This is a genomic window from Mycobacterium sp. 48b (genome assembly GCF_048282725.1).
In the GTDB taxonomy this organism is placed as follows: domain Bacteria; phylum Actinomycetota; class Actinomycetes; order Mycobacteriales; family Mycobacteriaceae; genus Mycobacterium.
Genome location: NZ_JBLVUL010000001.1, coordinates 2,764,962 through 2,820,625, shown reverse-complemented (window position 1 = coordinate 2,820,625; position 55,664 = coordinate 2,764,962). Strand labels below are relative to the sequence as shown.

Below are 55,664 nucleotides of genomic sequence, written 5' to 3'. Positions count from 1 at the left end.
GACGCGGACTCCTTGCAACGGGCCGGTCATGAGACGACTCGCGCGAACGTCTTGGACTCCATGAACTCCTCCAGCCCCGCGGTGCCCATCTCCCGGCCGATGCCCGACTGCTTGTATCCGCCGAACGGACTGTCGGGACTGAAGTAGTTGCCGCCGTTGATCGAGAAGGTGCCGGTCCGGATCCGCCGGGCCACGGCCAGTGCGCGGTCCTCGCTGCCGAACACCGCGCCGGACAGCCCATAGATCGAGTTGTTGGCGATCCGTACCGCGTCGTCGTCGTCTTCGTAGGCGATGACGGCCAGCACCGGTCCGAAGACCTCTTCCTGGGCGATCTCGCTGTCGGGGTCGACATCCGCCAGCAGCGTCGGCGTGTAGAAGTAGCCGGGGTCGACCTTCTCGCCACCGGTGACCAGGGTCGCCCCTGCTTCGACGGCGCGTTTGACCATGCCGTCGACCTTGTCGCGCTGCTTCTCACTGATCAGCGGCCCCATGTACGTCTTGGGGTCGGTCGGGTCGCCGTAGCGCACCAGGCCGAAGTTGTTCTTGATCAGCTCGACGATCTCGTCCTTGTGCTTCGCGGGTACCAGCAGGCGCGAGGTCAGCGCACAGCCCTGACCGGCGTGGGTGACCATACTGAACGCCGAGAACAGCGCGGCGGTGTTGAAGTCGGCATCGTCGAGGACGATCGCGGCCGACTTGCCGCCGAGTTCCAGGAACACCTTCTTCAAGGTCTCACTGGCCGCGGCCATGATGCGCCGCCCGGTCGGCGTGGAACCGGTGAAGGTGACCATGTCGACATCGGGGCTCGTGGTGAGCACGGCACCCACCTCAGGGTCGGCCCCCGACAGCACGTTGACGACGCCTGCCGGAATGTCGGTGTGGTTGGCGATCAGCTCGCCGAGCGCCAGCGTGACCAACGGAGTGTCCGGCGCGGACTTGAGCACGACGGTGCAGCCGGCGGCCAGGGCCGGAGCGAGCTTGGCCAGGGCCAGCTGGTTCGGATAGTTGTAGGCGATGATCGCGGCCACCACGCCGCCTGCTTCCTTCTCCACCCACCGGTGATGCTGCATGCCGCGGCTCTCGATGTTTCCGAGATCTTCGGTCAGCGGGTAGGTCTTGAGCAGCTCGGCGTAGTACCGCACGATGTCGATCGGACCGTCCAGCTGCGCACCGGCGCACAGCGCCGCGGTGGCACCCACCTCGGTGGTGGTCAGCGCGGCCAGCTCGTCACGATGCCCGATCAGGGCCCGGTGCAGTTGCTCCAGGCAATGGATCCGCAGTTCCGTGTTGGTGGACCAGTCGGTGTTGTCGAACGCCTGCCTGGCCGCAGCGACGGCCGCTTCGGCATCGGCGACCGTGGCGTCGGGCGCGAAGCCGAACACCTCGCCGGTAGCTGGATTGACGGAAGGAAACGTCCGCGGCGTCTCGCGCAGCTCTCCGCCGATCAACAACTTCCGGTCAGCCCGCTGTTCTTGCGCGATGGTCGGCGCTTCCTGCTGCATCATCCTCCTCAGGCGATTCCCTACTGTGATGGAAACTGCATTCTCATCACCGGCGAATCATACATTCGCTCGATGAGAACTCAAGTGAAAGCTAGATCAGCTAGTCATGCCCTATTCGCTGCGAATCCGCCATCGGTGCAGGCGGTGCGCGGGTTGGGCTCAGATCTTGCGGTGTATGCCGATCCGAGAGTACGGTTCTCATAATCGGAAGGATGATTCTTGACCCTTGAGAAAGCCCGGCTTCGCCCGGCGGCCGGAGAACTGTCATGAAAAATGCCGTTGTCACCGGAGGAGGTTCAGGCATCGGAGCGGCCATCGCCGCCCGATTGCGCGCCGACGGCCTCAACGTCGCGGTCCTCGACCTGCAGCCGTCGGATGACGAGTTCGCCCATGTGGCGGACGTGACCGACCGCGCCGCGGTCGACACCGCACTCAATGCCGTCCGCGCCCAACTCGGCCCGATCTCGGTGCTGGTCAACGCTGCCGGCGTCGACTGCTTCAAGCGCTTCACCGATGTCTCGTTCGAGAAGTGGCAGCAGATCATCGACGTCAACCTCAACGGCGTATTCCATTGCGTGCAGGCGGTACTGCCGGACATGCTCGAGGCGGGCTGGGGCCGCATCGTCAACATCTCGTCCTCGAGCACGCATTCGGGGCAGCCCTTCATGTCCCCCTATGTCGCGGCGAAGTCCGCGGTGAACGGCCTGACCAAGAGCCTGGCGCTGGAACTCGGCCCCAACGGCATCACGGTCAATGCAGTGCCGCCGGGCTTCATCGACACCCCGATGCTGCGGAAGGCCGAAGGCAAGGGCTTCCTGGGTGACACCGACCGACAGATCGAGCAGACCCCCGTGCGGCGGATGGGCAAGCCCGAAGACATCGCCGCCGCCTGTGCCTTCTTCGTCTCCGATGAGGCGAGCTACATCACCGGCCAGATCCTCGGCGTCAACGGCGGCCGTAACACCTGAGGCGCCCCGGCGCACCCGAAACATCATCAGCGAAAGGACAAATGCAGTGGGACGTGTAGAGGGCAAGGTCGCATTCATCACCGGCGCGGCACGTGGCCAGGGTCGGGCTCATGCGATCCGATTGGCCGAAGAGGGCGCCGACATCATCGCGGTCGACATCTGTAAGGACTACGACACCGTCGGTTACCCGATGGCGACGGCAGAAGACCTCGAGGAGACCAAGAACTTCGTCGAGAAGACCGGCCGGCGCATCGTCACCGCGCAGGCCGATGTGCGCGTCGAAAGCCAGCTGAAAGACGCACTCGACGCCGGCCTGGCCGAGTTCGGCAAGGTCGACATCGTCGTGGCCCAGGCCGGCATCGCCGCGATGAAGGGCCAGCCCGCGATGCAGGCCTGGACCGACGGCATCAACACGAACTTCGTCGGCACCATCAACGCCATCCAGGTCGCGCTGCCGCACCTCAAGGAGGGCGCTTCGATCATCGCGACCGCATCGGCCGCCGCGCTGATGGACGCCCACAACAAGCCCAACCCGGGCGCCGATCCGGGCGGCATGGGCTACATGATCTCGAAGCGGCTGATCTCCGAGTACGTGCACGCCCTGGCCACCGAGCTGGCGGTGCGCGGCATTCGCGCCAACGTCATCCACCCCACCAACTGCAACACCAACATGCTGCAGAGCGAGCCGATGTACCGCTCGTTCCGGCCGGACCTGGAGAACCCCACCCGCGCCGACGCCGAACCGGTGTTCGGTGTGCAGCAGGCGATGAAGGTCAACTTCATCGAGCCCGAAGACATCAGCAATGCGGTGCTGTGGCTGGCTTCCGAGGAGTCCCGTTTCGTCACCGGCATGCAGCTGCGCGTCGATGCCGGCGGCTATCTCAAGTGGTACGACTACCACGTGTGATGCGGTACCCATTGATTCGAGAGGAGTTGTCGTAGTGAAGGTTTCGGTCGATGCCAGTCGCTGCCAGGGGCACACCCTGTGCTCGATGATCGCGCCCGACTCGTTCGTCCTCGACGACGTCGACGGTCACGCGTCACCAGTTTCCGACGTGGTACCCGCGGATCAGGAAGACGCGGTCCGCGAGGCCGCGCACTCCTGCCCTGAGCAAGCCATCGTCATCGAAGATTGACGCAGACCGAAAGGCCAAGGGAGACAACGCCGTGAGTATCGACGATGTCACGACCGACGACGACCGTAAGAAGAACAACTACCACTTCGACCGGCACACCCCGGAGTATCGCGAGCAGTTCCAGAAGATAACCGAGGAGATGCAGTCCCGCTGCCCGATGGCGTGGACTGACGCCTACAACGGTCACTGGGTCGCTGCCGACAGCAAGCACGTGTTCGAGCTGGCCCGCTGCCCGGTGGTGTCCAACCACCACGACATCAGCGGCGAAACGCCCTACCAGGGCATCACCATTCCCAAGGCCAGCCGCGCCACCGTGGTGCGCGGCGGCATCCTGGAGATGGACGAGCCGGAGCACAGCGCCTATCGCGGCGCGCTGAACCCGTACCTGTCGCCGGCCGCTATCAAACGGTGGGAACCGTTCGTCGACGAAATCACCCGGGCTGCCCTCGATGAGCACATCGAGTCCGGCCGCATAGATTTCGTCGAGCATCTGGCCAACGTCGTTCCCGCCGTGTTCACCCTGGCCATGATGGGTATCGAACTCAAGAAGTGGAACGTCTACAGCGAGCCGACCCACGCCTCGGTGTACACCCCCGAGCACTCCCCCGATCGCGAGAAGATCAACGAGCAACACCGCGAGATGGGCATCGACATCATCAACAACATGATGGAGATCCGGGAGAATCCGCGGCCCGGGCTGGTGAACGCGATGCTGCAGTTGCGGATCGACGGTGAGCCGGCCCCCGACATGGAGATCCTCGGCAACCTCGGTCTCGTCATCGGCGGGGGTTTCGACACCACCACGGCGCTGACCGCCCATGCGCTGGAGTGGCTCGGAGAGCATCCGGACGAGCGCGAACGGCTGTCCCGTGAACGCGACACCCTGCTGCATCCCGCCACCGAGGAGTTCCTGCGGTTCTTCACCCCGGCACCTGGTGACGGCCGGACGTTCTCCGAAGACGTCGAGGTCGAGGGCCAGCAGTTCAAGCAGTACGAGCGGCTGTGGCTGTCGTGGGCGATGGCCAACCGCGATCCGTCGGTGTTCGACCAGCCCAACGAGGTCATCCTGGATCGCAAGGGCAACCGGCATTTCAGCTTCGGCATCGGTGTGCACCGTTGCGTCGGTTCGAATGTGGCCCGCACGGTGTTCAAGTCGATGCTCACCGCCGTGCTCGATCGGATGCCGGACTATGTCTGCGACCCCGAGGGCGCAGTCCACTACGACACCATCGGCGTCATCCAGGGCATGCGCAACCTTCCGGCCACGTTCACGCCGAGCAAGCCGCTGGGCCCGGGCCTGGACGAGACGCTGGAGAAACTGCAGCGTATCTGTGTCGAACAGGAACTCGCCCGGCCGATCACCGAGCGCAAGGAGCGCGCCGTCATCGACTGAGACCGGTTTTGCGAGGACGCCTTGTACGTCTGCTGCCTGTTAACCTCGAATGAGGTCGGGTCCGGCAAACGTGCAAGGCGTCGCCCTTTTCTGGCGATCAACATGGGGGTTCCAACAGGTGATCAAGACTTCTTTCAAGTACATCGCGACCGCTCTCGGCGGGCTGGCGCTGTCGGTTCCGCTGTCAATGCTGTCAGCGGGGCCGGCATCCGCCCAACCCGACTTCAGCGGTGTCGTCAACACGACATGTAGCTACGAGCAGGTGATGGCTGCGCTCAACGCTCAGCGTCCCGACCTGGCTCAGCAGTTCAACGCATCCCCGTTCGCCCAGGGTGCGTTGCGCAACTTCCTGGCCTCCGGCCCTGCCGAGCGTCAGCAGACGGTGGCCCAGCTGCAGGCCAGCCCGGCCGCTCAGGAGTACTTCGGGCCGATCAACTCGATCGCGGGCAGCTGCAACAGGTACTGATCTCTCCCACGCATTTCTCTGCCGCATTGCTTTCTGCCGCATTGTCACGCTGGAGTGGCCCTGGACCCCGGGTGCCACTCCAGCGTGACATTCGCGCGCGGGACCGACGCGGGCCGGCTATCTCGGCTGATTCTCCACGCCGGGGAACAATTGCTCGGTCGGCCCCACGGTCACCCACCCACCCAATTTGGTGACCAGGTGCGGCGCGAAGACCGACGCGTAAACCGCGTGGCCCACTACGATGACCGCGACGACCGACAGCACCGCTGACTGCAGCCGCGTCTTGGAGATCTTGTCGGCCCACATCTCGATGACGTTGCGGCCCTCGGAGTCGGTTCGGCCCAGCAGGTAGGTGAACACCATCATCTGCACGCCCATCGCGATGGCGTCGTAGATCGGGTACTGGTGTTTGGTCCCCTCCCACAGGCCCAGTCCCTCGATCACGTAGCCGTAGTAGAAAAGGCCGAGCCGCGCGCCGATGATCGCGTTGAAGAACAGGGCCCAGCAGAACCCGACCGCGAAACCCACCAGCAACAGCGTCTGCGGTCGCCGCAAGCTCCACTTCCCCGCCGCCCAGCGCCCCAAAGCGGCGCCGATGATCGCCGGCAGTACGAAGTAACCCATGTAGCCGACGGGCACCGCAGACGGAAGCCCGCCCCAGGTCATGTTGAGCGGCCACCACGACGGCATCCTCGGCAGCGCGGGTGGGAACTGTGCGTACATCGCCCAGTCGTAGGGCGCTTCGATCCAGGAGAACGAGAGCGCCGAGATGCACAACAGCAGCAATGGGTGCAGCCGGCCGCGGCGCACGCTCAGGTAGATGCCCACGCCGAGAAAGCCCAGACCCGTGATGTAGGCGAAGGCCACACCGGCATTGATCAGGAACTGCACGTTCACGCCTCGGCCTCCGGCCCCGATGTGGGCTGCGCTTCGCCAGGTGCGCGACGCGCCTCCGGATCGAAGTAGAGCACCAATCCCACGATCAACACGAACAAGCCAAACAGGGTGCCCAACATGATGATTGCGCCCACTGCCACCTCCTGCGGAGACAAGTTTCAAGACTTTTAATAGTGGACACTATTAAAAGTGGTTGGTCAAGGTCGCCTAGGCTGAAAGCCGACACAGCCGGGTGGAGAGTCAGGAGATCGGCGATGCCGCAGGGACGTTCGCGGGCGACCACGCGCCGGCCCCGTGGTGAGGCCCGCAGACTGTTGCTCGACGCGGCGCGTGAGCTGTTCTCCCGCCAGGGTTATCGCAGCACCACCACCCGCGAGATCGCCCAGGCCGCCGATGTCAGTGAATACCTGTTGTTTCGGCACTTCGGCTCCAAGGCCGCGTTGTTCCGGGAAGCCATGGTGCTGCCCTTCACCGACTTCGTCGACGACTTCGGAAAGACCTGGCAGACCGTCGTGCCCGAGGAGACCGACGAGGAAGAGCTGGCCCGGCAGTTCGCCGGGCGGCTCTACGATGTCCTTTTGCAGCACAAAGGGCTGCTCTTGACCCTCGTCGCGTCGGACGGTCTGAGCGACGAAGACATCGACAACACCGGCATCGCCGATATCAGACGAGCGCTCGGCCTGCTCGGCCAAATCAGCACGGAGGGCGTGCAACTGCGCGGATTTCGATCGACGCAGCCCGACCTGCGGGCCCACTCCGCTGTGGCGTTGATCGTCGGCATGGTGGCGTTGCGGTCGACCTTTTTCGATGATGTGCCTCCCTCGCGGGAGGCCATCGTCGAAGAACTCGTGCAGGCACTCCTCCACGGCTTCCTGCACCGGGCCGATGAGGTCTACTGAGGCCCGTTGGGCCACTTGAGCAGTGAACCCGCATCCACGCGGATGTGCTGGCCGGTGATGTACCGGCTGTCGTCGCTGGCGAGGAACACCCCGAGATTGGCCATGTCCTCCGGTTCGATGTACGGAATCGGCATGGCCTGGAACAGGCTGAACAGCGGCTCGGCATCTTCGCGGGTGGCCGTCTTGCCTGCGGCTTTGAGATCGGGGCGGAACACCCCGTACATGCCCTCGTTCTGCAGCAAGTGGGTGTTGCAGTTGGTCGGATGGATCGCGTTGACCCGAATCATCCTCGACGCCAGGTGAAGACACATCTCGTTGACGTACTCGATCACGATCCGTTTGCTCCACCCGTAGCCGGCTCCACCCGGGCCCATGTCGGGGCTGGTGGTGGTACCGCGGATCATGCCGGCGGTCGATCCGGTGACGATGATCGACGCCCCGTCGGGCAGATGCGGTATCGCCACCGCGACGGTGTTCATCACCCCCAGCAGGTCCACGTCGGAGGCATCGACGAAACCCATCGGATCGGGATTGCCCATCGCCATCGGAAGGATGCCCGCATTGGCGACCACGATGTCGACCTTGTCGAGGTCGGCCATCCCGGCCTCGATCGCGTCGCGCAGCTCATGGCGCTCGCGGACATCGGCGACCCGAGCGACGATGCGCCGGCCGAGTTCTTTGATCGCCCTTTCGGTTTCCGCCAGATCGTCGGCAGTGGCCAACGGATAGGGATTGGACGGGATGTCACGGCAGATGTCGACCGCGATGATGTCGGCGCCTTCTCGGGCCATCGCGATCGCATGTGCGCGGCCCTGCCCACGGGCGGCTCCGGTGATGAAAGCGACCTTGCCGTCGAGCTTTCCGGTCATGTGTGCTCCTACCAGGTGATGGCCGGTCAGGCGGCCGGTTTGAATTCGATGTGCAACTCACTGAGCCCGCGCATGATGAACGTCGGCTCGTAGGTGTACCGACGGTTCTCGGCGGGCCCGTGATGCTCGGTGGAGATGGTGATATCGGACATCCGGTCCAAGATCCGGTTCAACGAGATCCGGCCTTCCGCGCGCGCCAGTGGCGCGCCGGGGCAGGAGTGCACTCCCCGGATGAACGCGATCTGTTCGCGCACATTCGCACGATCCGGGTGGAACGCGTTGGGGTCGGGGAACTTACGTTCGTCACGGTTGCATGCCCCCGGCAGCACCATCACGGTGGTCCCGGCGGGCACCTCGACGTCACCGATGCTGGTGGTCTTGCTGGCCATCCGGAAGTGCGATTTGACCGGGCTCTCCATCCGCAACGTCTCTTCGAGGAACGACGGAATCCTGCCTCGGTCGTCTCGCAGCATCGTCTCGAATCCCGGGTTGTCCGCGATGAACCGGACGGCCGAGCTGACCAGCTTCGTCGTGGTCTCCGTACCCGCCGCGAACAGGAACGTCGACAGGTTCATGACATCCTCGATGTCAGGCGTCGATCCGTCCTCGTACTTGGCCAGCGCCAGCCCGGTCAGCACGTCCTCGCGCGGTGCGCGCCTGCGGTCCTCGATGTAGGCGTAGAACTTGTCGTTGAGCCACTGCAAGGGGTTGTGCGTTGTCGGCGCCTCCTTACCGAGCTCACCGACGGTCTCCAGCGCAAACGCCGCCTTGAACTCCTCGTGGTCCTCGCCCGGCACGCCCAGGAGATCGGCGATGACCAGCAGCGAGAACGGTTTGGCGTAATCGGCCAGGAACTCCGCCGATCCGCGGTCGACGAACGTGTCGAGTTGCTGATCGGCCAGCCGCCACATGAAGTCCTCGTTCTCCTTGAGGCGCTTCGGAGTGATCAGCTTGTTCATCAGCCCGCGCGTCCGGGTGTGCAGCGGAGGATCCTGCGAGGTGATGTGCTCGCCCATCGGTACCGCGAGCCGGTACTCCTCGATCAGCTCCGAGACGTCGTCGCTCTCCCCCGGCCCGAAGGGCAGCCCGGAGAACGGGCCCGCCACCGAAACGCACGACGAGAATGCCGGATCCTTGTAGACGGCCAGCGCCTCGTCATAGCCGGTCACGGCCAACACGTTGAACGGAGTGGCGTGGGCGACAGGGCACTTCGACCGCAAGTGGTCGAAATAGGGATACGGGTCGGGTACCAGTGACGCGTCGGTGAAGAAGTCTACTTCCTCGAAGTCCGAACGGCTTTGGGTCATTGTTTCGCCTCCTGTACGGGTCGGCTCGAAACCACTTCCGAGACCTGCCCGGTGCTGAGATCCATGATCGTGCTGAGGTTTTCGGCGATGTCCTCGGCGGCCAACGAGGTCTGGTTGATGCCCAGCGAGGCCACCACGGCGATCCTGGCGACTCCGCCGAGTCCGACCCGCAGGATCTCCCCGGACAGCAGGCAGGACTCGTGTGCCAGGAATGCCGCAGCGGGTGCGCACAGGTCAGGCGGCATGGCGGCGTTGATCTGGTCCATGAGTTCTGTCGAGATGCCGTGGTTGGCGGCGATCTTGTCGGATTGCGCCGCCGACATCCTGGTGAACGCGCGCGGCGCGATCGCATTGACGAGGATTCCGTGTGCCAGGCCCTCGCCGGCGAGGGTGCGGGTCAACCCGAAGACCGCGCCCTTGGCTCCGCCGTAGCTGGTGTGTTCGGGTATCCCGCCCAGCATGGCTTCGGACACGGTGTTGACGACGCGGCCATAGCCGGCCCCCACCAGATGCGGCCAGGCAGCCCTGGTCACGAAAAGCGTTCCGAAGTAATGAACGTCGAGCATCGAGCGGAACTGATCGGTGCCGAGGTCGAGGAGCGCGCCCGCGACGTGGATACCCGCGTTGTTGATCACAACGTCGAGGCGCCCGTAGGTCTGCAGGGCGGTGTCGACGATCGTGGCGGCTCCGGCCTCGTCGGCCACCGACGCGAAGCAGGGCACCGCCTCACCGCCTGCCGCCTTGATCTCCGCAACCACCTCGGTGGCCGGTCCTGCCGAAGCGCCGTCACCGTCGATGCCCACGCCGTAGTCGGCGACGACGACCCGCGCGCCCTTCGAGGCCAGCAACAGTGCGTGACTACGGCCGACACCCCTGCCCCCGCCTGTCACGATCGCCACCCGGTCGTCGTAACGGAGTTCGGTCATCGGGCGGCCACATCGAAGAGAACCGGCAGCGACGTCGGCGACCGGAACACCTGACCCCGGATGTGCGGGTCGTCCCCGTCCGGGTCCAGCCGCAGGTTGGGCAGCCGGTCCAGCAGAAGATTGATGGCAGTCCGCATTTCGAGCCGCGCCAGATGCATGCCCAGACACACGTGCACACCGTGGCCCCAGCCGAGATTGCCCTTGGAGGTGCGGAAGATGTCGAACTCGTCCGGGTCGGTCCACCGGCCTTCCTGCCGATTGGCAGAACCCAGCATCGGCATCACCGAACAACCTTCCGGAATGTGAACTCCGCCCAACTCGGTGTCGCAGGTCGTGGTGCGCGTGATGGTCAGCAGTGGCGGGTTCCAGCGCACCGCTTCTTCGATGGCCTGCGGCAGCAACGACCGGTCAGCTCGGACTGCATCCAGCTGCGTTGTGTCCGAGAGCAACCCGAACAGCAGGTTGCCCAACGACCGATAGGTGGTCTCCACGCCGGCGGGCAGCAGCAGGCGGAGGAATGAGAAGATCTCTTCGTCGGTGAGCTTCTCTCCGTCGATCTCGGCCTCGGCGAGCAGGCTGATCATGTCGTCCTTCGGCTCGGCGCGACGGGCCTGCAGGATCGGGGCGAAGTACTCGCACAGCGCGGCCGACGCCGCCAGACCGCGCTCCGGGTTCATGATCCAACTGAGCAGTGAGATGGACCACCGCTGGAATTGCGGGTAGTCCTCTTCCGGCAGTCCCAACAGGCCCGCGATGATGCGGCTCGGGTAGTCGAACGTGAATTCCTTGACCAGGTCGACCTTGCCCGTCGATGCGAATTTGTCGATGAGCTCGTTGGCGACGCGACCGACCAGCTCGTCTTCCCAACGTGCGAGGGCCTTCTGCGAGAACGCCTTCGATACCAGTGAACGCAGCCGGCCGTGCACCGGTTCGTCCATACCCAGCATCACACGGTCGCCGAGGACCGGACCGAATGCCGCGATGACACCTGACGACGAGAAGGTCAGGTTGTCGCGCAGCATCTGCTGGGCGTCCTCGTAGCGGTACACGATGAAGACGGGCTTGCCCTGCTCCCCCGGCATCGCGGACATGTCGATGCGCTGGATCGGTTCCTCACGGCGAAGCCTGGCGAGCTCCGGGAACGGATCCCGGACGTCTCCCGAAACCGCGTCGTCGAACGATCCGAAGTCCTCGAGGTCGTCAAAAAGCTGTTCCACAGAAGTTCTCCTCTATATCGCCGGGTAGGCGACGGACTTGATCTCGGTGTACTGCTCGAATCCGGCCATGCCGTTCTGGCGCCCGACGCCGCTGTTCTTGTAGCCGCCGAACGGTGTATCCGCGCCATAACCCGCGGTGCCGTTGAGCCCGATGAACCCGGCGCGCAGCCGGCGGGCGACGGCGAGCGACCGATCGAGCGAACTCGACATGACATTGCCTGCGAGCCCGTACGGGCTGTCGTTGGCGATCCGGATGGCGTCCTCTTCGTCCTCGTAGGAAATGACGACGAGAACCGGTCCGAAGATCTCTTCCTGGGCGATCGTCATCGAGTTGTCCACATCGGTGAAAAGAGTTGGGCTGACCCAGAAACCCTTGTCGAACTGGCTGGGCGCTTCGGTGCTGCCGACGAGCATGGTGGCGCCTTCGTCGACGCCTTTCCTGATGTAGCCCAGGATGCGCGACTGCTGTTTGGCCGAAATGACCGGGCCGCAGAGGGTTCCGGGGTCCTGCGGGTCACCGGGGCTGATGTTCTCGTAGATGGTCTTCAGGATCGCGACGCCCTCGTCGTAACGGGAGCGAGGCAGCAGCATCCGGGTGGGAGCGGCGCAGCCCTGCCCGGCGTGCAGCAACGGGCCGATACCGATCAGGCAGGCGGTGTTGAAATCCGCGTCTTCCAAGACAATCGTCGCCGACTTGCCGCCGAGTTCGAGGAAGAGCCTCTTCATCGTCGCGGCGCCTTTTTCCATGATCCGCTTGCCCACGGCTGTAGATCCGGTGAACGAGATCATGTCGACCTTGGGCGACAGGGTCAGTTCTTCGCCGACCAGGTGGTCCGATGCCGTAACGACATTCACCACACCCGCGGGGATATCGGTGTTCTCGGCGATGAGCCGGCCCAGCCGCGTGGCGTTGAAGGGTGTGTCCGGCGCCGGCTTGAGGACCACCGTGTTGCCGGTTGCCAGCGCCTGGCCCAGCTTGTTGATGGCCACCTCGAACGGAAAGTTCCACGGCACGATGGCACCGACCACCCCGACCGGTTCATGCCACACCCTGCGCGTGGTGTTCACCCCGGTGACCGACACCACGGTGTCGCCGAGATCGGTTTCCCACGGGAAGGTTTCGATGAGCCTGGCCGGGTACTTAAGCCCGTCGGCGAGTGGGGCGTCGAGTTGTGGTCCGTGCGTCACCGCACGCGGGGCGCCGACCTCGCGGATGAGCTCCTCGCGCAACTCCTCTACTTCGCGTTCGATCGCCTCGTGCAGTTGTTCGAGGCACCGCTTGCGGAGTTGGTGGTTGGTCGACCAGTCGGTCTCGTCGAACGACCGGCGGGCCGCGTCGATGGCCCGGCTCATGTCGGCCCTCGAGGCATCCGAGACCTCTCCGAGCACCTCTTCATTCGCCGGGTTGACATTGGTGAACGTGCCGGCCTCGCCGTCGATCAGCTTGCCGTCGATCAGCATCCTCGATTCGAAGCTCACCCTCGCCCCCTCAACCATGACGTGCACCTTCCCCTCGGAGTGCGCCGAACCGCGGGATGCCCATCATCAGCCGGGTCATCTGGTGCAATCCCGCCGCCGGGATCAAACGATTGGCGATCAACAACATTCGTGCATCGGGCCCGACAGCGGTCCTGACGAACGGCTTCGAGTTGTCCAGCGCTTTTGCCAGGCCTTCGGCGAACTTCTCGGGCGATCTGGCCGCGCGTTTCATCATGGCCCGCCCGCGCTTGTCCATCGTGCGGTGATGGGGAGCATAGGGTCCGTCCAGATCACGGTCGTCAGTCGTTCCCGCGTCGGTGATGATCTCCGTGTCGTAGGTCCCGGTGACCAGGATGGTGACACCGATCCCGAAGGGCGCGACCTCTCCTGCCATCGATTCGCCCCACCGCTCGAGCGCACCTTTGACCGCTGAATACGGCGCGGTTGCCGGCATTCCACGCACACCCGCAGCGCTCGAGATCAGCACGATCCGGCCACGCCCGGCCTTCCGCATGGAGGGCAGAAGTGCCTTGGTGAGCGCCACCGGGCCGAAGATGTTGGTGGCGAACATGCGCTCCCAGAGGTCCGGCGATGTCTCCTCGACCATTCCCGCCGCCGAGATACCGGCGTTGTGCACCAACGCATGTGGTGCACCGACAGCTTCGGTGATGCTCTTGGCCGCGGCCGCGATCGACGCTCCGTCGATGAGGTCGAGCTGGACACCGATCAGCCTGTCGTCGTTCTCGACGGCGCCGACTGCCTCGCGCAGCAGAGGCATCCCCTTCTCCGGAGAGCGCATCGCAGCGACCACGCGCCACCCCTCGCGATAAAGGCGCGTGGCCGATGCGAAGCCGAGCCCCCGGGACGCCCCGGTGATGACGACGCTGCGCGCTTCGGCGCTCTGGGACTCAGCCATGGTTGTCCGCCGAGCACCGATTGCTCGTCGATCCCAGCTCGACGTCGGTATTGCGGGACGGCCCCTGTTGCCAGGTGGACCACTTGCCCACCGAGTACGGTCCCTCCGCTCCGTTCGCCCGGTAATAGCCCTGCGGGTCATAGATCTTGGCCTCGGGATACGGCCACGGGCAGGCGACCGAGGTGGCCAGGCCGCTGGCCTTGATCGCCCAGAACCAGCCGCCGTAGGCGAAGTACGACACGTTGATGATCGCGAACATCACCAGGAACGTGCCGAGTACGGGCTTGGTCGGGAAGAGTCGCGCCTTCGCGGCGAGCTTCTCCGCCACCGACTTTCCGGTGTCGTCCCGGTACACCAGAATTGCCGCCGGGATCATCACGAAGGTCACCGACAATGACTCCCAGATCAACGGGAACTGGAAGGTGCTGCCGGGGAACAACGTGCCGAACGGGATTGCCTGCGAATAGATGTACAGTCCGGTGCGCACCAGGCTGACCTCGAGAATGGCGTCGAAGATGAAGCCGATGACCAAAACCAGTGCGCCCAAACTGATCAGTGGGTGCCGGGTGACGAATGCCTCGGGTCCGTATTTGGCCTGCAGTTTGCGCAGAATCCAGATCCCCGGGAAGTACGGCCCGAAGTAGAACAACACGTAGCCGAAGACGATGAACGGTTCCACCGTCGGCGACATCATGATGAGGTACCAATTCTCCGGCCAGTGCAGCAGCATCGGGTTGTACACCGCATACGGCGACCAGTTCATGATCGGGTCCTGCCAGACGATCAGCGTCGTGCACAGAACCATGAGCAGCACCGGACTTCCGGGGTTCTTCCGCCAGCCGACGATGAACATGACGGTGAACGCCACGACGATGATCACGGCGCCCACCTGGGGAATGATCTGCCAGTGATCGAACGCGGTCAGGAAGCCGACGGGGCGTGGCCGCCCCTCGACGTTCGGGTTGGCCACCCGCGGGTCGACGTCCGTGCGGCCGACCGCGACGAACAGGCCGAGAAAACCGAGCCACGCGAGTAGTGCGATCACCCGGCCCCAGTTCGGCCCCTTGCGTACCGGCCGTTCGGCCCGCGTCTCGGGCGGAACCGATTCCTGCGTCGTCATGTCATTCCTCCCCGAAGCGATCGACCAGGTGCGAGTTGACACCGTCGGCGTCGAGGGTCCGGGCGACGAGATAGCCCGATCCCATCCAGGCGCGCCGGGTCCACTTCCCCAGGGACACACGGGTTCCGGGCGCGCCGGACGCCGCGGGCATCATCTTCACGCGCTCAAGTGCCTCCTTGACCCCACGCGGGCTCAGCGGATGTGCGTCGGTGAAGGCGCGCACCAGCGTGGCGGCCACGTCGTGGTTGACCACCGACACGCAGTACTCTGGTCGACTTCCGTTGTACCGCTTGGCATATCGGTCGAGCCAGGCCTGCCCGACCGGGTTGCCCTCGTCGTACTGATCGACGCCGGTCCAGCCCAGAAACGCGTTCCACATGATCGGGTTGACCCAGGCGTTCTGGAAAGCGGTCGTGGTGAAGCGCGGAGGATCCCAGTCGACGGCCTCAAGCGCCGGGTTGATGAACACGATGCCGAAACCGAATCCGAGATGGACGATCGCCTCGGCCTTCGCTTCGTGCAGCGTGCTCACCGCGGCATTGATGTCCTGTGCCGTTTGTGCGATAGCGGCTTCGGCGACAATCCGAATGCCCTTACGGGCGCATGCCGTTCGCAGGTTCTTCAGATAGCTGTCACCGATGAGGTTCTGCTCGACCAGCACGCCGATCTCGGACAGGCCCCGCTTCGCCACCAGGTCGGCCAGAAAGATGGGCTCGTCCGTCATCGACCCCTGCGGGAAGGCGAACGTCCACTCACCGAGCCAGTCGTCGGTGCCGGTGACGCTGATGGCCGGCACCTTGAAGCGCTCCTCGATCGCTTCCCGTAGCGGCACACAGTTGTCCGTGATGTTCGGCCCGAACACCACAAGGCAGCCCTCGTCGACGAGTTCGCCGTACGCGTCGATGACGGCCTTCACCGAACCTTTGGGCAGCCCTTCCACCTCGCGGTAGATCATCTGCACCGGCCGATCCATCAGCCCTTGCTCGACCGCCTCTTCGAACACCAGGTCAAAAGTCCGGGTGAACGAAGCCAGCAGCTCATCGGGAAAGCCCGGCGGCAACGTGAAGTCCATCAGGTAACCGACCTTGATGGGCTCCGCAGTGCTCTCGTATGACATCTGACCTCCATGGTGCGGGCGTTCGTCGCAGGAACACCGGGGTCGACCTAATATTTGTTCTGAACCTAACGGGGGTACCGCACTGCGTCAATCACCGGACGTGGATCCGCCCAGGTAGACGTCGATCAACTCGTGCAGGCCACGGCTCACCGCGACGTCGTCGGTCAGCGGCCCCGCGACCGCCGCCCTGGCCGCCACGACCATGGGCAGGCCTTCGGCGACCAGACGCCCGGCCGCGATCAGCACGCGCGTCGACGCGACTTCACGCAGGCCACCGGTCTCCAGACGCCGGATGGCCTGTCCGAACCGCACCAACTCGGCCGCGGTGGAGGGATCGACTCCCGCCTCGTGAGCGATGATGCCCTCTTCGACTTCAGGGGCCGGGAAACCGAACTCGATGGCCACCATCCGCTGCCGCGTCGAGTCCTTGAGGTCCTTGAGCACGCTTTGGTAGCCAGGGTTGTAGGACATGACCAGGCCGAATCCCGGTGCGGCGTCGAGCGTGATCCCGAGGCGCTCGATCGGCAGCTGGCGACGATGGTCGGCGAGGGGGTGCAGCACCACGGTGGTGTCCTGACGGGCTTCGACGACCTCGTCCAGGTAACAGATCGCACCTTCGCGCACCGCACGGGTCAGCGGACCGTCGACCCAGACGGTCTCGTCACCCCGCAGCAGGTATCGGCCGACAAGGTCAGCGGTGGTGAGGTCGTCGTGGCAGGCGACCGTGATCAGCGGCCGGCCGAGGTCGTGAGCCATCGCCTCGACGAAGCGCGTCTTGCCGCAGCCGGTCGGGCCCTTCAGCACCAAGGAGAGGCCCTGGCGGTACGCCGCCTTGAACACCGTCTCCTCGTTGCCGACCGACTGGTAATAGGGACGCGTGCTGAGGGTCTGCGAAGTGGCACCGTTCTGGTGAGCGAGTCCGGACTCGTTGGCCATCAACACACCTTTCGTCGTATCCGCGACACTGCGGTACTGAAGCGAGCCTAACGCGGAACAGATGTTTGTTTCAAGCACTTGTTGCCCGGACGTTGGCGCACATCGACAATGCCAATGACATTCTGGGACTTGGCATCACCTCGACCCGGCCACTTTCATGACACCCGGCGACGAACCTCGCCAGATCGAATCGCCGAGCGGAAAAGCGGCCCGATGACGCCGGCGAGCTGGTCGGGACCGGAGATGGTCGCGTGTGCGGCGCTACCGAACACCCGGCGCAGCGACTCCACGTCGGTGCTGGCACCGATGGTCAGACAGACACAGCCGGTCCCCCGGCGCCGCGCCTCGGCCAAGGCACGTCTGGCGTCCGCGGCGCCGTAGGCCCGCTCGTAGCCGTGGTCGTAGGCCAGTCCGTCGGACAGTACGACCAGCAGTCGCCGCGACGTGCCACCGCGCTTCTCCAGGACCGCTGAGCCGTGCCGGATCGCCGCTCCGAGTCGCGAATAGGCGCCGGGTTCAAGACTGTTCAGCCTTCGGATCACCTGCGCATCCAGGTGGTCGTTGAACCGTTTCACCGGGACCATGGTCACCGCGGACCGCCCCTGGGAGTAGTACGCGTACAGCGACACCCGATCGCCCAGGTCGTGCAGCGCGACCATGAGATGCGCCACAGCGGTGCGCTGCTGCTGGTGCACGGTCCGCCCGACAGTGCCCGGTTCCGCCGTCGAGCCGGACACATCCAACAGCAACAGCACCGACAAGTCCCGGCGCCTTCGCAGACTGTCGAGATACACCGCCTCGTCGGGTACCGATCCGGCCCGGACCTCCACGCGCGCCTCGAGCGCGGCGTCGATGTCGATGTCGTCGCCCTGGGGCTGACGATGGCGCCGATGCAGACCCATGCCGAGGCGCGCCAGCGGGCGCCGCACGCTGATCGCATCCTCGATCTGCTGGGTGGCATGCGCCTTGATCTGCGGGTCAGCTTCGCGCACGGTGCACCAGTCGAGCCGATAGATCCCGCGGTCGGCGTTCCATTCCGGGTACTTCACGCCCTCGGTCTTGATGTCGACGACGTCTTCCGACGACACCGTGGCCAGCGACGAGACCGCATGTACCCCGCGTCTGGTCGAGTTGGTGCGATGGGTCGGCGCGTCGGCGCCCGGCGGTCCGCCACCGCTGCCACCCGTCTTGCGTGCCGAGGACAGCAGTTTCTTGAGCCATTTTCCGATGGCCCCGCCCCCGCCGACCGGGCTGGAGAACAGATCGGGGTCATCGGAATCGTCGACGTGGTCAGGATCATCCGAGCCGAGTTCTTCCAGTTCCCGGGGACCCTGCCGCCGCGGCACATGTCCCACCGGTTGCTGATCGGCCGGTTGGACCACCGCGCACGCCGCCAGGACCTTTTTGGCCTGAATCACCCCGAAGCCTGCAGGCGGGGCGCTGAGCGCATCCCGCCCGCGGGCGATCGCCAGGGACGATGCGGCCGAATCGCTGCGTTCGGCGATACTTCGGTCAGCCAGGGCGCCAAGAGAATTCGGCAGGAGCGCGTGATTGGCGAGCAGTGCACGGTGCCCCTCCACGGCCAGGTACCGTTCGGCCAATCGCCGATGCCGGACCAGGGCTCCGACCACACCGGGGTCCAGGCTGCCTGCCGCGATCAGCGACGCCTGCACGGCCACCGATTCGAGCCGTGCGCGGGCGGGAGCCGACGGGTCGACGAACACGGTCTTGCCATCGGTCCACGGTGGGCTGCCGGCGTCGGCGGGTGCCACCGCCACCGGACGGGCTGCCAGCGCGGATGCCAGCATCCCGAGCCCCGAGAATGGGCCGCCGTCACCGCCACCGTCAGGCACTCGTCACCTCCGCTGTACGTACCGCGTTGACCAAATATCTGTTCCACCGTAAAGTTCGGCACCACCGGAGTCAATCGACCAAAGCCGGAACATCAACTATCAAGGGCTACAAAGTGATCGACTTCAACGACCAGGTCGCCGTGGTGACCGGCGCCGGCCGGGGTCTCGGCCGGGAGTACGCGCTCGAATTGGCACGGCGCGGGGCCGCTGTCGTGGTCAACGACCTCGGCGGCACGATGGCGGGCCAAGGCTCCGACACCGCGGTCGCCGATCAGGTGGTCGAGGAGATCGCGGCCTCCGGTGGCACCGCCGTGGCATCCTACGATTCGGTCGACAGCCCGGAGGGCGGTGAGGCGATCGTGCGCACGGCGGTCGAACGCTTCGGCCGGCTCGACGCAGTGGTCAGCAATGCCGGCATCTTCAACAGCATCCCGTTCGACGAGCTGTCCCCCGAAGAGTGGAGACACATGTTGAGCGTTCACCTCGACGGCGGCTTCTATCTCGCCCAGCCCGCGTACCGCGTGATGAAGAGTCAGGGCTACGGCCGGTTGGTGTTCGTCGCCTCGTCTGCAGGGATGTTCGGCCAGCACCTGGAGGCGCACTACGCCGCAGCCAAGGCCGGCCTGGTCGGGCTGACCAACGTGATCGCGCTCGAGGGGGCCCCACACGGAATTCTGGCCAACACCGTGCTCCCGTTCGGCATCTCGCGAATGGTCACCGAGACCCTGGGCGATCCGAAAGCCCTTGAGGACAACGGCTTCTTCAGGGCGATCCGGCCGGAGTTGGTCGCCCCGTTGGTGGTCTACCTGGCCAGCCGCGACTGCGGGCTCAGCCACCAGAACTTCTCGGCCTGCGCGGGCCGTTTCGCCCGCGTGTTCGTCGGCTTGGGCGAGGGCTGGATGGCGCCACCGGACTCCGACCCGAGCGCCGACGACATCGCCGCGCACCTGTCGGAAGTCGCTGCGACCGAGCCGTTCACGATTCCGGGATCGATCTACGACGAAGTGTTCGGGGTGACCGAACGGCTCGGCGTCACTGCGTGAGCCGGACGGCGCCGTGGCGGTCGACCCGTTCGGCGCAACGTCGCGGACGCCGGGCGCGAGTGCTCTACCGGCGCATACGGCTACACGGGATCCCCAGCGCACCAGCACTGTTCTGGTAGCCTCTAACCAAATATTGGGTCAGTCGCCCAAATCGTATGACGGGAGCCAGCAATCATCGTGGAGCCGCTGTGGGCCGTCCCCAGGTAACGCCTGGGGAGCGCAAGACGCTCAAGCGCACCCCAGGTCGCGCAACCGACGCCGGCTCCGCAGCTGAGGATCGCACGCGCCGGACCGAGATCCTCGAGACCGCCGCCACGTTGATCGCCACGTCGGGCCTTCGCACGTCGCTCCAGGAGATCGCGGATGCGGCAGGCATCCTGCCGGGCAGCCTGTACCACCATTTCGAATCCAAGGAAGCGATCCTGGTGGAACTGCTCGAGCGGTATCACGAGGACCTCGACCGCATCGCCGCGCACGCTCAGAGCCGGTTGGACGGTCCCGATCCGGCGTCGCCGTTCGACCGCATCGCCGAGCTCGGCTCGGATATCGCGTGCTGCGCCGTCGCGCACCGCGCCGCGCTCCAGATGTCGTTCTACGAGAGCCCGAGTTCCAACCCCGACCTGGTCACACTGGCCCAACGCCGCCCGACCGCCACGCTGGACGCGATGCAACAGACCCTGCGGGCCGCGCGATGGGCGGGCTACCTTCGCTCGGACGTCGACCTGGCTGTGCTGGCCGACCGGATCTGCCAGTCCATGATGCAGGTCGGACTCGACGTCATGCGCCACAATGCCGCACCGGAGAAGGTCGCCACCCTGCTGTGCCGGATTCTCCTGGAAGGCCTGTCCACCGGCCGGCCCACCGATGCCGAACTCGACAAGTCCGTCCCGTTCATGGCCGCCGACGACGTCGTGCGGAGCTGGATCGAGGAGTCGGCCTCCGAGGCCGATGACAAGACCGCCCACATCCGGGCGGTGGCGCGGGCCGAGTTCGGCCGGCGCGGCTACGAGGGCACGACCGTGCGGGATATCGCCTCGGCGGCGGGCATGGGCACCGGAACTGTGTACCGGCTCATCGGCTCGAAGGACGAACTGCTGGCGGCGATCATGCAGTCCTTCGGCGAGAAGATCGCGGTGGGCTGGACAGAGGTTCTCGGGTCCGAGGGCACAGCGATCGAGAAGCTCGACGCGCTGAGCTGGATCCACACCAACGCACTGGACCAGTTCGGCGATGAGTTCCGGATCCAGCTTGCATGGATGCGCCAATCGCCGCCGGACACCCCGAATCCCGGCTGGCTGTTCATGCAGCGCGTCAAGCAGGTCAAAGCCCTTCTCGCCGCGGGGATCAAGGCCGGCGAGATCAGCATCGACAGCCCCTCGAACGAGATACTGGCCCGGTCGGTCATCGGCGTGGGGTGGATACCGGAGAACATCCTCCGGCAGTTGGGCACCCGCGCGTCGCAGATCCACGTCCGGGACACCAGCCTGCGCGGAGTGGTCCTGCGCTGACCCACCCCGCGCCACGGGTCAGTCGAACACGTACCGCGGCAGCGTATTCGGGATATCGAGCGAGCTGATCAAACCTGCGGGCGCATCGACGACATAAGGAATGGCGTTGACCACCCGCATCGCGGTGGCCGCCATGGCCGCCCGCCCGGCACCGTGCCCCTCCGCCTCCCCCAGGTTCATCGCACAGTGGATGTCCGGATCGCCCTCGATGTCCACCCGGTAGGTGGCGTCGAATTCCGACGCCGGCCAATCGGGCGCGACGTCACGCGACATCCGGATGATGTGTTCGACGACGATGGCCTCACGGCCGTTCACCACACCGGCCGCCCGGGTGCACACCGCACCACAGGTTCCGGCAGCAATGGTCCCGAACGCCACAGTGATGTCGCGGTCGGTGATCCTACGGTCGAGAGATCCCCGGATCTCGGACACGTCGGCCCCGAAAGCATCGGCCATCATGTGAATCGGTGCTTTCCAGGCCATCTCGATGAACCCCGGGGTCTTGAGCATCGGCTCGAAATCCAGCGGACGCCCGAAGCCCATCCCGTCCATCATCACGTCCGCGACCGGGTAGTGGTCGTTGAGGGATATCTCGGTGACCGTGAGGCGTTCGATCTTCTTGGACTGTGTCGCCAGCATCAGCGCCAGTTGATCCGAGCCGAATCCGGGAAAGACGCCCGAGGCATAGAACGAACAGTTGCCGACCTTAGCCGCCGACTCGAGTTGGTCGCGCCATTCCGGCGAATAGTAGGCCGGCGGGTACACCAGGCCCGTCGATGTCGTTGACACCACGTTGATCCCGGCGTTCAACAGTCGCACGTAGTCCGGCACCGCGGCGGCGTCGCGGTCCGGCCCACTCGCCGCGTACACCACGCAGTCCGGGGCCGAGGCGATCAGCGCGTCGGCGTCGTCGGTGGCCGCCACACCGAGCGGCCCACGCCCTGCCAGCACACCCGCGTCCTGCCCTACCTTCGCCGCCGAGTGCACCCACACGCCGGCCAGTTCGAGATCCGGGCGCCGGGCGATCGCGTCGATCGCGATCGAACCGACGCCGCCGGTTGACCAGACGATGGTCCGCAGGGGTCGCAAAGGTCTTGTCACGCTTGACTCCTCATCAAGTACGCCGGTCATGCGCGTTCGGATGCCATGACGGCCCGTTCGAGGTAGAACCATGCGACGTCGGGCGGCAATCCGCCGCACAACGGCAGTAAGGGCACCGGCCGGCCTGAGCGGATGTAACCGGCGGCCTCGTCGACGGTCAGGATTTGATAGGGCCCGCCGGCCTGCCGCAGCTCGGGCACGGTGTGGGCATGCGAGATGCTGGCGACCGATTCGTCACCATGGCGGTAGCCCGCGGCGGTGAGCGCATCGTGAAGCAGAAAGGGGCCCAACTCATCCCATGCCCGGTCCAGATCGTCGGCGACGAATACCGCGGTGGGTGTGTTCGGCACGGGGAACTGGACCATGCCGGGTTCGTGGCCGCAGGCCCGGCATTCGGCTTCGTAGTACTCCTTGAGCCCCGGCGCTCCGGTCTGGGAGATGAACCCGAGGCCGTGGCGGGCCGCACGTCGCGCGGCGGCCCGGGTACCACCCGCGATGAGCAGATACGGGCCCGACGCGCTCGCGCACCCGGGTGTGACCGTGACGCGCCGGCCGTCGTGGTCGACGGTCTCCCCCGCCAACAGACGAAGCAGCAGCGCCACCTTCTCGTCAGCCAGTTTGCCGCGGGCGCTCATCTCCACACCGAAGTGTTCGTACTCCTCGGCGCGATGCCCGATGCCGAAGGCGTACGAAACCCGGCCCCGGCTGATGATGTCCAGAGCACAGATCTCCTCGGCGAGCCGCACCGGATCCCAGAACGGAATCGGCACTGCGGCAAGCAGGATCGGCAGCCGATCGGTCCTGGCGGCAAGCGCCGCGGCGAGGACCGTCGGTGCGGCGAGGTGCCCGTCGGCGGTGCCGTGATGCTCCGACAGCACGGCCATCATCCCGCCGCGCGTCTCGGCCCATGCGCACATGTCGATGGCGGCGCCGTAGAGGTCAATCGTCGAGGTATGCGGCGCACGCATGTCGAATCGCAGCGTGAACATCACGCCGACTGTAACCTAAGTTTTGTTCCGCGTCACCGGTTACTGCGCCGCTCCTTTGCGCGAGCAGACGCGAATGTCCCGAAAACACCGGCGTGTCGGGTACATTCGCGTCTGCTCGCGGAGAAGAGTCGCGGGTCAGCGCCGCGGCAACCCCAGCACCTGGGTGGCGATGATGTTGCGCTGGATCTCCGACGCTCCACCGGCGATGGTGCCGCCGAAACTCCTGGCGTAACGCTCGAACCAGCTGGCAAAATAGTGGTCGAGATTCATGTGCGCGTAGGGACCCGAAGTCGCCGGGTGGATCAGCCCGTCCGGTCCGGCTGCGGTCAGCGCGTTCTCGAACGCGTTGCGCTCGGCTTCGGAGCCGAACAACTTGAGCACCGATACCGACGCGGTGTCCGCTTCCCCGCGTGAGGCCTTGGCCAGCGCCGCAGATCCCATGGCACGCAAGGCCTGATAGTCCATGATCGTGGTGGCGTACTGGTCGCGCTCGAGCTCCGTCTTGGGCTGGAAGTCGGCCAGCATGTTGTCGATCCGGTCGGCGAAACCGAGCCACATCATCGTGCGCTCGTGACCGAGTGAGCCGTTGGCCACACCCCAGCCGCCGTTCAAGGGGCCCACCAGGTTCTCGGCCGGTACCCGGGCGTCGGTGAAGAACACCTCGTTCAAGTCGAGATTGTCCTGACCGCAAATGTCGGCGAACGGCCGACGCACCACACCGGGGGTGTCCGTCGGGATGAGCAACACGCTGATTCCCTTGTGCTTCGGTGCATCTGGATCGGTGCGCACGAAGGTCAGCAGGAAGTCGGCATCATGTGCGCCGGAGGTCCAGACCTTCTGGCCGTTGACCACGAAATGGTCGCCGTCCCGCACTGCCCGGGTGCGCAGCGATGCGAGGTCCGAGCCCGCGCTGGGCTCGCTCATGCCCAGCGAGGCGGTCTTCTCCCCGCGCAGTACCGGCACCGCCCAGCGATGTTTCTGCTCCTCGGTTCCGAAGGTGAGCAGCGAGGCCGCGATGATGTTGACGCCCTGCGGGTTGAAGCTGTGGTAGATCCGGCGACGGCACAACTCGTCGAGGTGGACGAACGTCTGTACCACCGACGCGTTGCGCCCGCCGAACTCCGGCGGCTGGGCCGGCAGCAGCCAGCCGTTGTCGAACAGCAGTCGCTGCCAGTCACGGGCCCACTGCGGCATGTGCGACACCGACCGCGGCCGCTCCAGCGTCTCCGCCTCCGAGGGCAGATTCGCATCGAGGAACGCACTGAACTCGGCGCGGAACTCTTCGACGTCGGAGTCATATGTCAGCTGCATTTACAGTCCCCTGTAGGTCGTGCGGTATTCGGCGGCGATCACGGCGCGGTGCTCAGCAGCGCCACCGAGGAGCAACTCCCCCGCCTTGGCCCGCTTCAATGCGAACTGCACGTCGTTCTCCCAGGTGAAGCCCATCCCGCCGAACAGCTGGATGCCGTGCCGGAACACCACCGCCTGGCACTCCCCGGCGGAAGCCTTGGCCATCCTTGCCGCCAGCCGCCGGCGCGGGTCATCGGCCGCGATGGTCAGCGCGGCAAAGTAGGACAGCGCACGGGCCCGCTCGATCGCGACGTGCATGTCAGTCACCTTGTGCTGGACGGCCTGGAACGAACCGATCGCCACGCCGAACTGCTGGCGTTGTTTGACGTGTTCGATCACCAGGTCCAGGGCCCGTTGGCACGCGCCGACCATGGTGATCGCCATGCCGGTCAGCGCCAGGTGGTGGGCCTTCTCTGTGTTGGTGTGCACCCGGTCAGTGTCTGGGACTTCCACACCGTCGAACGACACCTCGGCCACATGCAACACCGGATCGAAGACAGCGCTGCGCTTGACGACGGCCTTGGCCGCGTCGACCAGGAACACACCCCCCGCGGTCACCACGGCCAGGTTCTGCGCGCGGTCGCCGTCGAGGACGTGGTGGGCGGTTCCGGTCAGCACCCAGCCGGTGGCATCCCGGTTGGCGGTCACGCCGCTGTAGACGGCCGCGCCGGCCTTGGCCGCATCGAAGCGGTCCCCCGCCAGCGGTGCGTACTGCGTCATGGTCGCCAGATAGGGCGTCAGATCCGTGGCCCGGCCGAGCTCCTCCAGCACGATGGCCAGTTCCACCGCGTTCTCCGAGTCGGTGAGCTCGGTCCAACCCTGGTCGACATAGCTCTGCCACAGCGGTGTCGGATCGACACCCTGCTCGGCAACTTCGCGGACCAGCGTGGCCGGGCATTGCTTGGTCACCGCGTCGCGCACGGTCTCCTGCCAAAACCGCTGATCGGCATCAAATTCGAGTAGCAACCGCCGCCTCCTGCCGCACTGTCAAGTTCGAAACGAGAATAGCATTCTCTTTCTATGGGGTGACCTTCTCCTCCAGCAAGTACCGATTCTCCAAAACAATGCGCTGGGCGGGTGACCAGCACCGGCGCTTACCTGCGACAAAGCGTCGCGACGTCCCGAGAACTATGTTCTTGCCATAGAAGAATATGGATCTAGACTGGCTGTAAGGTCCGGCGTAACAAGCACGTCGTCAGCAGCCCGTGCACAGCTCGTTTCCGGACGAACATCGGAGGACAGTCTTGGCAATCAGCGACCCCACGCAGCCCGGCCAGGCGGGAACACCCCTCATAGACGCGAGCGTGCACGTCTTCTTCGGCTCGAACAAGGACCTGCGGCAGAACTTTCTGAAGGAACCCTTCGCCAGCCGCGGTTTCCCCGATTACGAGATGAACTGGTACGGCGCCCCGGGGGGCGAGTACGCAAAGGGCACAAAGGGTCCCGACCGCCAGTACCCGGGCTCCGATCCCGACATCGCCGCGCAGCATCTGTTCACCGACCGCGGCGTCGACCTCGCGATCCTGCACCCGATGACCCGCGGCATCATGCCCGACCGGCACCTCGGCACTGCGCTCGCCGCCGCGCACAACGCGATGATGGTGACCCGCTGGCTCGAACACGACGAGTATGGGGAGCGGTTCCGCGGAACCATCCGGGTCAACCCGGACGACATCGTCGGAGCCTTGCGTGAGATCGACAAGTACAAGGACCACCCGCGCGTGGTGCAGATCGGCATTCCGATGCAGTCACGCGAGCTCTACGGCAAGCCGCAGTTCTGGCCGCTGTGGGACGCGGCTGCGGACGCCAGTCTGCCGGTGGCCGTGCACATCGAGGGCGGGGCGGGGATTCAGTTCGCACCGACCCCGTCGGGCAAGACCCGGACCTATGAGCAATATCTGGGGTTCATGGCGCTCAACTACATCTATCACCTGATGAACATGATCGCCGAAGGCGTATTCGAACGGACACCTGATCTGAAGTTCGTCTGGGCTGACGGAGCGGCGGACATGTTGACCCCGTTCATGTGGCGCATGGATTGCTTCGGCCGGCCCCACCTCGAGCAGACCCCGTGGGCGCCCAAGATGCCCAGCGACTACCTGCCCGACCACGTGTTCTTCGTCCAGGGCGCCCTCGACGGCCCCGGCGACACCGAGTTCGCCGGCGAGTGGCTGAGCTTCACCGGCAAGGAGGACATGGTGATGTTCGGCTCCAGCTATCCGCACTGGCAGTTGAACGAGCCGCGAATCCCCAACGCGTTGAGTACCGAACAGCGCGACAAGCTGTTGTGGCGCAATGCCGCCAAGCTGTACGGCCTGGAGAACGAGTTCGCAAGTACCGGTTCATCGTCCGCGGTCGCGGCACAGTAGAGGCAGTGAGGAAGACCTGATGACAACCACACAGCCGATCACGACCAATCCGCGGGTGCCTGCCGCCGAGCGGATCGCGGTGCGGTGCGTCGACTCCGACGTCCACCCCATGCCACGACGCGGTGAGCTGATCGAGTACGTCCCGGAACCGTGGCGCAGCAAGTACTTTCTCAGCCACAAGGTCGGTGAGCAGATCTACTACGACGCACCGGATTACGCACATGCGTACGCCATGCGCGTGGACGCGTTCCCACCGGACGGCGAGTTCGCCTGCAGCGACCCCGATATGGCGCTGCGCCAGCTCATCATGGAAGCCGGCTCCGATATCGCCATTCTCGAGCCGACGCACTCGGAGCACCGGCTGGGCGAGGCCACGGCGGCCTACTGCACTGCGGTGAACCTGTGGCTGGCCAATCACTGGCTGGACAGCCACAACAACTGGCACGAGCGCTGGCGGGGGTCAATCTGTGTGGCCATCGAGGAGCCGCAGACCGCGGTGGCCGAGATCGAGCAGTGGGCCGAACACCCCTACATGGCACAGGTTCTCATGAAGGCCGAGCCGCGCCCGTCGTGGGGAGACCCGAAGTACGACCCGATCTGGGCCGCGGCCACCAAACACGACATCACCGTGAGCTGCCACCTGTCCCGAGGGGAGTACGAGACCCTCCCGACACCGCCGGTCGGATTGCCCAGTTACAACCACGATTTCATGGTGAGCTACTCGCTGTTGGCGGCCAACCAGGTGATGAGCCTGATCTTCGACGGTGTCTTCGACCGGTTCCCCACGCTGCGGATCGTGTTCGTCGAGCACGCGTTCACCTGGATTCTGCCGCTGATGTGGCGCATGGACGCCATCTACGAGGCCCGCAAGTCCTGGATGGACATCAAGCGCAAGCCGAGCGAATACGTCAAGGACCACATCAAGTTCACCACGCAGCCACTGGACTACCCGGAGGACAAGACCGAACTGTCGCGGGCCTTCGAATGGATGGAGTGCGAGAAGATCCTGCTCTACTCCAGCGACTATCCGCACTGGACGTTCGACGACCCGCGCTGGCTGGTCAAGCACCTGCCCGAGCACGCCCGCGAGGCGATCATGTTCCGCAACGGCATCGAGACCTACAAGCTGCCCGAGACCGTTCCGGTCCTCGAGGGACAGGCCCGGGTGTTCTGAGATGGGTTCGGAAGGCAGGAGCGAAGCGACCGGGGAATCCATGCAGTCTGACAAGCGCCCCCGGCTCGCGCAGGGACGCGAGCACGTCGTCGCCACGGTGGACGAAATCCCACCCGGTACACACAAACTGGTGCCGATCGGACGACACGGCGTCGGTGTGTACAACGTCAACGGCACGTTCTATGCGATCGCCAACTACTGCCCGCATGAGGGCGGTCCGCTGTGCTCGGGACGAGCCCGGGGCCGCACCGTGGTCGACGCCGACGTGCCCGGCGACGCGGTGATGGTGCGCGACAAGGAGTTCATCTACTGCCCCTGGCACCAATGGGGTTTCGAGCTGGCAACCGGCACCACCGCGGTGAAGCCGGAATGGAGTATCCGTACGTACCCGGTCCGTGTGGTTGGAGATGATGTGTTGGTGATGGCATGAGCGAGCTTACGAGCGAATCAACAGTTCTGGCGACTGCTCCGCTACTCAAGCAGGGCGAGAAGACCATGGAGGTCAACGGCGGCAACGTCGTGTACGAGATCCTCGGTGACAAGGGTGATTTCATCGCCCTCACCCCGGGCGGCCGCTTCAGCAAGGACATTCCGGGGCTGCGACCGTTGGCCGAGGCCCTCGTCGAGGGCGGCTACCGGGTGCTGCTGTGGGACCGGCCCAATTGCGGCAAGTCCGACGTCCAGTTCTACGGGCAGAGCGAATCGCACATGCGGGCCGAGACGCTCTACCGGTTGATCACCGCCCTCGAAATCGGGCCGTGCTTCATCCTCGGCGGCTCCGGCGGGGCACGCGATTCGATGCTGACCACCATGCTCTACCCCGAGATCGTGCGAAAGCTGGTGGTGTGGAACATCGTCGGCGGGGTGTACGGCTCGTTCGTACTGGGTGGCCACTACATCACGCCGAGCATCCTGGCGGTTCGCGGGCTCGGTATCGAAGGGCTGCTGAACGTGCCGGAATGGCGCGAGCGGATCGCGGAGAACCCCGCGAACCGGGAGCGCCTGCTCGACCTCGACGCCGACGAGTTCCTCAAAGTCATGCTGCGCTGGCTCAACGCGTTCGTGTCGAAGCCGGGCCAGACCATCCCGGGCGTCCCCGACGAGATGTTCGACAACATCACCGTGCCCACCCTGATCATCCGCGGTGGCGAGAACGACTGGGATCATCCCAAGCGCACCTCGCTTGAGGTGAGCTGTCTGATCAAGGGTTCCAAGCTCATCGATCCGCCGTGGCCCGAGGACGCCTGGGAGCGCGCCGGCGAGAGATTCGCACAGAGCGGTGGGAAAACGTTCTGCCTGTTCGACACCTGGGTGCAGGCCGCCCCCGCGATCATCGACTTCCTGAGGTCGGCGTGACCACCGTGACTGGCTGCGCGACCTCACACCGTCCGGATGTGCACCTCGCAGTTCAGCGAAGCCTCCAGGGCGGTGTGGATGCGGCTTTCCGGGATGCGTGTCAGATCGGCCTTGTCCAGGGTCACCGTCACCACATCCCAGCCCTCGTCGTCGACAGATCGAACGATGTCACCCGACACCCCGAATCCGGCCAGCACACCGCGGACATCCTCGTCGGTCCCGCGGCTGACGAAGGTGACCACACCGGCCGTCGGCACGGTGCCAAAAGCCTTGGCACACAGTTCCATCGCGATGGTCTGCAGCTCTGGTGCGTCGTCGCCGGCAATCAGCACCTCGACCTCGCGCCGATGCGCGGGCAGTCCGGCGAGCTGGTTGTCCAGCACCTCGGCGCCGCGCACCACCAGCAACTCACGAAGCGTTGCCATGCCGTCGGATAGCTCCTCGACCCCGAGTTCACCGGCCGGGTCCACTCCGACGCGCACCACCGCAGTTCTCATGCCGGTAAGCCTAACCGGGGACGGGATATGACCATGACAGCCGAACTGACGGTCGCGGCATGGCCGGGAATGACCCCGCGCCTACTGCGCGACGGGCCAGAGGCATTCGACGCCTACCGGCAGGCCGGGGGCTATGCGCCCCTTGTCGATCCGGAGCAGCTACTGAACGAGGTACAGGCCGCCGGATTGCTCGGCCGGGGCGGTGCAGCCTTCCCGATGGCGGTGAAGTTGCGCACGGTGCGTGACAACGGGCGACAGGGCGGCAACGCCGGGATCGGCTCGGTGGTGATCGCCAACGGTGAAGAGGGCGAGCCGGCCTCGATCAAGGACCGCTGGTTGCTGCGCAACCGCCCGCACGCGGTCCTCGACGGCCTGCGACTGGCCGCCGGGATCGTCGGGGCAGACCGGGCTGTGGTGTACGTGTCGGATCCGCGGGCCGCCGCGAGCGTCGAACTCGCGCTCACCGAGCTCTCTGGCCATCTGGACGGGGTGGCGATCGAATTGCTCACCGTCGCTCCGGGTTACGTCGCGGGTGAGGAGACCGCGGCCGTGCACGTGGTCAACGGCGGTCCCGCCAAACCGACCGACAAGCCACCGCGCCCGTTCGAGGAGGGGGTGGCAGGCAAACCGACACTGATCAGCAATGTCGAGACGCTGGCCCACCTTGCCTATCTCCACCAGCACGGGGCCAAGACATTCCGGGAACTGGGGACCGAGGGCTCCCCCGGCACCTTCCTGGCCACGATCACCGGAGCCGGACGCGTGCCCGCGCTGTACGAACTGCCGCACGGCATCGCATTCGCGGATCTGCTCACGCTGCACGGTGTGTCTCCCGACAAGGTCCGCGGGGCGCTGATGGGTGGGTACTTCGCCGGACTGGTCAACCGCGACATCGTCGGAGCCACGCTGGACCACGAGTCCGTGCGCGCCCTGGGCAGCGGCCTGGGCTGCGGTGCGATCGGCATCCTGACCGATGACTGCCCGGTGGCGGTCGCCGCGTCGGTTCTGGCCTACTTCGACCGGGAGAACGCCGGCCAATGCGGTTCGTGCTTCAACGGCACGGCCGCCATGGCGGCGGTGGCCGTCGGACTGCGCGACGGCAACGCCAAGCAGGAGGACCTGGACCGGCTGAAGCGCTGGTCGGTGGTGCTGCGCGGCCGCGGTGCCTGCGCAACGCTCGACGGTGCGGCCAATGTGGCGGCCAGCTTGCTGGACCAGTTCCCCGATCTGGTGCAGCGTCACCTCGAAAATGGCTGTCAGACATGCAGTTCGGGTGCATTCACCGCTGCGCGGCCATACGAAGTGGAGTCCGTGGAGGCGGTGATGGCCCTATGAAGGTCAAGCTCGATCGCACGCTGTGCGATGGCTTCGGGTTGTGCGCGAAGCACGCACCCGAGTACTTCCCGCTCGACGACTGGGGCTACGCCTCTCTTCAAGGCGACGGCAACATCCCCGAGGCCGACGAGGATGCGGTCCGACGCGCCCTTCTGGACTGCCCGGTGCACGCGATCATCGAGTTGAGCCAGACGCGGGCCGAGCGCGAGGCGGGTTGACCCCGGCTCGGACAGGCAGATGCTGGATCACCGATCCCGGAAACTGGTAACGTGATTCTCCGCACAGAATAACCCGCTTACCACCGGAGTCGAGTTGTCACAGATACCGGGACGTCCGCTCCCGACGGTCACCACGCTCAATGAGTACTTCTGGACCGCGGGCGCCGACGGGGTGCTGCGAATCCAGGAGTGCCAGGACTGCAGCGCCCTCATCCATCCGCCACAGCCGGTATGCCGGTACTGCCGCGGCCGCAACATGGGCGTGCGCGACGTGTCCGGGCGCGGATCGCTCGCCGGGTTCACGGTCAACCACCGATTCGGGTTCCCCGATCTGCCGCCGCCCTATGTGGTGGCCGAGGTGGCCATCGCCGAAGATCCCCGGGTCCGGTTGACGACCAACATCGTCGACTGCGATTCCGAGGACCTCAAGCTGGGCATGCCGGTGGAAGTCGACTTCCAGCACATCGAGGACGTCTGGCTGCCGGTCTTCAAGCCGTCGGCGGACACCACCTCCACCCCGCCGGTCGCCGAACCGGTCGCCCCCCAGGACGTAGCGAAGTACGTCCGGCCGATGCTGACCAAGGCGAAATTCGAGGACCACTCGGCCATCACCGGGATCGGGATGTCCAAGATCGGTCGCAGGCAGATGGTGCCGCCGCTGTCACTGACCATCGACGCAGCCGAGAAGGCGGTCGCCGACGCCGGTTTGACGTTTGACGACATCGACGGCCTCTCTACCTACCCGGGCCTGGCAATCGCCGGCATGGGGGAAGGCGGCGTGACCGCACTGGAGGGCGCACTCGGGCTCCGGCCGACCTGGATCAACGGCGGCATGGACACCTTCGGCCCGGGCGGCTCGGTCATCGCGGCCATGATGGCGGTGGCCACCGGCATGGCGCGCCACGTGCTGTGCTTCCGCACGCTGTGGGAGGCCACCTTCGGCCAGCTGGTCAAGGAGGGCAAGATGTCCCCTCCGATGGGCGGCCGCAGCGACAGCTGGCAGCATCCGTTCGGGTCCACCTCGGCCGCACACACGTTGGCGCAGAACGCCGGCCGCCACTTCGACCGATACGGCACCACGCGGGAGACACTCGGCTGGATCGCACTCAACCAGCGCGCCAACGCCGCGCTGAACCCGACGGCCATCTACCGCGATCCGCTCACCATGGACGACTATCTGTCGGCCCGCATGATCACGACCCCGTTCGGCCTCTACGACTGCAATGTGCCCTGCGACGGCGCGGTGGCCGTCATCGTCTCGGCCGTGGACGCCGCGCGTGACCTACCCAAGCCACCGATCCTGTTCGAGGCAGTCGGCACCCAGATCATCGAGCGCCTGGACTGGGACCAGACCACGCTGACCCACGAACCGCAGGTGCTCGGCCAGAGTGCACACATGTGGTCGCGAACGTCGTTGCGTCCCAGTGATGTCGACGTCGCCGAGCTCTATGACGGGTTCAGCTTCAACTGCCTGTCGTGGCTGGAGGGCCTCGGCTTCTGCGGCATCGGCGAGTCCAAGGACTTCCTCGACGGCGGCCACAACATCGCCCGCGACGGCATCATCCCGCTCAACACCCACGGTGGCCAGCTCTCGCACGGCCGCACCCACGGGATGGGGCTGATCCACGAGGCGGTCACCCAGTTGCGCGGCGAGGCCGGCGAGCGCCAGGTCTCCGGCGCCCGCGTCGCGGTGGCCAGCAGCGGCGGCCTGACCCCGAGCGGCGTGCTGCTGATGCGCAGGGACGACTGAAGCATGCGTGCTCCCCATGAGTAAGACGGCCCCGCACCCCAGGGTGGTGATGGTCGACGGTGTCCCGATGTCCGCTCTGGTCGCCGAGGCTCCCGACCCGCGCGCCGTCGTCGTCGCACTGCACGGCGGGGCCACCACGTCGGCGTACTTCGACTGCCCCGGGCACCCGGAACTGTCGCTGTTGCGCATCGGGGTCGACCAGGGGTACACCGTGGTCGCCCTGGACCGTCCGGGCTATGGCGCGTCAGCGGCCTACCCGGACGCCATGGCGCGCCCTGAACAGCGGGTCGCGTTGGCATTCGGCGCGATCCAGCGCATCGCCGGTGCGGCCGACCTGTTCGTTCTGGGCCATTCGATGGGCTGCGAGCTGGCGCTGCACCTTGCCGTGCAGCGGCCCGAGGTGCTCGGTGTGTCACTGGCCGGTACCGGCCGCCGCTATCACCCGAGTGCGCAGGAGCTGCTGAAGGACGCCTCACCGGTGAACCGGCCGCGCGGTCTGCGTGAGCTGCTGTGGGAGCCGGCCCGGCTCTACCCGCCGGACGTGATCGGCGCCGGATTGTCCGCGGGAGGCACCGCGTACGAGGGTGATGTCATCAGAACCTGGTCGCGGCAGGACTTTCCGGCACTGGCCGGTCAGACAAAAGTGCCGGTGCAGTTCCTCGCCGGCGAGTACGAGAACGTCTGGGAGTCCGATCCCGAGGCGTTGGCCGCGATCGGTGCGATGTTCACCGCCTCGCCCCGGGTCCAGACCGGTGAGCTCGCCGACAGCGGGCACAACCTGAGCGTGGGTCTGACCGCCGCGGACTATCACCGCACGGTGCTGTCGTTCGCCGACGAGTGCGTAGCAGGCGGCACCGTGAACACCGAACTGGAAGTGGAGGCAGGTTGATGCGAGTCGGATTTATCGGGCTGGGTAGCCAGGGCGCGCCGATGGCCCGGCGGATCGTCGAGGGCGGTTTCGAGACCACCCTGTGGGCCCGGCGGCCGGCGTCCCTGGAGCCCTTCGCCGACACCGGGGCCAAGAGCGCGGGCTCCCCCGCCGAGCTGGCGGCTGCCAGCGACCTGGTCTGCCTGTGCGTGGTCGGTGACGACGACGTCCGCCAGGTGCTCGACGGTGAGACCGGAGTGCTGGCCGGGCTGGCTCCGGGCGGCGTCATCGCCATCCACTCGACGGTGCACCCCGACACCTGTCGCGAGATCGCAGAAAAGGCCGCCGCCCAGGGCGTTTCGGTCATCGATGCGCCGGTCAGCGGTGGCGAGCCCGCCGCTTCGGCCGGCACCCTGCTGGTGATGGTCGGCGGTGACGAGGAGGTCGTCGAGCGGGCCCGTCCGGTGTTCGCCACCTATGCCGACCCGATCGTGCATCTCGGCGGAGTCGGTGCAGGCCAGGTCGCCAAGATCCTGAACAACCTGTTGTTCAGCGCCAACCTGGGCGCGGCAATGAGCGCACTGGAACTCGGTGAGGCACTGGGTGTTCCGCGTCAGGCGTTGTGTGAGGTGATCTCGCGCGGTTCGGCCACCAGCAAGGCGCTCAACAGCATCGCCATGTTCGGCGGCACGCTGGACAACCTCGCGCCGATCGCCGGGGCGTTGCTGCAGAAGGACTGCCGGCACGCCGCCAGCCTGGCGGACGATGCCTCGGTACCAGAAGGTGCCGTGTACCGTACCGTTTTCCAAGCGGCGGACAACGCACTGGCCATCATGAACCATCCCCGCTGATGCGCATCGGTTTCATCGGAGCCGGCCGGATGGGCGCACCGATGGTGCGCCGCCTGGCAGACGCCGGACATCAAGTGCGGGCATTGGGTCGCGACGACGAAAAACGCGCCGCGATAGCCGAACTCGGCGCCGAGCCGGTGAGCTCGTCAAGCGAGGCCGTCGACGGCGCTGACGTGACGATCGTCTGCGTCTTCACCGATGAGCAGGTCCGGGAACTCTGTCCGGATCTGATCGACGAGATGCCGGACGGATCGGTGCTCGTGCTGCACACCACCGGCAGCCCCCGCACCGCCGAGTCCCTCGCCGAGCGCGGGGCCGCGCGCGGCATCGCGGTCATCGACGCGCCGGTCAGCGGGGGGCCGCATGACATCGCGGCCGGGACCGTCACGGTGTTCGCAGGTGGTGACGCCGACGCGGTGGCGCGCGCCCGTGAAGTGCTGACGGCCTATGCCGATCCGGTGCTGCACGTCGGCCCGGTCGGCACCGGGCAGCGGGTGAAGCTGGTGAACAACGCGTTGTTCGCCGCGCAGATCGGCGCCGTGGCCGAGGGGGTTCGCCTGGGCGACCGGCTGGGCATCGACGAGGCGACACTGTTGACTGCCCTCACGCACGGCAGCGCGGCAAGCCGCGCGCTGGGCGGTATCGCCGCCACCGGCTCGGCCGACGCCTTCATCGCCCGGGTCGGCGAATTCATCGGCAAGGACGTGGCCGTGGTCCGAAGAACAGCATCTGAGCTGGACAGCGACCTGGGCCGACTCGAGAGTCTGCTCGACGCCGCGATCAAGTGACCCGGCTCGACATCACGACCTGATCAGCACCCATTTTGTGCTTTTCAAACACTCCCAACAGAGTTACTGTTAGCGTTACAGTTCAGCAGTTTCCCGTAACGTGTCACGACACTTCCGGCCCAGCCCGCCGCGAAGGAGGAGCCAGCCCAATGACCAAGGCCCAGGTGATCTTCGATCCGTTCTCCGAGGAGTTCTTCAACAACCCGTTCGACATGTACCGGCAGATGCGCCAAGACGCACCGCTGTACTACAACGAGGACTCCGACTTCTATGCCCTGACCCGGCATGAGGACGTGTCGGCGGCGTTGAAGGATCACGAGGCGTTTTCCTCGTCGCGCGGCTGCGACCTGGCCATGGTGCAGAGCGACGAGCCGCCGCAGAAGTCGATCATCTTCATGGACCCGCCCGATCACCGGCACATGCGCAGCCTGCTGAACAAGGCGTTCACCCCGCGCATGATCCAGGCCCAGCGCGACACCGTCGTCGAGCAGATCGACCATCACCTCGGCTTGATCGACTCCGACGAATTCGACGTGGTCCAGGATTTCTCGGGCCCGTTCCCGGTCGAGGTCATCACCCGGATGGCCGGCGTCGACCCGGAGTACCGCCAACAGGTCCGGCACTGGATCGACACCAGCCTGTCCCGTGAACCGGGGCAGATCGGTTACTCCGAGGCCGGCATGCAGGCCAACATCGACACCGGCATCTACTACTACGGGTTGGTGCAGAAGCGCCGCGAAAACCCGCAGGATGACATGATCAGCCGGCTGATCGCCGCGGAGATCCCCGGCGAGGACGGCCAGATGCGCCGCCTCGACGACATCGAGATCACCGGATTCGCCACGCTTCTCGGCGGTGCGGGGGCTGAGACCGTCACCAAGCTCATCGGCACCGCGATGGTGCTCTTCGCGCGCAACCCCGAGCAGTGGCAGAAGCTGCTCGACGACCGCGAGAAGGTCCCGGCCGCTGTCGAGGAGTTGCTGCGCTACGAGGGTCCGGTGCAGTACAACGTCCGATACACCCTCAAGGAAGCCCATGTGCCCAGCGGCACCATTCCGGCGGGCAAGGCGGTGTTCCTGATCAGCGCCGCGGCCAACCGCGATCCCGATGCGTTCACCGATGCCGACACCTTCGACATCGAGCGGGACCGTACCCAGGCGCAGAACCTGGGCCTGGGCTACGGCATCCACAGCTGCCTCGGGGCCGCACTGGCCCGCATGGAGAGCGCCGTGGCGCTGGAGAAGCTGCTCGACTTCATGCCCCGCTACGAAGTGAAATGGGATCAGCTGCAACGGGTTCACATGCAGAATGTGGCGGGGTACTCGCACGTGCCGGTAAGGGTGTTGAGGTGATGGCGAAAAAGGTTCACGTCGATTTCGAGATCTGCGAGAGCAACGCCGTCTGCATGGGGATCATCCCCGAGGTGTTCGACCTCGACGATCAGGACTACCTGCACATCCTGCAGGAGGACGTGACGCCGGACAACGAGGAGCAGATCCGCGAAGCGGTCCGGCAGTGTCCCCGTCAGGCCATCACGATCGTCGACGAGTAGCCCGCACATGCGGTTCGTCTTCGTACACGGCGGTTTTCATGCCGCCTGGTGCTGGGAGCGCACCATCTCCGAGTTGCAGAGCCTCGGTCACGACGGCGTTGCCGTGGACCTGCCCGGGCACGGAGTCCGGGTGGCCGAGGAGTCCACGTTGGCCAACCGGCAGGCCGCGATCGTCGAGGTGATGCAACCCGGGGATGTGCTGGTGGGCCATTCCGGCGGCGGGTTCGACGCCACCCTCGCCGCCGATGCGGCCCCGGAACTGGTGGGCCACATCGTGTATCTGGCCGCCGCTCTACCCGGGAAGGCCGGACCTACCCCGAGGCGATGGCCATGCGTTCGGCCGATGACGAGTTGAGCGGCGAATTCGACGGAGATGTCGGCGAGATGCTGGGCTACCTGCATTTCGACGAGGAAGGCGCCATGACGTTCGCCGACTTCGACGGTGCGTGGCGCTACTTCTACCACGACTGCGACGAGGCAACGGCCCGTTGGGCTTTCGATCGCCTGGGTCCCGAGCGGTTCGGCGACACCACGGTCACGCCGGTGTCGGTGCCACAGTTCTGGGCGGCCGATCTGCCCCGCAGTTTCATCCGCTGCACCCAGGACCGCTCGATGCCGAAATGGCTGGCCGACACGGTCACCCAACGACTCGGCGTCGAGCAGCTGACCATCGACGCGTCCCACTCACCGTTCCTGAGTCGCCCGCGAGACCTCGCCGAGCTTCTGGTGCACGCCACGACGACCACACCGATCGCCGCTCTTACGCCGGCCTGATTCAGGTCCGACTGCGCGGTTTTCGACCCCTGGGTCGCTTCGATCGAAGAATCACGACCTCAGGGTCGAAATCGCCGCCCGGCCGCGCTAGGCGGCGATCACCGACTTGCCGAATTTCTCGGTTGCCTCCAGCGCGTGGGTGAGGCTGTCGCCGGGCAGGGTGACGTGCAGCCAGGTCACCCCCAGCGCGGCGAGCTTGTCCACACCGGCCAGGTAGGCGTCGGGGTCGAAATCGTCGGCGCCGGGATTACCGCCCTCGAAGTTGTTGAACACGATGTCGATTCCCTCTGGATCACGACCGGCCGCGGCCAGCCGGGTCCGCAGGTCCTCGATGCCGGCGGCCAGCGCATCCAGCGAATCGATGGCCGCGGTGCCCGCGGTCTTGGCCAGGCCCGGCGGTGCGGCGAACGGGCACCAGCCGTCTCCGTGTTTGGCGACCCGCGCCCGGGCCGCCGAGGTGTTGCCGCCGATCCAGATGGGTGGATGCGGGCTCGCCGCAGGCCGCGGGTGGGCCGTGATACCGCGTGCGCTGAAGTTCTTGCCCTCGAAGCTGTAATCGTCGGTGGTCCAGATACCCCGGATCACCTCCAGTGCCTCGTCAAACAGTGCGGCGCGCTCGTCAAAGGAGACGCCGAGCGCGGCGAATTCCCGCTTGAGGTAACCGACACCGACGGCCAGGGTGAACCGGCCACCGGACAGCAGGTCCAGGCTGGCACCGGATTTGGCCACCACGAAGGGATTCCGGTACGGCAACACCACGATGTTGGGCACCAGACGCAGTGTCGTGGTGTGCGCCGCGGCGAAGGCCATGGCCACGAACGGGTCCAGGGCGTCGTGGCCACCGGCATCGAGCCAGCGCTGAGAGGGAGCGGGATGGTCGGTGAATCCGAAGCCGTCGAAACCCGCAACTTCGGCCGCAGCGGCCATCGCGGCAACTCCGTTGCCACTCACCAGATCCGGATGGTACGGATGAGTGTGCATCGGGTACGTGATGCTGTAGCGCACTGCGGCCGCCCGATCAGGAAGGGAAGCCGGAGAGGATGACGCCGTTGCACTCCGCAGCGCCTTGACGGACCTTGGCGGCCGCCTGGTAGGCGTCGGAGTAGTACCACTCACGGGCGGCATCAACGGATTCGAACTCGAGCACCACGGTCTGCGTGCCGTGCCAGGCGCCCTCGATCACCTCGGGCTTCTGGTCGACGGCCACGATGGTTGCGCCGCCCATCGCCTTCGACGCCAGCTTCGCGTACTCGCCCATACCGGCCGGGTCTTTGATGTCCTCGGTGATGATGACGTAGCCCTTGGCAGATGCCATTGCGAATCTCTTTCTCTAGTTGTCGATTTCGCTGATCGCCCGTTCCGGGCAGTTGTCTATCGCCTCGCGTGCCGCTTCTTCGAGTTCGGCGGATACCTCTTCCGGATCGGCCACCGCCCAACCATCGTCCGACATCTCGAAGACCTCGGGGCACAGCGTCAGGCACATGCCGTGGCCGGCACATCGATCCTCGTCAACCCGGACCCGCATCAGCTGTCGAACTCCAGGTGCAGCTCGGTCAAGCCACGCAGGATGAAGGTGGGGATGTAGTTGTAGCGCCGGTCGCCGTCCGAACCGTGTTTGGCCTCCGAAATGCGGATGTCGGTGGTCCGGTCCAGCAACCGCTCGATTCCGACGCGGGTCTCGGCACGTGCCAACGGGGCTCCGGGGCAGCTGTGGATACCGCGGCCGAAAGCCAGGTGCTGGCGGGCGTTCTTGCGCGCCGGGTCGAAGGTGTCGGGATCCTCGAAGCGACGCGGATCGCGGTTGGCCGCTCCGTTGAGGACCATCACCGTGGTGCCGGCGTTCAACTCGGTGTCACCGATGGTCACCGGGCAGCGCGACAGCCGGAAGTCGCCCTTGACCGGGCTCTCGATCCGCAGCGCCTCCTCGATGAAGTTCGGGATCAGGCTGCGGTCAGCTCGCAGTCGCTGCTGGATCTCGGGTTGCTCACCCAAGACCTTCAACGCGGTGCTCAGCAGGCGCACGGTGGTTTCCTGTCCGGCCGAGAAGACGTTCGTCGCCACCCGTGCGACATCGCCGACATCGGGGATGCTGCCGTCCGGGAACGTGGCCTCGGCCAGCCCGGTGAGCACATCGTCGCGCGGGTTGGCCCGGCGATCGGACACGTAGTCGGAGAACTGGCCGTAGAGAAACTCCAGCGGGCTGTGCGACAGCGACTCCTTGCTGGTGCTGCCGATGCCGCCGCCGGAATGCTGCTTGATGCCGTTGACAAAGCCTTCGCGATCCTCCGGCGGGATACCGAGCAGGTCGGCGATGACCAGCAGCGTGAACGGGCCGGCGAAGCCCTTGATGAACTCACCCCCGCCGGGTGCGAGGTAGCTGTCGAGCACTTCGTCGGCCAACTGCCACATCGCGTCCTCGTTCTCCTTGAGGCGCTTGGGCGTGATCAACCGCATCAGCAGCGATCGGTGGTCGGTGTGCGTGGGCGGATCGAGTGTCGGCAGCTGGTCGCTGAACGGCAGATCATTGCGGTGTTTCTCGATGAGGGCGGTGACTTCTTCGGCGCTACGGCCTTCCAGCGGCACCGGGAAACCCGGGAACGGGCCGGTGACCGACAGGCACGAGGAAAAGGTCTCCTCGTCGTTGTAGACCTGCACGGCTTCGTCCCAGCCGGTCACCATCGTGACGTTGTAATGGTCTTCACGCGCAACCGGGCACTTGTTGCGCAGCCCTTCGAAGAATGGGTACGGGTTGTCGACCAATCGTTCATCGCGGAAAAAATCGATACCGGTTGGGTCGATCGCCATCAGCTGCTCCCGTTCCAGCCGCAGATATGAGAATGCGGCTCTCATCATTGAATAGTAGATTTCCACAGCGGTGGTTTCACGTCAACGCCGGACCCTAACTCATCAGCGACAAGCAGCAAGAATAGGATTCTCGTCCACTATCCGCCCAGCATCGTCAGTCCGCCGTCCACGGCGATCAACTGGCCGGTGATGAAGCCCGCACCGTCGCCGGCCAGGAAGACCAAAACCGGCCCGAGGTCGTCGGCCGGGTCCCCCAGCGCGCCACCGAGCGGGATCGTCATCTTCATCTGCTGTTCGACGAGGTTCGCCATCTCCGGCCCGAGGAATTCCCGCAGCCGGTCCGCGCCGGGGGTGTCGACCGCCGGCGCGAGCGCATTCACCGTGACACGGTCGGCCGCCCAGGCCTTGGCCGCCGAGCGCGTCCACGCCTGCACCGCCCCCTTGGTCGCCGCGTACACGGCCGAGATGGGGCTGCCCATGACGGCCTCGGCCGAGCCGAAGTTGATGATGCGTCCGCCGGTTGCGCGCATTGCGGCGTATGCGGCCTGGTTGGTGAAGATCGTGGCCTTCAGGTTGGTGTCGACCAGATAGTCGATCTCGGCGACCTCGATCTGGCCGGGAATTCCCGCTTGCCACAACCCCGCCGCGTGCACCAGCACATCGAGACCGCCCATGGTCTGCACCGCGGAGGCCACCAGGCCGTCAACCGCACCGGCGTCCCGCAGGTCGCACTGAAACCAGGTCACCCGCGGGCGGTCCGGTGGCGGGGTCCGGTGATAGGTGCCCACGACGCGGGCGCCCGCGGTGCTCAGGGCGTCGACGGCGGCGGCGCCGATACCCGAGGCAGCTCCGGTGACCAGAATCCGGCGGCCGTGCAACGGTTCGTCCATACGGAGATAGTTAGACAAACGTCAACTATTTTCAATAGCCGGATCCGTTGTTAGAGTCCGAATATGCCCAAGGGAGCCACGACGGAGCCTGCTGACAGCAGTCAACGTCGTGCGTCGTTCCAACGGGCGCGTTCACACCGGACCAAGAGCGATCTGGTCCAGGCCGCGATGGCGCTCTGGCGCACGAACGGCTACGCGAAGACCACGGTCGCCGACATCTGCCGCGCCGCGGGAGTTTCCCGCGCCCTCTTCTACTTCTATTTCCCGGCCAAAGAGGACGTGCTGTTCGAAGTCGGCCTGACCTCCACCCGGCTGGCGCAGAAGCGGGTGAAATCGCTGCTGACAGGTGACTACGACGTGATGGCCGTGATCACCGAGGCGCTGCGCAGCCTGGAGCGGTCGATGGCTCGCAATCCACCCGATCTGATCGTCGAGACGATCCTGGAGGGCTACCGGCACGAGCACCGGATCCTGGCCGGCGACGTCGATCCGGATACCCAGGACGCCGACATGTTCGGCGAGTTGTTCCAGCGGGCCCAGGCTGACGGCAAGCTCGGTGCCCACGTCGACGTGGCACACCTGTCCCGGCTGGCACAGATCCTGGTCAGCGAGGGCGTCCGGCACTGGGCCGGCGGCAGTTTCGGCGACCACTCGTTCACCGACGTCGTCGCGGGCGATATCGGCGCGATGATCACCGGCTTCAACTACACCAACAACTAGATCGGAGGACCCCCGATGGCGTGGGATTTCGAGACCGACCCGCAGTATCAGGAATTACTGGACTGGGCCGACGAATTCGTGACCGAGCAGGTCGAGCCGCTCGACCTGGCCTGGCCGCACCTGCAGTTCACCCCGCTCGAGGGCAAGCGCCGGGAAGCGATCGACCCGCTCAAGGCGCAGGTGCGCGAAAAGGGCCTGTGGGCAACGCATCTCGGACGGGAACTCGGTGGGCAGGGCTACGGGCAGCTGAAGCTGGCGCTGCTCAACGAGATACTCGGCCGCTCGCAGTGGGCCCCCATCGTGTTCGGCTGTCAGGCCCCCGACACCGGCAATGCCGAGATCATCGCGCACTACGGCACCGAGGAGCAGAAGAAGCAGTACCTGCATCCGCTGCTCGAGGGTGAGCTGTTCTCCTGCTATTCGATGACCGAACCGCACGCCGGCGCCGACCCGACGCTGTTCACCACCAGCGCGGTGCGCGACGGGGACGACTGGGTGATAAACGGCTGGAAGTTCTTCTCCTCCAACGCCGCAACCGCGTCGTTCCTGATCGTCATGGTGGTGACCAACCCCGAGGTCAGCGCCTATCAGGGCATGTCGATGTTCCTGGTGCCCACCGACACGCCCGGCGTCAAGATCGTCCGCAACGTGGGCCTGTACGGGGAAGCCGACGACCACGGCAGCCATGCGCTGATCCACTACGACAACGTCCGGGTACCGGCCGAGGCTCTCCTGGGTGGTGAGGGGCAGGCCTTCGTGATCGCCCAGACCCGGTTGGGCGGCGGACGGATCCACCACGCGATGCGCACGATCGGCCTGGCCCAGAAGGCACTGGACATGATGTGCGAACGCGCGCTGAGCCGCGAGACCCAGGGCAGCCGGCTGTCCGACAAGCAGTTCGTGCAGGGCTACATCGCCGACTCCTATGCCCAGTTGCTGCAGTTCCGGCTGATGGTGCTCTACACCGCGTGGGAGATCGACAAGTACAACGACTACAAGAAGGTCCGCAAGGACATCGCCGCGGTCAAGGTGGCGATGCCCACCGTGCTGCACGACATCGCCTGGCGGGCAATGCAGGTCCACGGCGCGCTCGGCGTCACCAACGAGATGCCGTTCATGGGCATGGTCACGGGCGCCGCGGTCATGGGCCTGGCCGACGGTCCGACCGAAGTGCACAAGACCACCGTTGCCCGGCAGGTGTTGCGCGACTACCAGCCGACCACCGACACCTGGCCGACCGAGTGGATACCCCGCAAGCGCGAAGCCGCGAAGGCGAAGTTCGCCGAGTTCCTCGAGGCCGAGGTGGGCAATCTGTGAGCGAGATAGATGTTGCGCGCCTTGCCGATTGGATGGACAACGCCGGCCTCCCCGGCAAGGGCGAGCCGCTGGAGGCCCGCTTCCTGTCCGGCGGCACCCAGAACGTCATCTATGAGATCCGCCGTGGCGAGCACACCTGTGTGTTGCGGATGCCACCGGCAGGCGCCCCGCCGGATCGGGACAAAGGCATTCTGCGGGAATGGCGCATCATCGAGGCACTGGACGGCACGGATGTCCCGCACACGGCCGCGGTCGGAGTGTGCGCCGATCCCGAGGTACTGGGCCGGCCCTTCTATCTGATGGGCTTCGTCGACGGCTGGTCGCCGATGGATACCCACGGCCGCTGGCCGGAGCCGTTCAACACCGACCCGAGCACCCGTCCCGGGCTGAGTTATCAACTGGCCGAGGGCATTGCGCTGCTGTCCAAGGTCGACTGGCAAGCCAAGGGGCTGGCTGATCTCGGTCGGCCCGACGGCTTCCACGAACGCCAGGTGTCGCGCTGGATCGGGTTCCTCGACCGGATCAAGAACCGCGAGTTGCCCGGGCTCGAGGTGGCCACGGACTGGCTGCGGGCCCACAAGCCACTCGACTTCGTCCCCGGCCTGATGCACGGGGACTACCAGTTCGCCAATGTCATGTACCGCCATGGCGCCCCGGCCACGATGGCCGCCATCGTGGACTGGGAGATGGGGACCGTGGGCGATCCGAAGCTGGACCTGGCCTGGATGGTGCAGAGCTGGCCTGCCGATCCGGACAACCCGGAGCCGTCCGAGATGGGTTATGTCGACATGCACGGAATGCCGTCTCGTGACGACGTCGTCGCGCACTACGCGAAGGTGTCAGGGCGCCAGGTCGACGACCTGGACTACTACCTGGTGCTGGCGAAGTGGAAGCTGGCGATCGTCCTGGAGCAGGGTTTTCAGCGAGCTGGCGACGACGAGAAGCTGCTGGCGTTCGGACCGGTGGTCACCGAGCTGATGCGCTCTGCCGCCGAACTCGCCGAATCCACCGACTACCGGTGAAGGCCGCCGTCTGCCCGGAGTACGGGCCTCCCGATGTCGTTCGGATCGAGGACGTCCCCCCTCCCCCGCTGGAGCCCGGCCAGGTCCGGGTCCTGGTCGGCGCGGCCGCGGTGAACTTCCCCGATGTACTGCTGGTCGCCGACAAGTACCAGATACACGTGCCGGCGCCGTTCATCCCGGGCAGCGAGTTCGCCGGAGTGGTGACCGAAGTAGCCGGCGACACCAACGGTTTCGGCGTCGGTGACCGGGTGACCGGAACCGGACTGTTCGGTGCGTTCGCCGAGCAGGTGTGCGTCCCGACGGCGGGGCTGGCCCGGATTCCTGACGGCGTGGACGGCGGCACCGCGGCAGCCTTCGGGGTGGCCCACCGCACCGCCTATCACACGCTGCGCTCGGTGGCCCGGATCGCACCGGGTGACGACGTGATCGTGCTGGGTGCAGGCGGCGGCGTCGGCCTTGCGGCGGTGCAGCTCGCGTCGGTGCTCGGCGCCCGGGTCACCGCAGTCGCATCGTCAGACGAAAAGCTTTCCATCGCAGCGCAATACGGCGCCTACTCGCTGGTCAACCACGCGCGGGGCGACCTGCGCGCCGAACTGCGGGAGGCGGTGCCTGAGGGTGCCCACGCCGTACTCGACCCGGTCGGCGGCGATCTGTCCGAACCGGCGTTGCGGTCACTGCGCCGCGGGGGCCGGTTCGTGACCATCGGCTACGCCTCGGGCGAGATCCCTCGCATCCCGCTGAACCTGGTACTGGTCAAAGGGATTCACGTCCTTGGCTTTCAGTTCCAGGACATCGACCCCGACGAGTTCACCCGCAACGAAGGCGAATTGCGGGAACTGTTGGCCACCGGCGCCGTCCGCCCACACATCGGTGCGGTCTATCCGCTGGAGCAGGCGGCGGACGCCTTGCGGCAGGTCGCAGAAGGACGCGCCGTGGGCAAGGTCGTGATCGAGCTCAGGACTCCTTCGGCGGATAGAAGTACTCCCGCCAGGCCGTGATCTTCTCGTCCCGCACCTCGTAAGCACCCATGACCGGCCAGCTCATCTGCTTGCCGTCCACGATCCAGTGATCGCGCCGCTCCATCAGCACGACGTCCCCGTCGACGGCGAGGTGCAGGATTTCGAGATCCACGCATTTGCCGCCGGCGAAGAACACCTTCATCATCTCGTGGATCGCGTCGCGCCCCGACAGCTTCGGCCAGTCGGGCCCGATGTCGAAGGTTGCGTCGTCGGCGAAGTGCCCCATGACCCCGTCGACGTCGTTGCTCCCCCACGCGGCGATCTCGGCGCGCACGATCTCCTCAGCGGTCATCAGTCCCCCGTCGGCCGTTGTTGCGAATATTTACACTAGCTCGCCAGAGTGTAATTCCGATAGACATCACCGCCGGACCGGTTCCACATTTCAATCCGCAACAGCCAGTATCGAATTCGACGCGGTTCGAGCACCGGAAACCAATCCTTGACCCGGCCACCTCCGGCCTGCTAAGCAGATGCACAGCCCATTCAATACGGTCAGGAGACCAGCTGTGCCCACGTCGACCGAAGCCGACCTGTACTACGACCCGTACAGCGTCGAGCTCAATATGGACCCCTATTCGGTGTTCGCCCGAATCAGGGAAGAGGCTCCGCTGTACTACAACGAGCAGCACGACTTCTATGCGCTGAGCCGCTACGACGACGTCAACAAGGCCGTCATCGACCATGACACGTTCATCTCCGGACGCGGAGCCCTGCTCGAGATCATCAAGTCCGGCATGGAAATCCCGCCGGGAACACTGATCTTCGAAGATCCGCCGATCCACAACATCCACCGCAACCTGCTGTCACGGGTATTCACCCCCCGCAAGGTGCTCGCACTCGAACCGCAGATCCGTGAATTCACCGCGCGCTGCCTGGATCCACTGGTCGGATCAGAGCGCTTCGACTTCGTACAGGACCTCGGCGAGCAGATGCCGATGCGCGTCATCGGCATGCTGCTGGGCATCCCCGAGGACCGGCAGCGCGCCATCACCGACCACGGCGAGCAGACCCTGCAAGGGCAGACCGTCGATGCCCTGGCCACCGGTGAGGTGTTCGCAGAGTTCATCGACTGGCGCACCGAGCACCCGTCCGACGACATCATGACCGATCTGCTCAACGCCGAGTTCACCGACGAGACCGGCACCGTGCGCACGCTGCGCCGCGACGAGCTGCTGTTGTACCTGACGGTCATCGCGACCGCAGGCTCCGAGACCACCACGCGGCTGATCGGCTGGGCCGGTAAGACCCTGGCCGACGTCCCGGACCAGCGCCGTGAACTGGTGGACAATCCTGAGCTCATCCCCCAGGCGATCGAGGAGATCCTACGCTGGGAGCCGCCGGCACTGCAGATCGCCCGCTACGTCACCCGCGATGTCGAGTACTACGGCCAGACCGTTCCCGAAGGGTCGGCGATGCTGATGCTGGTCGGCGCGGCCAACCGCGACCACCGCCGGTTCGCGCCCGACGGCGACGTCTTCGACATTCACCGGGAACAGAAGTCGCACATGACTTTCGGCGCCGGGACGCACTTCTGTATGGGCAACGCGCTGGCCCGCCTCGAAGGGCGTATCGCCCTTGAGGAGATCCTCAAACGCTTCACGGAGTGGGAGGTCGACTGGGCCAACGCCAAGCCCTCGGAAACCGCCGCGGTGCGGGGCTGGTCCGCCATGCCCACCCTCCTCTAGCGCCCATTTGACGCCGAGACTGCGTACAGATCGCGAAATGGGAGTTTTCGCGATCTGTACGCAGTCTCGGCGATCTGTGCGCAGGGTCGACGGACCAACCTGATTCAGGATCAGAAGGGAAGATCCACAAACCCGTTCGTGGTGTTGACCTCATCGTGGTTGTCGACGCTGTAATGCGGACCGACAGGAGTGACGGGCTCGGCCGATGCGGGCGCGGCGAAGCCGAGAACCGCCGCGCTCAGACCGCCGGCAATCACGGTGACAAATCCGATCTTCTTCATGGTGATGCCCTCTTCCGATGTGTTCTCTGGTGCATTTCGCTGATCTGAACCATTAAACATCGAGGTCAGAGGGTTAATTCCGCTGGCAGAAATTGACCTGCGATTGGCAGGAAACGCTCGTCAGCTCGCCGGGATCAGGTCAGCGGGCACCGAGCGGCTGACCATCGTGCCGCACCGGAATGCCTCGGTGTGCCCGACAACCCCGGACTCGGGATCGTTGACCGCAGCGAGTGCCTGCGCCTTGAAAGCGCGTGCGGCAGCGGACAGTTCGTGCCGTACCGGGTCGACGCTCAGGTCCGCCGGACACTCGTCGCCCCACAGCGTCACTTCGGTGCGCCCCTGCTCCAGGGCGCCCAGGACGCCGCGACGAACCCGCTCGTCGGTGTTGAACAGATCAGCGGCCACCGCGACGGTCTGCGGATGCGGGCGGTCCTCCCAGGACTCCAGCACCGACTCCAGGGGCATCGTCTCCACCCCGAGGATCGCCAGCGGACGGACATCCTCGTCGGCACCGATCAGCACCGTGACGTCCCACCCTGCCATCACCCGGTCGACCAGCCAGCCACCGGCGAACCGGACCGCGTCGACCACGCAGGGGGCCACCACATCAAGTCGGTACCGCATGTCGTCCTCCAATCTCACTGGCCGGCCGCCCCGTTGCGGCCGCCCGGCTGCTCGATCTCCCGCCCCAGCATCTCGGCGTAGCTCTTGAACACGTCCGTCAACGGGAGCGAGGGATCGAGTAGCCATGAGGTCTCCATTCCATTGATGAATGCCAGGATCTCCACGGCCTTGGTGGCCGCGTCGAAGTCGGAGCGATAGCGGCCGCTGAGCTGACCGCGCGTGATGATGTCCGTGACGATGTCGCGCGCAGCCTGCTGCCGTTTGAGCAAACGATCGTGCAGTGGCGCGTCGGGTTGGATGTTCTCGACCAGCAGCACCGTGAAGGTGCCGACCAACTCGGGCGCTCGGACGAACCGCTCGGCCACCCGCTTGATCTCCTGAGCGAGATCACCGGAGCGGTCGGCATGGGTGTCGTCGTCGTGGTCGCGCGCATCGAGCACCGCGTTGAGCAGTTGTTCCTTGGACTCGAAGTGGTGCAACAGGCCGGCCGGGGTGACACCCACTTCCCTGGCGATCTGCGCCAGGGAGGTATTGCGCCAGCCGTTGCGGGCGAGCAGCTTCTCCGCCACAGAAAGTATCCGCTGCCTGCGGTCTTCCCCCTTGGCCAGGAGCGTCTCATAGGGCCGTGCACCCTGAGAGGACACCTCTGCCCCTACAACCGAAGCCACCGGACTCCTTCGTCGAACCAACCTAGTGAACACACAGTAGGTTGGTTTGACCGCCTGTGACAAGTGTCTCAGGAAAAGAAATTCCCGGCGGCCGTCACAACCGCCGGACTGGGCCGGTCAGAGCCCCAGCGACTTGGCGATGATCACCTTCATGACCTCGCTGGTCCCGGCGTAGATCCGCGCCACCCGGGCATCCGTGTAGAGCCGCGCGATGGGGTACTCCATCATGTAGCCGTACCCGCCGAAGAGCTGCAGGCAACGATCGATCACCCGCGCCTGCATCTCCGTGCAGAACAGTTTCACCCGCGCCGCGTCGGCACCGGACAGTTCGCCGTCGACGTGCAGCGCCACCGCCCGGTCGAGCATCGCCTGGGCCGCTTCGACCTCGGTCGAGCATGCCGCCAACTCGAACTTGGTGTTCTGGAACGACGCCACGGGTTGGCCGAACGCCTTGCGGTCCTTGGTGTAGCCGATCGCCGCGGCGATGGCCGAGCGGGCCTGGGCCACCGAACCCACGGCCACGGTGAGACGCTCCTGGGCCAGGTTGTGGCCGAGGTAGCTGAATGCCTCACCCTCCTCCCCCAGTACGTTGGCCACCGGCACGCGCACATCGGTGAACGACAGTTCCGCGGTGTCCTGGACCTTGCAGCCCATCTTCTCCAGCTCGCGGCCCCGTTCGAAGCCCGCCATGCCGTCCTCGACGACCAGCAGTGTCAACCCCTTGCGCCGGTTCTCCGGGTCGGTGGACGTCCGGGCCACCACGACCACGAGATCGGCCTGGATACCGCCGGTGATGAACGTCTTGGCACCGTTGAGCACGTACTCGTCGCCGTCCCGCACCGCGGTGGTGCGCATACCGGCCAGATCCGATCCGGTCCCCGGCTCGGTCATCGCGACCGCGGTCAGCAGGGTGCCCGCCGCCAGCCCCGGGAACCAGCGCTGCCGCTGTTCTTCGTTCGCGTAGTGCAGGAAGTACGGCAGGATCACCTCGAGCTGCGTGCGCACGGTCGACAACGTGACCAGGGCGCGGGCCGCCTCCTCCTGGAGCACCACGTTGTATCGGTAGTCGTCGATGCCGGCGCCGCCGAACTCCTCGGGGATCGCCATGCCGAGCATGCCGAGCTCACCCATCTGCTTGAAGACGTCACGGGGCATCCGGCCGCCCTTCTCCCACTCGGGATAGGCAGGGACGACTTCCTTTTCGATGAAGTCGCGGGCGAGCGCGCGGAATGCCTCGTGGTCCTCGGTGAACAGATTGCGTTGCACTACTTCTCCCTAGCGTCAGTCGATGAGCTCGACCAGCGTGGCGTTGGCGGTACCGCCGCCCTCACACATGGTCTGCAGGCCGTACCGAATTCCGTTGTCGCGCATGTGATTGATCATTCTGGTCATCAGAACCGCACCCGACGCTCCGAGCGGGTGCCCGAGCGCGATGGCGCCGCCGAGCGGGTTCAGTTTGGCCTCGTCGGCGCCCGTCTCGGCGAGCCAGGCCAGTGGCACAGGGGCGAAGGCCTCGTTCACCTCGAACACACCGACCTCGTCCAGGCGCACGCCTGACTTGTGCAGCACCTTCTCGGTGGCCGGGATCGGCCCGGTGAGCATCAACACCGGATCGGCGCCCGTCACCGCACCCGCGCGGTACCGCGCGATCGGCGAAAGGCCCATGGCCACAGCAGCTTCCGCGGTCATCACCAGCAGGGCCGCGGCACCGTCGGAGATCTGCGAGGAGTTCCCCGCGTGGATCACGCCGTCGTCGGCGAATGCGGGCTTGAGCCCGGCGAGCTTCTCCACGGTGCTACCCCGGCGCACCCCTTCGTCGGCGACCACCGGGTCCACCTGATCAGCCGGGTCGGGGAACACGGTGATCATCTGGTTCTCGAAGGCACCGCGGTCCTGGGCCGCCGCAGCTCGTTCGTGCGAGGCGACGGAGTATTCGTCCAGCTGGGTCCGGCTGAAACCCCACTTCCGCGCGATCATCTCGGCCGAGATGCCCTGATTGAACGAAAAATCCTGGTACCGCTCGAACACTTTCGGGCCATAAGGCTGACCGGTGGCCCGGGCCGCCCCCAGGGGAACCCGGCTCATCACCTCCACCCCGCCCGCGACGACCACGTCCTGCTGGCCGGACATCACGGCCTGGACCGCGAAATCCAGTGCCTGCTGGCTCGATCCGCACGCCCGGTTGACCGTGGTGCCCGGGATATGTTCGGGCCAGCCTGCGGCCAGCACCGCATAACGGCCGATGTTGCTGGATTGGTCGCCGACCTGCGAGACGCAGCCCCAGACCACGTCGTCGACGATGTCGGGGCTGATGCCCGCCCGCTCCACGAGCGCATTGAGCACCAGTGCCGACAGGTCGGCGGCGTGGAATCCGGACAGGCCGCCGTTGCGCTTGCCGACCGGGGTGCGGACGGCCTCGACGATGACGGTTTCGCGCATGGGATTCTCCTCTAGAACTTAAGACTGGTAGGCCGGGCCGATGGCGCCCTGGTCCCGCAGGGCGGCGATCTGCTCGGCGCTCAGGCCGATCCCGCCCAGAATGGCATCGGTGTGCTCGCCGAGCCCCGGCACCGCACCCATGCCCAACTCCATGCCGCTGATCACGGGCGGCGGCAGCAGGGCCGAGATCTCCCCATTGGGGGTGCCGACCTGACGCCACCGGTCCCGCGCTTTCAGGTGCGGGTGCGCGATGACCTCACTGGGCAGGTTGTAGCGCGAATTGCCGATCCCGGCGTCGTCGGCGGTCCGTTGAATGTCGTCGAGATCATGCTCGGCACACCAGGATTCGATCGCCTTGTTCAGCTCGTCCCGATGCGCGCAGCGGTCGGAGTTGGTGGCGAAACGCGGGTCGTCGGCGAGATCGGGCCGCTCGATGATCTCGCGGGCCAACCGCTGCCATTCCCGGTCGTTGGTGGTGCCCAGCACCACCGTCTGCCCGTCGCGGGTATCGAACGCGCCATAGGGTGCCACCGCCGGCGAACTCATCCCCAGCGGAACCTGGTCGATCCCGGAGTGCTGGGTGTAGGCCAGCTGGTATCCCATGATGTCGGTCATGGTGTCGAACAGGCTGACCGCGACGCCCGGTGCCGCACCGGTGTCGCCCGAGCGGGCCCGGCCGAGCAACAGCGCCATGATCGACAGCGCCGAATACAGCCCCGTGGTGATGTCGGCAACCGCCGCACCGGGTTTGGCCGGCATGCCCGAATAGCCGGTCGACGCGCACGAACCGGATTCGGCCTGCACCAACAGGTCGTAGGCGCGCTTGTGCGACAGCGGCCCGCCGGGTCCGTAGCCGTCGATCTCCACCGGGATCACCTGAGGATGACGCACCTTGAGATCCTCGGGCCCGAGCCCCAGGCGTGCGGTGGCGCCCGGAGCCAGATTGGACACGAAGGCGTCGGCACCATCGAGCAGTCGGTGCAGTACCTCCATGCCCTCCGGCGACTTCAGATTGAGGGTGATCGATTCCTTACCCCGGTTGGCCCAGACGAAATGCGCCGCCTGACCGAGCACGACATCGTCGTAGTCCCGGGCGAAATCACCGCCCTTGGGGTTCTCGATCTTGATCACCCGGGCGCCGAAGTCGGCGAGCACCCGGGTGCACATCGGCGCGGAGACCGCCTGTTCCATCGCTATGACGGTGATACCGGCCAGGGGCAGGGAGGCGCACTCCGTCACCGGCGCTTCGCTCGTAAACTCGCTCACAAGGTCACATAACCATGCCGCCATCGACCGGGAGTACCTGCCCGGTGATGTACGACGCGGCATCGGAGGCCAGGAAGACGAACGCGCCCGCAACCTCGTCGGCATCGGCCCACCGCTTGAGCGGGATGCGGTTCATCATGTTGGCCGCGAACTTCTCGTTGGTGCGGATGGTTTCCGTCATCGGCGTTGCGGCCAGCGGCGCCAGGGCGTTGACCATGATGTTCTTGGTCGCCAACTCACGGGCCAGCGATTTCGTGAAGCCGATCAGGCCGGCCTTGGCCGCTGAGTAGTTCACCTGCCCGAGCGTGCCGGTGAGGCCGGCCGCCGAGGTGACGTTGATGACGCGGCCGGTCCCGTCGGTGGGCATGTGCGGCAGCGCGGCCTGGGTGACGTGGAAGGTTCCCATGACGTGGATGTCAAAGGTGAGCCGGAACGTCTCGTCGGTCAGCTTGGGGAACATCGCCGGGGAGGTGACGCCCGCGTTGTTGACCACGATGTGCAGGTTGCCCTCGCCGAGCGCGGCGGCCTGCGCGGCGGCCGCCACTGCGGCGTCGCGGTCGCTGACGTCCAGCGCGGCACTGTCGGCTTTGCCGCCGGCGGTGTTGATCCGCTCCGCGACCGCAGCCGCGGCGTCACCACTGATGTCGGTGACGAGCACCGAGGCACCGGCAGCGGCCAGCGCCTCCGAAACCGCCGCACCGATGCCGGCACCGGCCCCGGTCACCAGCGCCGAACGCCCGGTCAGGTCGAAATATGTCCTCATGGAACTTCGATATCTCCTCAGTAGCTCTTGGGCAGGCCCAGAACGTTCGCGGCGAGGAAGTTCAGGATCATCTCCTGGCTCACCGGTGCGATCTTCATCAGTCGGGACTCCCGGAAGAACCGGGAGATGTTGTATTCCTCGGAGTAACCCATGCCGCCGTGGGTCTGCAGCGCACGGTCGGCGGCGCCAAATCCCGCATCTGCGCACAGGTACTTGGCCATGTTGGCCTCCCGTCCGCACGGCTTGCCGTTGTCGTAGAGCCAGGTGGCCTTGCGCAGGATCAACTCTGCGGCGTCGAGGCGGGCCAACGAGTCGGCCAGCGGGAACTGGATGCCCTGGTTCATGCCGATCGGCCGGTCGAACACCACCCGCTCGTTGGCGTACTTCACCGCACGGTCCAGGGCCACGCGACCGATGCCGAGGGCCTCGGCCGCGATCAGCATCCGCTCCGGGTTGAGCCCGTGCAGGATGTACTTGAACCCCTTGCCCTCCTCGCCGATCAGGTGCTCGGCGGGCACGCGCAGATCGTCGATGAACAACTCGTTGGAGCTCACCGCGTTTCGGCCCATCTTGTTGATGGGCCGGATCTCGACGTGGTCGCGGTCGAGATCGGTCAGGAACAGCGACAACCCGTCGGTCGGCTTGCCTCCGCGCTTCTCCACATCCTCGCGCGACTCGGTGCGGGTGAGCAGCAGGATCTTCTCGGACTCAAGCGCTTTGGAGATCCACACCTTGCGGCCGTTCACCACATAACTGTCGCCGTCCTTTTTGGCGAACGTGGTGATCCGTGAGGTGTCCAGGCCTGCACCCGGCTCGGTGACGCCGAAGCAGACATGCAGGTCGCCGTCGACGATGCGCGGCAGTGTCGCCTTCTTCATCTCCTCGGAGCCGAACACCACCACGGGCTGCATGCCGAAGATCGACATGTGAATCGCGCTGGCGGCGTTCATCGCCCCACCGGATCGGGCCACCTCCTCGGCCAGGATGGTGGCCTCGGTGATGCCCAGACCGTGACCTCCGTACTCCTCGGGGATGGTCATCCCCAACCAGCCCCCACCGGCGATGGCGTCGTAGAACTCCTGCGGGAACTCGTGAGCCTGGTCCTTGGTCATCCAATAGTGATCGTCGAACTTACCTGCCAGCTCCGCAACGGATTTGCGGATCAGCTGCTGGTCCTCGGTCAGCTCGAAGTTCATACCGCCCGACACTGTGTGCTCTCCTAGTTTTTCTCGGCCGATCGTCTCGGCGTTCAGTCTCGCGCGCCGGCAACGGCTTTGGCGTTCGCCTGGAAATCGGCGAAGGTGGCGCCGGTCTTCTCCTTGTGGCTCAGGGCACGGATCGACACGTCGTGGCCCTCGGCGGCCTTGCGCAGCGCGCCGACGGTGGCCTGCTCCTTGGGGATGTGCGCGAACGGCTCGAAGTGGTAGAGCCGCATGGCGTTCTCGTGGGTGATCTTGTTGATCTCGTCGTCCGGGACGTCGTAGGTTTCGAACACCGCGTGTAGTTCCTCGGGGGCGCCCGGCCACATCGAATCCGAATGCGGGTAGTCCATCTCCCAGCAGATGTTGTCCACCCCGATCTCGTGGCGGTTCTTCACCCCGACCGGATCGGAGATGAAGCAGGTCATGAAGTGCTCTCGGA

Annotated in this window: 59 protein-coding genes and 1 pseudogene (2 of these 60 cut by a window edge); 26 read left to right on the top strand and 34 right to left on the bottom strand. The window is 65.8% G+C overall.

The genetic code is table 11. The annotated features are described in order from the left end of the window. Positions 1 to 30: the beginning of a CaiB/BaiF CoA transferase family protein gene (locus ACNQR1_RS13830; RefSeq protein ID WP_418046801.1), read on the bottom strand. It extends 1,179 nt beyond the left edge of the window; only the first 30 of its 1,209 coding nucleotides appear in the window; its start codon is at positions 28 to 30; the stop codon falls past the left edge of the window. Beyond that, positions 27 to 1,505, bottom strand: a complete 1,479-nt coding sequence (locus tag ACNQR1_RS13825; RefSeq protein WP_418046800.1) for an aldehyde dehydrogenase family protein — start codon at positions 1,503 to 1,505, stop codon at positions 27 to 29. Before ACNQR1_RS13825 ends, ACNQR1_RS13830 begins: the two co-directional genes overlap by 4 nt. Before the next feature lie 263 nt (positions 1,506 to 1,768). Here ACNQR1_RS13825 and ACNQR1_RS13820 point away from each other — a divergent pair, with 263 nt between their 5' ends. The 5 genes from ACNQR1_RS13820 (at position 1,769) to ACNQR1_RS13800 (ending at position 5,465) form a co-directional block, all read left to right on the top strand. Next, positions 1,769 to 2,470 carry an SDR family NAD(P)-dependent oxidoreductase gene (locus tag ACNQR1_RS13820; RefSeq protein WP_418046799.1) on the top strand — a complete coding sequence of 234 codons (702 nt, stop codon included), beginning with the start codon at positions 1,769 to 1,771 and terminating at the stop codon, positions 2,468 to 2,470. 46 nt (positions 2,471 to 2,516) lie between these two features. Next, positions 2,517 to 3,377 (top strand): mycofactocin-coupled SDR family oxidoreductase, encoded by an 861-nt coding sequence (locus ACNQR1_RS13815; RefSeq protein ID WP_418046798.1) that lies wholly within the window; start codon positions 2,517 to 2,519, stop codon positions 3,375 to 3,377. 34 nt (positions 3,378 to 3,411) lie between these two features. Continuing rightward, complete coding sequence (locus ACNQR1_RS13810) at positions 3,412 to 3,606, top strand: ferredoxin (protein ID WP_003880083.1); 195 nt, start codon at positions 3,412 to 3,414, stop codon at positions 3,604 to 3,606. Positions 3,607 to 3,637: 31 nt separating this feature from the next. After that, entirely contained in the window at positions 3,638 to 4,999 is a 1,362-nt protein-coding gene (locus ACNQR1_RS13805) for a cytochrome P450 (RefSeq protein ID WP_418046797.1), read from the top strand. Positions 5,000 to 5,117: 118 nt separating this feature from the next. After that, complete coding sequence (locus tag ACNQR1_RS13800) at positions 5,118 to 5,465, top strand: hemophore-related protein (protein WP_418046796.1); 348 nt, start codon at positions 5,118 to 5,120, stop codon at positions 5,463 to 5,465. Between the two features lie 117 nt (positions 5,466 to 5,582). Here ACNQR1_RS13800 and ACNQR1_RS13795 read toward each other — a convergent pair whose 3' ends face one another. After that, positions 5,583 to 6,362, bottom strand: a complete 780-nt coding sequence (locus ACNQR1_RS13795; RefSeq protein ID WP_418046795.1) for a spirocyclase AveC family protein — start codon at positions 6,360 to 6,362, stop codon at positions 5,583 to 5,585. Next, a complete protein-coding gene (locus ACNQR1_RS13790; protein WP_418050634.1) occupies positions 6,359 to 6,496 on the bottom strand; it encodes a hypothetical protein in 138 nt (45 codons plus the stop codon). Before ACNQR1_RS13790 ends, ACNQR1_RS13795 begins: the two co-directional genes overlap by 4 nt. A 120-nt stretch (positions 6,497 to 6,616) precedes the next feature. Here ACNQR1_RS13790 and ACNQR1_RS13785 point away from each other — a divergent pair, with 120 nt between their 5' ends. Then, positions 6,617 to 7,261, top strand: coding sequence for a TetR/AcrR family transcriptional regulator (locus ACNQR1_RS13785; RefSeq protein WP_418046794.1), 645 nt, complete (start codon positions 6,617 to 6,619; stop codon positions 7,259 to 7,261). Here ACNQR1_RS13785 and ACNQR1_RS13780 read toward each other — a convergent pair. From ACNQR1_RS13780 to ACNQR1_RS13735, 10 genes are all read right to left on the bottom strand, one after another. Beyond that, positions 7,255 to 8,130, bottom strand: coding sequence for a mycofactocin-coupled SDR family oxidoreductase (locus ACNQR1_RS13780; protein WP_418046793.1), 876 nt, complete (start codon positions 8,128 to 8,130; stop codon positions 7,255 to 7,257). The genes ACNQR1_RS13785 and ACNQR1_RS13780 overlap by 7 nt on opposite strands. A 26-nt stretch (positions 8,131 to 8,156) precedes the next feature. Continuing rightward, entirely contained in the window at positions 8,157 to 9,437 is a 1,281-nt protein-coding gene (locus tag ACNQR1_RS13775) for a cytochrome P450 (protein ID WP_418046792.1), read from the bottom strand. After that, complete coding sequence (locus tag ACNQR1_RS13770; protein ID WP_418046791.1) at positions 9,434 to 10,363, bottom strand: SDR family NAD(P)-dependent oxidoreductase; 930 nt, start codon at positions 10,361 to 10,363, stop codon at positions 9,434 to 9,436. The genes ACNQR1_RS13775 and ACNQR1_RS13770 overlap by 4 nt, the downstream gene beginning before the upstream one ends. After that, positions 10,360 to 11,580, bottom strand: a complete 1,221-nt coding sequence (locus tag ACNQR1_RS13765; RefSeq protein WP_418046790.1) for a cytochrome P450 — start codon at positions 11,578 to 11,580, stop codon at positions 10,360 to 10,362. The genes ACNQR1_RS13770 and ACNQR1_RS13765 overlap by 4 nt, the downstream gene beginning before the upstream one ends. A gap of 12 nt (positions 11,581 to 11,592) precedes the next feature. Further along, positions 11,593 to 13,077, bottom strand: a complete 1,485-nt coding sequence (locus ACNQR1_RS13760; RefSeq protein ID WP_418046789.1) for an aldehyde dehydrogenase family protein — start codon at positions 13,075 to 13,077, stop codon at positions 11,593 to 11,595. Continuing rightward, positions 13,070 to 13,975 (bottom strand): SDR family oxidoreductase, encoded by a 906-nt coding sequence (locus tag ACNQR1_RS13755; protein WP_418046788.1) that lies wholly within the window; start codon positions 13,973 to 13,975, stop codon positions 13,070 to 13,072. The genes ACNQR1_RS13760 and ACNQR1_RS13755 overlap by 8 nt, the downstream gene beginning before the upstream one ends. Next, positions 13,968 to 15,095 (bottom strand): spirocyclase AveC family protein, encoded by a 1,128-nt coding sequence (locus tag ACNQR1_RS13750; protein WP_418046787.1) that lies wholly within the window; start codon positions 15,093 to 15,095, stop codon positions 13,968 to 13,970. Before ACNQR1_RS13750 ends, ACNQR1_RS13755 begins: the two co-directional genes overlap by 8 nt. A gap of 1 nt (position 15,096) precedes the next feature. Further along, positions 15,097 to 16,212 (bottom strand): ABC transporter substrate-binding protein, encoded by a 1,116-nt coding sequence (locus ACNQR1_RS13745; RefSeq protein ID WP_418046786.1) that lies wholly within the window; start codon positions 16,210 to 16,212, stop codon positions 15,097 to 15,099. Positions 16,213 to 16,299: 87 nt separating this feature from the next. Beyond that, positions 16,300 to 17,148, bottom strand: coding sequence for a CbbQ/NirQ/NorQ/GpvN family protein (locus ACNQR1_RS13740; RefSeq protein WP_418046785.1), 849 nt, complete (start codon positions 17,146 to 17,148; stop codon positions 16,300 to 16,302). A 155-nt stretch (positions 17,149 to 17,303) separates the two neighbouring features. Beyond that, the gene (locus ACNQR1_RS13735) at positions 17,304 to 18,956 is read right to left on the bottom strand and encodes a nitric oxide reductase activation protein NorD (protein WP_418050361.1); all 1,653 of its coding nucleotides are present in this window, start codon (positions 18,954 to 18,956) and stop codon (positions 17,304 to 17,306) included. Positions 18,957 to 19,114: 158 nt separating this feature from the next. Between ACNQR1_RS13735 and ACNQR1_RS13730 the strand changes: the two genes are divergently transcribed. Further along, positions 19,115 to 20,044: an SDR family NAD(P)-dependent oxidoreductase gene (locus ACNQR1_RS13730; RefSeq protein ID WP_418046784.1), complete on the top strand. Its 930-nt coding sequence runs from the start codon at positions 19,115 to 19,117 to the stop codon at positions 20,042 to 20,044. A 188-nt stretch (positions 20,045 to 20,232) separates the two neighbouring features. Next, positions 20,233 to 21,552 carry a TetR/AcrR family transcriptional regulator gene (locus ACNQR1_RS13725; RefSeq protein ID WP_418046783.1) on the top strand — a complete coding sequence of 440 codons (1,320 nt, stop codon included), beginning with the start codon at positions 20,233 to 20,235 and terminating at the stop codon, positions 21,550 to 21,552. Positions 21,553 to 21,570: 18 nt separating this feature from the next. Here ACNQR1_RS13725 and ACNQR1_RS13720 read toward each other — a convergent pair whose 3' ends face one another. The 4 genes from ACNQR1_RS13720 to ACNQR1_RS13705 form a co-directional block, all read right to left on the bottom strand. After that, positions 21,571 to 22,653, bottom strand: coding sequence for a dihydrodipicolinate reductase (locus tag ACNQR1_RS13720; protein ID WP_418046782.1), 1,083 nt, complete (start codon positions 22,651 to 22,653; stop codon positions 21,571 to 21,573). 26 nt (positions 22,654 to 22,679) lie between these two features. Next, complete coding sequence (locus ACNQR1_RS13715; RefSeq protein WP_418046781.1) at positions 22,680 to 23,642, bottom strand: LLM class flavin-dependent oxidoreductase; 963 nt, start codon at positions 23,640 to 23,642, stop codon at positions 22,680 to 22,682. A gap of 135 nt (positions 23,643 to 23,777) precedes the next feature. After that, positions 23,778 to 24,953, bottom strand: a complete 1,176-nt coding sequence (locus ACNQR1_RS13710) for an acyl-CoA dehydrogenase family protein (RefSeq protein WP_418046780.1) — start codon at positions 24,951 to 24,953, stop codon at positions 23,778 to 23,780. Next, a complete protein-coding gene (locus ACNQR1_RS13705) occupies positions 24,954 to 25,958 on the bottom strand; it encodes an acyl-CoA dehydrogenase family protein (protein ID WP_418046779.1) in 1,005 nt (334 codons plus the stop codon). Positions 25,959 to 26,236: 278 nt separating this feature from the next. On the opposite strand from ACNQR1_RS13705, the gene ACNQR1_RS13700 reads away from it, so the two are divergent. The 4 genes from ACNQR1_RS13700 to ACNQR1_RS13685 are packed head-to-tail and all read left to right on the top strand — an operon-like array spanning position 26,237 to position 29,891. Beyond that, complete coding sequence (locus ACNQR1_RS13700; protein ID WP_418046778.1) at positions 26,237 to 27,361, top strand: amidohydrolase family protein; 1,125 nt, start codon at positions 26,237 to 26,239, stop codon at positions 27,359 to 27,361. Positions 27,362 to 27,380: 19 nt separating this feature from the next. Beyond that, entirely contained in the window at positions 27,381 to 28,535 is a 1,155-nt protein-coding gene (locus ACNQR1_RS13695) for an amidohydrolase family protein (protein ID WP_418046777.1), read from the top strand. Positions 28,536 to 28,575: 40 nt separating this feature from the next. Next, positions 28,576 to 28,965, top strand: a complete 390-nt coding sequence (locus tag ACNQR1_RS13690; protein WP_418046776.1) for a Rieske (2Fe-2S) protein — start codon at positions 28,576 to 28,578, stop codon at positions 28,963 to 28,965. Then, entirely contained in the window at positions 28,962 to 29,891 is a 930-nt protein-coding gene (locus ACNQR1_RS13685; RefSeq protein ID WP_418046775.1) for an alpha/beta fold hydrolase, read from the top strand. Before ACNQR1_RS13690 ends, ACNQR1_RS13685 begins: the two co-directional genes overlap by 4 nt. A 23-nt stretch (positions 29,892 to 29,914) precedes the next feature. Here ACNQR1_RS13685 and ACNQR1_RS13680 read toward each other — a convergent pair whose 3' ends face one another. Continuing rightward, positions 29,915 to 30,388, bottom strand: a complete 474-nt coding sequence (locus ACNQR1_RS13680) for a hypothetical protein (RefSeq protein ID WP_418046774.1) — start codon at positions 30,386 to 30,388, stop codon at positions 29,915 to 29,917. A gap of 27 nt (positions 30,389 to 30,415) precedes the next feature. Here ACNQR1_RS13680 and ACNQR1_RS13675 point away from each other — a divergent pair, with 27 nt between their 5' ends. From ACNQR1_RS13675 to ACNQR1_RS13635, 9 genes and pseudogenes are all read left to right on the top strand, one after another. Further along, positions 30,416 to 31,723 carry an NADH-ubiquinone oxidoreductase-F iron-sulfur binding region domain-containing protein gene (locus ACNQR1_RS13675; protein WP_418046773.1) on the top strand — a complete coding sequence of 436 codons (1,308 nt, stop codon included), beginning with the start codon at positions 30,416 to 30,418 and terminating at the stop codon, positions 31,721 to 31,723. Further along, on the top strand, positions 31,720 to 31,941 hold the full coding sequence (locus ACNQR1_RS13670) for a ferredoxin (RefSeq protein WP_418046772.1): 222 nt from the start codon (positions 31,720 to 31,722) through the stop codon (positions 31,939 to 31,941). Before ACNQR1_RS13675 ends, ACNQR1_RS13670 begins: the two co-directional genes overlap by 4 nt. Before the next feature lie 94 nt (positions 31,942 to 32,035). Next, a complete protein-coding gene (locus tag ACNQR1_RS13665; protein WP_418046771.1) occupies positions 32,036 to 33,691 on the top strand; it encodes a thiolase C-terminal domain-containing protein in 1,656 nt (551 codons plus the stop codon). Between the two features lie 16 nt (positions 33,692 to 33,707). Next, on the top strand, positions 33,708 to 34,580 hold the full coding sequence (locus tag ACNQR1_RS13660) for an alpha/beta fold hydrolase (protein ID WP_418046770.1): 873 nt from the start codon (positions 33,708 to 33,710) through the stop codon (positions 34,578 to 34,580). After that, entirely contained in the window at positions 34,580 to 35,410 is an 831-nt protein-coding gene (locus tag ACNQR1_RS13655) for an NAD(P)-dependent oxidoreductase (protein ID WP_418046769.1), read from the top strand. The genes ACNQR1_RS13660 and ACNQR1_RS13655 overlap by 1 nt, the downstream gene beginning before the upstream one ends. Next, positions 35,410 to 36,198, top strand: coding sequence for an NAD(P)-dependent oxidoreductase (locus tag ACNQR1_RS13650; protein ID WP_418046768.1), 789 nt, complete (start codon positions 35,410 to 35,412; stop codon positions 36,196 to 36,198). Before ACNQR1_RS13655 ends, ACNQR1_RS13650 begins: the two co-directional genes overlap by 1 nt. A 149-nt stretch (positions 36,199 to 36,347) precedes the next feature. Next, the gene (locus tag ACNQR1_RS13645) at positions 36,348 to 37,550 is read left to right on the top strand and encodes a cytochrome P450 (RefSeq protein ID WP_418046767.1); all 1,203 of its coding nucleotides are present in this window, start codon (positions 36,348 to 36,350) and stop codon (positions 37,548 to 37,550) included. Beyond that, positions 37,550 to 37,750 (top strand): ferredoxin, encoded by a 201-nt coding sequence (locus ACNQR1_RS13640; protein ID WP_418046766.1) that lies wholly within the window; start codon positions 37,550 to 37,552, stop codon positions 37,748 to 37,750. The genes ACNQR1_RS13645 and ACNQR1_RS13640 overlap by 1 nt, the downstream gene beginning before the upstream one ends. A 7-nt stretch (positions 37,751 to 37,757) precedes the next feature. After that, positions 37,758 to 38,524 (top strand): annotated as a pseudogene (locus ACNQR1_RS13635) (alpha/beta fold hydrolase). 87 nt (positions 38,525 to 38,611) lie between these two features. Here ACNQR1_RS13635 and ACNQR1_RS13630 read toward each other — a convergent pair. From ACNQR1_RS13630 to ACNQR1_RS13610, 5 genes are all read right to left on the bottom strand, one after another. Further along, positions 38,612 to 39,529, bottom strand: coding sequence for an LLM class F420-dependent oxidoreductase (locus tag ACNQR1_RS13630; protein WP_418046765.1), 918 nt, complete (start codon positions 39,527 to 39,529; stop codon positions 38,612 to 38,614). Positions 39,530 to 39,542: 13 nt separating this feature from the next. After that, positions 39,543 to 39,839 (bottom strand): DUF1330 domain-containing protein, encoded by a 297-nt coding sequence (locus tag ACNQR1_RS13625; protein ID WP_003880116.1) that lies wholly within the window; start codon positions 39,837 to 39,839, stop codon positions 39,543 to 39,545. Between the two features lie 15 nt (positions 39,840 to 39,854). Then, positions 39,855 to 40,049 (bottom strand): ferredoxin, encoded by a 195-nt coding sequence (locus tag ACNQR1_RS13620; protein ID WP_418046764.1) that lies wholly within the window; start codon positions 40,047 to 40,049, stop codon positions 39,855 to 39,857. After that, positions 40,049 to 41,329 (bottom strand): cytochrome P450, encoded by a 1,281-nt coding sequence (locus ACNQR1_RS13615; protein WP_418050360.1) that lies wholly within the window; start codon positions 41,327 to 41,329, stop codon positions 40,049 to 40,051. Before ACNQR1_RS13615 ends, ACNQR1_RS13620 begins: the two co-directional genes overlap by 1 nt. A gap of 137 nt (positions 41,330 to 41,466) precedes the next feature. After that, positions 41,467 to 42,219, bottom strand: a complete 753-nt coding sequence (locus ACNQR1_RS13610) for an SDR family NAD(P)-dependent oxidoreductase (protein ID WP_418046763.1) — start codon at positions 42,217 to 42,219, stop codon at positions 41,467 to 41,469. A 63-nt stretch (positions 42,220 to 42,282) separates the two neighbouring features. Between ACNQR1_RS13610 and ACNQR1_RS13605 the strand changes: the two genes are divergently transcribed. Genes ACNQR1_RS13605 through ACNQR1_RS13590 form a run of 4 tightly spaced genes read left to right on the top strand, consistent with a single transcriptional unit; the run spans position 42,283 to position 46,276 of the window. Beyond that, positions 42,283 to 42,939 (top strand): TetR/AcrR family transcriptional regulator, encoded by a 657-nt coding sequence (locus ACNQR1_RS13605; RefSeq protein ID WP_418046762.1) that lies wholly within the window; start codon positions 42,283 to 42,285, stop codon positions 42,937 to 42,939. A gap of 15 nt (positions 42,940 to 42,954) precedes the next feature. Then, the gene (locus ACNQR1_RS13600) at positions 42,955 to 44,256 is read left to right on the top strand and encodes an acyl-CoA dehydrogenase family protein (RefSeq protein ID WP_418046761.1); all 1,302 of its coding nucleotides are present in this window, start codon (positions 42,955 to 42,957) and stop codon (positions 44,254 to 44,256) included. 32 nt (positions 44,257 to 44,288) lie between these two features. Next, positions 44,289 to 45,278, top strand: a complete 990-nt coding sequence (locus ACNQR1_RS13595; RefSeq protein ID WP_418050359.1) for a phosphotransferase family protein — start codon at positions 44,289 to 44,291, stop codon at positions 45,276 to 45,278. Further along, the gene (locus ACNQR1_RS13590; RefSeq protein ID WP_418046760.1) at positions 45,275 to 46,276 is read left to right on the top strand and encodes an NADPH:quinone oxidoreductase family protein; all 1,002 of its coding nucleotides are present in this window, start codon (positions 45,275 to 45,277) and stop codon (positions 46,274 to 46,276) included. Before ACNQR1_RS13595 ends, ACNQR1_RS13590 begins: the two co-directional genes overlap by 4 nt. Here ACNQR1_RS13590 and ACNQR1_RS13585 read toward each other — a convergent pair. Beyond that, entirely contained in the window at positions 46,233 to 46,589 is a 357-nt protein-coding gene (locus ACNQR1_RS13585) for a limonene-1,2-epoxide hydrolase family protein (protein WP_418046759.1), read from the bottom strand. The genes ACNQR1_RS13590 and ACNQR1_RS13585 overlap by 44 nt on opposite strands. Before the next feature lie 178 nt (positions 46,590 to 46,767). Here ACNQR1_RS13585 and ACNQR1_RS13580 point away from each other — a divergent pair, with 178 nt between their 5' ends. Beyond that, on the top strand, positions 46,768 to 47,982 hold the full coding sequence (locus tag ACNQR1_RS13580; protein WP_418046758.1) for a cytochrome P450: 1,215 nt from the start codon (positions 46,768 to 46,770) through the stop codon (positions 47,980 to 47,982). A gap of 110 nt (positions 47,983 to 48,092) precedes the next feature. Here the strand turns inward: ACNQR1_RS13580 and ACNQR1_RS13575 are convergent, their stop codons facing one another. The 9 genes from ACNQR1_RS13575 to ACNQR1_RS13535 all read right to left on the bottom strand — a co-directional run. Beyond that, positions 48,093 to 48,263: a hypothetical protein gene (locus ACNQR1_RS13575; protein ID WP_418046757.1), complete on the bottom strand. Its 171-nt coding sequence runs from the start codon at positions 48,261 to 48,263 to the stop codon at positions 48,093 to 48,095. A 120-nt stretch (positions 48,264 to 48,383) separates the two neighbouring features. Continuing rightward, positions 48,384 to 48,887 (bottom strand): hypothetical protein, encoded by a 504-nt coding sequence (locus tag ACNQR1_RS13570; protein ID WP_418046756.1) that lies wholly within the window; start codon positions 48,885 to 48,887, stop codon positions 48,384 to 48,386. A 14-nt stretch (positions 48,888 to 48,901) separates the two neighbouring features. Continuing rightward, positions 48,902 to 49,555 carry a TetR/AcrR family transcriptional regulator gene (locus ACNQR1_RS13565; protein WP_418046755.1) on the bottom strand — a complete coding sequence of 218 codons (654 nt, stop codon included), beginning with the start codon at positions 49,553 to 49,555 and terminating at the stop codon, positions 48,902 to 48,904. Between the two features lie 117 nt (positions 49,556 to 49,672). Continuing rightward, positions 49,673 to 50,821, bottom strand: a complete 1,149-nt coding sequence (locus ACNQR1_RS13560) for an acyl-CoA dehydrogenase family protein (RefSeq protein ID WP_328817263.1) — start codon at positions 50,819 to 50,821, stop codon at positions 49,673 to 49,675. Positions 50,822 to 50,836: 15 nt separating this feature from the next. Beyond that, positions 50,837 to 51,994, bottom strand: a complete 1,158-nt coding sequence (locus ACNQR1_RS13555) for a thiolase family protein (protein ID WP_418046754.1) — start codon at positions 51,992 to 51,994, stop codon at positions 50,837 to 50,839. Positions 51,995 to 52,012: 18 nt separating this feature from the next. Further along, entirely contained in the window at positions 52,013 to 53,233 is a 1,221-nt protein-coding gene (locus tag ACNQR1_RS13550) for a CaiB/BaiF CoA transferase family protein (RefSeq protein ID WP_418050358.1), read from the bottom strand. A gap of 31 nt (positions 53,234 to 53,264) precedes the next feature. Further along, positions 53,265 to 54,023 (bottom strand): SDR family NAD(P)-dependent oxidoreductase, encoded by a 759-nt coding sequence (locus ACNQR1_RS13545; protein ID WP_418046753.1) that lies wholly within the window; start codon positions 54,021 to 54,023, stop codon positions 53,265 to 53,267. Positions 54,024 to 54,040: 17 nt separating this feature from the next. Further along, a complete protein-coding gene (locus ACNQR1_RS13540) occupies positions 54,041 to 55,219 on the bottom strand; it encodes an acyl-CoA dehydrogenase family protein (RefSeq protein ID WP_418046752.1) in 1,179 nt (392 codons plus the stop codon). A 53-nt stretch (positions 55,220 to 55,272) separates the two neighbouring features. Continuing rightward, positions 55,273 to 55,664 carry the 3' portion of an amidohydrolase family protein gene (locus ACNQR1_RS13535; protein ID WP_418046751.1) on the bottom strand. The gene runs 904 nt beyond the window's last position, so the window shows 392 of its 1,296 coding nt (coding positions 905–1,296); the start codon falls outside the window, past its right edge; the stop codon is at positions 55,273 to 55,275.

Excerpts from the sequence above, each read along its gene's own strand:
- ACNQR1_RS13545 (WP_418046753.1), bottom strand. The coding sequence starts at position 54,023 with ATGAGGACATATTTCGACCTGACCGGGCGTTCGGCGCTGGTGACCGGG.
- ACNQR1_RS13575 (WP_418046757.1), bottom strand. The coding sequence starts at position 48,263 with ATGAAGAAGATCGGATTTGTCACCGTGATTGCCGGCGGTCTGAGCGCG.
- ACNQR1_RS13660 (WP_418046770.1), top strand. The coding sequence starts at position 33,708 with ATGAGTAAGACGGCCCCGCACCCCAGGGTGGTGATGGTCGACGGTGTC.
- ACNQR1_RS13820 (WP_418046799.1), top strand. The coding sequence starts at position 1,769 with ATGAAAAATGCCGTTGTCACCGGAGGAGGTTCAGGCATCGGAGCGGCC.
- ACNQR1_RS13780 (WP_418046793.1), bottom strand. The coding sequence starts at position 8,130 with ATGACCGGAAAGCTCGACGGCAAGGTCGCTTTCATCACCGGAGCCGCC.
- ACNQR1_RS13785 (WP_418046794.1), top strand. The coding sequence starts at position 6,617 with ATGCCGCAGGGACGTTCGCGGGCGACCACGCGCCGGCCCCGTGGTGAG.
- ACNQR1_RS13640 (WP_418046766.1), top strand. The coding sequence starts at position 37,550 with ATGGCGAAAAAGGTTCACGTCGATTTCGAGATCTGCGAGAGCAACGCC.
- ACNQR1_RS13770 (WP_418046791.1), bottom strand. The coding sequence starts at position 10,363 with ATGACCGAACTCCGTTACGACGACCGGGTGGCGATCGTGACAGGCGGG.
- ACNQR1_RS13610 (WP_418046763.1), bottom strand. The coding sequence starts at position 42,219 with ATGGACGAACCGTTGCACGGCCGCCGGATTCTGGTCACCGGAGCTGCC.
- ACNQR1_RS13540 (WP_418046752.1), bottom strand. The coding sequence starts at position 55,219 with ATGAACTTCGAGCTGACCGAGGACCAGCAGCTGATCCGCAAATCCGTT.
- ACNQR1_RS13750 (WP_418046787.1), bottom strand. The coding sequence starts at position 15,095 with ATGACGACGCAGGAATCGGTTCCGCCCGAGACGCGGGCCGAACGGCCG.
- ACNQR1_RS13825 (WP_418046800.1), bottom strand. The coding sequence starts at position 1,505 with ATGATGCAGCAGGAAGCGCCGACCATCGCGCAAGAACAGCGGGCTGAC.
- ACNQR1_RS13555 (WP_418046754.1), bottom strand. The coding sequence starts at position 51,994 with ATGCGCGAAACCGTCATCGTCGAGGCCGTCCGCACCCCGGTCGGCAAG.
- ACNQR1_RS13745 (WP_418046786.1), bottom strand. The coding sequence starts at position 16,212 with ATGTCATACGAGAGCACTGCGGAGCCCATCAAGGTCGGTTACCTGATG.
- ACNQR1_RS13625 (WP_003880116.1), bottom strand. The coding sequence starts at position 39,839 with ATGGCATCTGCCAAGGGCTACGTCATCATCACCGAGGACATCAAAGAC.
- ACNQR1_RS13695 (WP_418046777.1), top strand. The coding sequence starts at position 27,381 with ATGACAACCACACAGCCGATCACGACCAATCCGCGGGTGCCTGCCGCC.
- ACNQR1_RS13690 (WP_418046776.1), top strand. The coding sequence starts at position 28,576 with ATGCAGTCTGACAAGCGCCCCCGGCTCGCGCAGGGACGCGAGCACGTC.
- ACNQR1_RS13760 (WP_418046789.1), bottom strand. The coding sequence starts at position 13,077 with ATGGTTGAGGGGGCGAGGGTGAGCTTCGAATCGAGGATGCTGATCGAC.
- ACNQR1_RS13670 (WP_418046772.1), top strand. The coding sequence starts at position 31,720 with ATGAAGGTCAAGCTCGATCGCACGCTGTGCGATGGCTTCGGGTTGTGC.
- ACNQR1_RS13775 (WP_418046792.1), bottom strand. The coding sequence starts at position 9,437 with ATGACCCAAAGCCGTTCGGACTTCGAGGAAGTAGACTTCTTCACCGAC.
- ACNQR1_RS13615 (WP_418050360.1), bottom strand. The coding sequence starts at position 41,329 with ATGGCGATCGACCCAACCGGTATCGATTTTTTCCGCGATGAACGATTG.
- ACNQR1_RS13595 (WP_418050359.1), top strand. The coding sequence starts at position 44,289 with ATGGACAACGCCGGCCTCCCCGGCAAGGGCGAGCCGCTGGAGGCCCGC.
- ACNQR1_RS13580 (WP_418046758.1), top strand. The coding sequence starts at position 46,768 with ATGCACAGCCCATTCAATACGGTCAGGAGACCAGCTGTGCCCACGTCG.
- ACNQR1_RS13740 (WP_418046785.1), bottom strand. The coding sequence starts at position 17,148 with ATGGCCAACGAGTCCGGACTCGCTCACCAGAACGGTGCCACTTCGCAG.
- ACNQR1_RS13605 (WP_418046762.1), top strand. The coding sequence starts at position 42,283 with ATGCCCAAGGGAGCCACGACGGAGCCTGCTGACAGCAGTCAACGTCGT.
- ACNQR1_RS13710 (WP_418046780.1), bottom strand. The coding sequence starts at position 24,953 with ATGCAGCTGACATATGACTCCGACGTCGAAGAGTTCCGCGCCGAGTTC.
- ACNQR1_RS13735 (WP_418050361.1), bottom strand. The coding sequence starts at position 18,956 with ATGCTGGCATCCGCGCTGGCAGCCCGTCCGGTGGCGGTGGCACCCGCC.
- ACNQR1_RS13620 (WP_418046764.1), bottom strand. The coding sequence starts at position 40,049 with ATGCGGGTCCGGGTTGACGAGGATCGATGTGCCGGCCACGGCATGTGC.
- ACNQR1_RS13650 (WP_418046768.1), top strand. The coding sequence starts at position 35,410 with ATGCGCATCGGTTTCATCGGAGCCGGCCGGATGGGCGCACCGATGGTG.
- ACNQR1_RS13655 (WP_418046769.1), top strand. The coding sequence starts at position 34,580 with ATGCGAGTCGGATTTATCGGGCTGGGTAGCCAGGGCGCGCCGATGGCC.
- ACNQR1_RS13600 (WP_418046761.1), top strand. The coding sequence starts at position 42,955 with ATGGCGTGGGATTTCGAGACCGACCCGCAGTATCAGGAATTACTGGAC.
- ACNQR1_RS13680 (WP_418046774.1), bottom strand. The coding sequence starts at position 30,388 with ATGAGAACTGCGGTGGTGCGCGTCGGAGTGGACCCGGCCGGTGAACTC.
- ACNQR1_RS13675 (WP_418046773.1), top strand. The coding sequence starts at position 30,416 with ATGACCATGACAGCCGAACTGACGGTCGCGGCATGGCCGGGAATGACC.
- ACNQR1_RS13645 (WP_418046767.1), top strand. The coding sequence starts at position 36,348 with ATGACCAAGGCCCAGGTGATCTTCGATCCGTTCTCCGAGGAGTTCTTC.
- ACNQR1_RS13585 (WP_418046759.1), bottom strand. The coding sequence starts at position 46,589 with ATGACCGCTGAGGAGATCGTGCGCGCCGAGATCGCCGCGTGGGGGAGC.
- ACNQR1_RS13755 (WP_418046788.1), bottom strand. The coding sequence starts at position 13,975 with ATGGCTGAGTCCCAGAGCGCCGAAGCGCGCAGCGTCGTCATCACCGGG.
- ACNQR1_RS13685 (WP_418046775.1), top strand. The coding sequence starts at position 28,962 with ATGAGCGAGCTTACGAGCGAATCAACAGTTCTGGCGACTGCTCCGCTA.
- ACNQR1_RS13570 (WP_418046756.1), bottom strand. The coding sequence starts at position 48,887 with ATGCGGTACCGACTTGATGTGGTGGCCCCCTGCGTGGTCGACGCGGTC.
- ACNQR1_RS13715 (WP_418046781.1), bottom strand. The coding sequence starts at position 23,642 with ATGTTCACGCTGCGATTCGACATGCGTGCGCCGCATACCTCGACGATT.